General features: G+C 31.7%; 56 protein-coding genes, 1 pseudogene and 1 riboswitch (1 of these 58 running past the window's edge). Of the genes and pseudogenes, 10 read left to right on the forward strand and 47 right to left on the reverse strand.

Annotated features, from left to right (window positions below; all coding sequences use genetic code 11):
• Nucleotides 1-125: 125 nt before the first annotated feature.
• The 4 genes from ACREV6_RS03285 to ACREV6_RS03300 all read right to left on the reverse strand — a co-directional run bounded on the left by ACREV6_RS03285 (nt 126) and on the right by ACREV6_RS03300 (nt 3770).
• Nucleotides 126-260 carry a hypothetical protein gene (locus ACREV6_RS03285; RefSeq protein WP_431576593.1) on the reverse strand — a complete coding sequence of 45 codons (135 nt, stop codon included), beginning with the start codon at nt 258-260 and terminating at the stop codon, nt 126-128.
• Nucleotides 261-341: 81 nt separating this feature from the next.
• Nucleotides 342-2117, reverse strand: a complete 1776-nt coding sequence (locus ACREV6_RS03290) for a methyl-accepting chemotaxis protein (protein WP_431576594.1) — start codon at nt 2115-2117, stop codon at nt 342-344.
• A 340-nt stretch (nt 2118-2457) separates the two neighbouring features.
• Nucleotides 2458-2916 (reverse strand): chemotaxis protein CheX, encoded by a 459-nt coding sequence (locus ACREV6_RS03295; RefSeq protein WP_431576595.1) that lies wholly within the window; start codon nt 2914-2916, stop codon nt 2458-2460.
• Nucleotides 2907-3770, reverse strand: a complete 864-nt coding sequence (locus ACREV6_RS03300; protein ID WP_431576596.1) for a response regulator — start codon at nt 3768-3770, stop codon at nt 2907-2909. Before ACREV6_RS03300 ends, ACREV6_RS03295 begins: the two co-directional genes overlap by 10 nt.
• Before the next feature lie 347 nt (nt 3771-4117).
• Here ACREV6_RS03300 and ACREV6_RS03305 point away from each other — a divergent pair, with 347 nt between their 5' ends.
• Complete coding sequence (locus ACREV6_RS03305) at nt 4118-5266, forward strand: double-cubane-cluster-containing anaerobic reductase (protein ID WP_431576597.1); 1149 nt, start codon at nt 4118-4120, stop codon at nt 5264-5266.
• Nucleotides 5267-5379: 113 nt separating this feature from the next.
• Here ACREV6_RS03305 and ACREV6_RS03310 read toward each other — a convergent pair whose 3' ends face one another.
• Together ACREV6_RS03310 and ACREV6_RS03315 are read right to left on the reverse strand one after the other, a co-directional pair.
• Complete coding sequence (locus ACREV6_RS03310; RefSeq protein WP_431576598.1) at nt 5380-6015, reverse strand: flavodoxin family protein; 636 nt, start codon at nt 6013-6015, stop codon at nt 5380-5382.
• A gap of 69 nt (nt 6016-6084) precedes the next feature.
• Nucleotides 6085-6369 (reverse strand): putative quinol monooxygenase, encoded by a 285-nt coding sequence (locus ACREV6_RS03315; RefSeq protein ID WP_431576599.1) that lies wholly within the window; start codon nt 6367-6369, stop codon nt 6085-6087.
• A 129-nt stretch (nt 6370-6498) separates the two neighbouring features.
• Here ACREV6_RS03315 and ACREV6_RS03320 point away from each other — a divergent pair.
• Nucleotides 6499-6591: pseudogene (locus ACREV6_RS03320) on the forward strand (winged helix-turn-helix transcriptional regulator); the annotation flags it as partial.
• A 24-nt stretch (nt 6592-6615) separates the two neighbouring features.
• Here ACREV6_RS03320 and abc-f read toward each other — a convergent pair.
• The 25 genes from abc-f to cobU form a co-directional block, all read right to left on the reverse strand.
• A complete protein-coding gene (abc-f, locus tag ACREV6_RS03325) occupies nt 6616-8508 on the reverse strand; it encodes a ribosomal protection-like ABC-F family protein (RefSeq protein WP_431576600.1) in 1893 nt (630 codons plus the stop codon).
• A gap of 722 nt (nt 8509-9230) precedes the next feature.
• Nucleotides 9231-10031 carry an HAD family hydrolase gene (locus tag ACREV6_RS03330; RefSeq protein ID WP_431576601.1) on the reverse strand — a complete coding sequence of 267 codons (801 nt, stop codon included), beginning with the start codon at nt 10029-10031 and terminating at the stop codon, nt 9231-9233.
• 103 nt (nt 10032-10134) lie between these two features.
• On the reverse strand, nt 10135-10746 hold the full coding sequence (locus tag ACREV6_RS03335) for a TetR-like C-terminal domain-containing protein (protein ID WP_431576602.1): 612 nt from the start codon (nt 10744-10746) through the stop codon (nt 10135-10137).
• Between the two features lie 211 nt (nt 10747-10957).
• Nucleotides 10958-12838: a molecular chaperone HtpG gene (gene htpG / locus ACREV6_RS03340; protein ID WP_431576603.1), complete on the reverse strand. Its 1881-nt coding sequence runs from the start codon at nt 12836-12838 to the stop codon at nt 10958-10960.
• Nucleotides 12839-13177: 339 nt separating this feature from the next.
• Complete coding sequence (gene hisE / locus ACREV6_RS03345) at nt 13178-13513, reverse strand: phosphoribosyl-ATP diphosphatase (protein ID WP_431576799.1); 336 nt, start codon at nt 13511-13513, stop codon at nt 13178-13180.
• Between the two features lie 55 nt (nt 13514-13568).
• Nucleotides 13569-13901 carry a phosphoribosyl-AMP cyclohydrolase gene (hisI, locus tag ACREV6_RS03350; RefSeq protein WP_431576604.1) on the reverse strand — a complete coding sequence of 111 codons (333 nt, stop codon included), beginning with the start codon at nt 13899-13901 and terminating at the stop codon, nt 13569-13571.
• 27 nt (nt 13902-13928) lie between these two features.
• Complete coding sequence (gene hisF, locus ACREV6_RS03355) at nt 13929-14690, reverse strand: imidazole glycerol phosphate synthase subunit HisF (RefSeq protein ID WP_431576605.1); 762 nt, start codon at nt 14688-14690, stop codon at nt 13929-13931.
• On the reverse strand, nt 14680-15411 hold the full coding sequence (gene hisA, locus ACREV6_RS03360; RefSeq protein ID WP_431576606.1) for a 1-(5-phosphoribosyl)-5-[(5-phosphoribosylamino)methylideneamino]imidazole-4-carboxamide isomerase: 732 nt from the start codon (nt 15409-15411) through the stop codon (nt 14680-14682). The genes hisF and hisA overlap by 11 nt, the downstream gene beginning before the upstream one ends.
• A complete protein-coding gene (gene hisH, locus ACREV6_RS03365; protein ID WP_431576607.1) occupies nt 15411-16013 on the reverse strand; it encodes an imidazole glycerol phosphate synthase subunit HisH in 603 nt (200 codons plus the stop codon). The genes hisA and hisH overlap by 1 nt, the downstream gene beginning before the upstream one ends.
• A 12-nt stretch (nt 16014-16025) precedes the next feature.
• Nucleotides 16026-16616, reverse strand: coding sequence for an imidazoleglycerol-phosphate dehydratase HisB (hisB, locus tag ACREV6_RS03370; protein WP_503417268.1), 591 nt, complete (start codon nt 16614-16616; stop codon nt 16026-16028).
• 44 nt (nt 16617-16660) lie between these two features.
• A complete protein-coding gene (gene hisC, locus ACREV6_RS03375; RefSeq protein WP_431576608.1) occupies nt 16661-17722 on the reverse strand; it encodes a histidinol-phosphate transaminase in 1062 nt (353 codons plus the stop codon).
• Complete coding sequence (gene hisD, locus ACREV6_RS03380) at nt 17703-19013, reverse strand: histidinol dehydrogenase (protein WP_431576609.1); 1311 nt, start codon at nt 19011-19013, stop codon at nt 17703-17705. Before hisD ends, hisC begins: the two co-directional genes overlap by 20 nt.
• A complete protein-coding gene (gene hisG / locus ACREV6_RS03385) occupies nt 19010-19660 on the reverse strand; it encodes an ATP phosphoribosyltransferase (protein WP_431576610.1) in 651 nt (216 codons plus the stop codon). Before hisG ends, hisD begins: the two co-directional genes overlap by 4 nt.
• A gap of 2 nt (nt 19661-19662) precedes the next feature.
• Nucleotides 19663-20946, reverse strand: a complete 1284-nt coding sequence (locus ACREV6_RS03390; RefSeq protein ID WP_431576611.1) for an ATP phosphoribosyltransferase regulatory subunit — start codon at nt 20944-20946, stop codon at nt 19663-19665.
• Nucleotides 20947-21180: 234 nt separating this feature from the next.
• Nucleotides 21181-21747 (reverse strand): pyridoxal 5'-phosphate synthase glutaminase subunit PdxT, encoded by a 567-nt coding sequence (pdxT, locus tag ACREV6_RS03395; protein ID WP_431576612.1) that lies wholly within the window; start codon nt 21745-21747, stop codon nt 21181-21183.
• 2 nt (nt 21748-21749) lie between these two features.
• Nucleotides 21750-22619, reverse strand: coding sequence for a pyridoxal 5'-phosphate synthase lyase subunit PdxS (gene pdxS / locus ACREV6_RS03400; RefSeq protein WP_226179134.1), 870 nt, complete (start codon nt 22617-22619; stop codon nt 21750-21752).
• A gap of 185 nt (nt 22620-22804) precedes the next feature.
• Nucleotides 22805-24514, reverse strand: coding sequence for a dihydrolipoyl dehydrogenase (gene lpdA / locus ACREV6_RS03405; protein ID WP_431576613.1), 1710 nt, complete (start codon nt 24512-24514; stop codon nt 22805-22807).
• Between the two features lie 79 nt (nt 24515-24593).
• Nucleotides 24594-24950, reverse strand: a complete 357-nt coding sequence (locus ACREV6_RS03410; RefSeq protein ID WP_431576614.1) for a carboxymuconolactone decarboxylase family protein — start codon at nt 24948-24950, stop codon at nt 24594-24596.
• A gap of 82 nt (nt 24951-25032) precedes the next feature.
• The gene (locus ACREV6_RS03415; RefSeq protein WP_431576615.1) at nt 25033-25455 is read right to left on the reverse strand and encodes a MarR family winged helix-turn-helix transcriptional regulator; all 423 of its coding nucleotides are present in this window, start codon (nt 25453-25455) and stop codon (nt 25033-25035) included.
• Between the two features lie 243 nt (nt 25456-25698).
• Nucleotides 25699-26091, reverse strand: coding sequence for a bacteriohemerythrin (locus tag ACREV6_RS03420; protein WP_431576616.1), 393 nt, complete (start codon nt 26089-26091; stop codon nt 25699-25701).
• A gap of 134 nt (nt 26092-26225) precedes the next feature.
• Complete coding sequence (locus ACREV6_RS03425) at nt 26226-27107, reverse strand: VIT1/CCC1 transporter family protein (protein WP_431576617.1); 882 nt, start codon at nt 27105-27107, stop codon at nt 26226-26228.
• 335 nt (nt 27108-27442) lie between these two features.
• Nucleotides 27443-28207, reverse strand: a complete 765-nt coding sequence (locus ACREV6_RS03430; protein ID WP_431576618.1) for a heme ABC transporter ATP-binding protein — start codon at nt 28205-28207, stop codon at nt 27443-27445.
• Between the two features lies 1 nt (nt 28208).
• Entirely contained in the window at nt 28209-29261 is a 1053-nt protein-coding gene (locus ACREV6_RS03435) for a FecCD family ABC transporter permease (RefSeq protein ID WP_431576619.1), read from the reverse strand.
• A gap of 16 nt (nt 29262-29277) precedes the next feature.
• Nucleotides 29278-30225 carry an ABC transporter substrate-binding protein gene (locus tag ACREV6_RS03440; protein WP_431576620.1) on the reverse strand — a complete coding sequence of 316 codons (948 nt, stop codon included), beginning with the start codon at nt 30223-30225 and terminating at the stop codon, nt 29278-29280.
• A 34-nt stretch (nt 30226-30259) separates the two neighbouring features.
• Entirely contained in the window at nt 30260-30820 is a 561-nt protein-coding gene (cobU, locus tag ACREV6_RS03445) for a bifunctional adenosylcobinamide kinase/adenosylcobinamide-phosphate guanylyltransferase (protein WP_431576621.1), read from the reverse strand.
• A gap of 159 nt (nt 30821-30979) precedes the next feature.
• Nucleotides 30980-31158: riboswitch (cobalamin riboswitch) on the reverse strand.
• Nucleotides 31159-31288: 130 nt separating this feature from the next.
• Between cobU and ACREV6_RS03450 the strand changes: the two genes are divergently transcribed.
• The 3 genes from ACREV6_RS03450 to ACREV6_RS03460 are packed head-to-tail and all read left to right on the forward strand — an operon-like array spanning nt 31289 to nt 34998.
• Nucleotides 31289-32776, forward strand: a complete 1488-nt coding sequence (locus ACREV6_RS03450) for a spore germination protein (RefSeq protein WP_431576622.1) — start codon at nt 31289-31291, stop codon at nt 32774-32776.
• Nucleotides 32769-33887: a GerAB/ArcD/ProY family transporter gene (locus tag ACREV6_RS03455; protein WP_431576623.1), complete on the forward strand. Its 1119-nt coding sequence runs from the start codon at nt 32769-32771 to the stop codon at nt 33885-33887. The genes ACREV6_RS03450 and ACREV6_RS03455 overlap by 8 nt, the downstream gene beginning before the upstream one ends.
• Nucleotides 33874-34998, forward strand: a complete 1125-nt coding sequence (locus ACREV6_RS03460; protein WP_431576624.1) for a Ger(x)C family spore germination protein — start codon at nt 33874-33876, stop codon at nt 34996-34998. Before ACREV6_RS03455 ends, ACREV6_RS03460 begins: the two co-directional genes overlap by 14 nt.
• Nucleotides 34999-35088: 90 nt before the next feature.
• Here the strand turns inward: ACREV6_RS03460 and ACREV6_RS03465 are convergent, their stop codons facing one another.
• The 6 genes from ACREV6_RS03465 to aroB form a co-directional block, all read right to left on the reverse strand.
• Nucleotides 35089-35949 (reverse strand): mechanosensitive ion channel domain-containing protein, encoded by an 861-nt coding sequence (locus ACREV6_RS03465; RefSeq protein WP_431576625.1) that lies wholly within the window; start codon nt 35947-35949, stop codon nt 35089-35091.
• Between the two features lie 62 nt (nt 35950-36011).
• Nucleotides 36012-36437 carry a type II 3-dehydroquinate dehydratase gene (gene aroQ / locus ACREV6_RS03470; RefSeq protein ID WP_431576626.1) on the reverse strand — a complete coding sequence of 142 codons (426 nt, stop codon included), beginning with the start codon at nt 36435-36437 and terminating at the stop codon, nt 36012-36014.
• 11 nt (nt 36438-36448) lie between these two features.
• Nucleotides 36449-37231 carry a chorismate mutase gene (locus tag ACREV6_RS03475; RefSeq protein WP_431576627.1) on the reverse strand — a complete coding sequence of 261 codons (783 nt, stop codon included), beginning with the start codon at nt 37229-37231 and terminating at the stop codon, nt 36449-36451.
• Between the two features lie 59 nt (nt 37232-37290).
• The gene (gene aroC, locus ACREV6_RS03480; RefSeq protein ID WP_431576628.1) at nt 37291-38361 is read right to left on the reverse strand and encodes a chorismate synthase; all 1071 of its coding nucleotides are present in this window, start codon (nt 38359-38361) and stop codon (nt 37291-37293) included.
• Nucleotides 38342-39679 carry a 3-phosphoshikimate 1-carboxyvinyltransferase gene (gene aroA / locus ACREV6_RS03485; protein ID WP_431576629.1) on the reverse strand — a complete coding sequence of 446 codons (1338 nt, stop codon included), beginning with the start codon at nt 39677-39679 and terminating at the stop codon, nt 38342-38344. Before aroA ends, aroC begins: the two co-directional genes overlap by 20 nt.
• A gap of 29 nt (nt 39680-39708) precedes the next feature.
• Complete coding sequence (gene aroB, locus ACREV6_RS03490) at nt 39709-40785, reverse strand: 3-dehydroquinate synthase (RefSeq protein ID WP_431576630.1); 1077 nt, start codon at nt 40783-40785, stop codon at nt 39709-39711.
• 323 nt (nt 40786-41108) lie between these two features.
• Here aroB and ACREV6_RS03495 point away from each other — a divergent pair, with 323 nt between their 5' ends.
• The 5 genes from ACREV6_RS03495 (at nt 41109) to ACREV6_RS03515 (ending at nt 45485) form a co-directional block, all read left to right on the forward strand.
• The gene (locus tag ACREV6_RS03495; RefSeq protein ID WP_431576631.1) at nt 41109-41750 is read left to right on the forward strand and encodes a pentapeptide repeat-containing protein; all 642 of its coding nucleotides are present in this window, start codon (nt 41109-41111) and stop codon (nt 41748-41750) included.
• Between the two features lie 53 nt (nt 41751-41803).
• Nucleotides 41804-42826, forward strand: a complete 1023-nt coding sequence (locus tag ACREV6_RS03500; RefSeq protein ID WP_431576632.1) for a metal-dependent hydrolase — start codon at nt 41804-41806, stop codon at nt 42824-42826.
• Between the two features lie 87 nt (nt 42827-42913).
• Complete coding sequence (locus tag ACREV6_RS03505; protein ID WP_431576633.1) at nt 42914-43636, forward strand: phosphatase; 723 nt, start codon at nt 42914-42916, stop codon at nt 43634-43636.
• A gap of 188 nt (nt 43637-43824) precedes the next feature.
• A complete protein-coding gene (locus ACREV6_RS03510) occupies nt 43825-44742 on the forward strand; it encodes a polysaccharide deacetylase family protein (RefSeq protein WP_431576634.1) in 918 nt (305 codons plus the stop codon).
• 62 nt (nt 44743-44804) lie between these two features.
• Nucleotides 44805-45485, forward strand: a complete 681-nt coding sequence (locus ACREV6_RS03515; protein WP_431576635.1) for a tetratricopeptide repeat protein — start codon at nt 44805-44807, stop codon at nt 45483-45485.
• 72 nt (nt 45486-45557) lie between these two features.
• Here ACREV6_RS03515 and ACREV6_RS03520 read toward each other — a convergent pair whose 3' ends face one another.
• From ACREV6_RS03520 to ACREV6_RS03565, 10 genes are all read right to left on the reverse strand, one after another.
• Complete coding sequence (locus ACREV6_RS03520) at nt 45558-47129, reverse strand: serine/threonine-protein kinase (protein WP_431576636.1); 1572 nt, start codon at nt 47127-47129, stop codon at nt 45558-45560.
• Nucleotides 47130-47169: 40 nt separating this feature from the next.
• Nucleotides 47170-49206: an alpha-amylase family glycosyl hydrolase gene (locus tag ACREV6_RS03525; protein WP_431576637.1), complete on the reverse strand. Its 2037-nt coding sequence runs from the start codon at nt 49204-49206 to the stop codon at nt 47170-47172.
• 177 nt (nt 49207-49383) lie between these two features.
• Complete coding sequence (locus ACREV6_RS03530) at nt 49384-51483, reverse strand: sodium-translocating pyrophosphatase (protein ID WP_431576638.1); 2100 nt, start codon at nt 51481-51483, stop codon at nt 49384-49386.
• 125 nt (nt 51484-51608) lie between these two features.
• Nucleotides 51609-52292, reverse strand: coding sequence for a Crp/Fnr family transcriptional regulator (locus ACREV6_RS03535; protein WP_431576639.1), 684 nt, complete (start codon nt 52290-52292; stop codon nt 51609-51611).
• Nucleotides 52293-52493: 201 nt separating this feature from the next.
• Complete coding sequence (locus ACREV6_RS03540; RefSeq protein ID WP_431576640.1) at nt 52494-52916, reverse strand: gamma-glutamylcyclotransferase family protein; 423 nt, start codon at nt 52914-52916, stop codon at nt 52494-52496.
• A gap of 12 nt (nt 52917-52928) precedes the next feature.
• On the reverse strand, nt 52929-53570 hold the full coding sequence (gene pcp, locus ACREV6_RS03545; RefSeq protein WP_431576641.1) for a pyroglutamyl-peptidase I: 642 nt from the start codon (nt 53568-53570) through the stop codon (nt 52929-52931).
• 37 nt (nt 53571-53607) lie between these two features.
• A complete protein-coding gene (locus ACREV6_RS03550; RefSeq protein WP_216276944.1) occupies nt 53608-54564 on the reverse strand; it encodes a DUF979 domain-containing protein in 957 nt (318 codons plus the stop codon).
• A complete protein-coding gene (locus tag ACREV6_RS03555) occupies nt 54557-55261 on the reverse strand; it encodes a DUF969 domain-containing protein (protein ID WP_431576801.1) in 705 nt (234 codons plus the stop codon). Before ACREV6_RS03555 ends, ACREV6_RS03550 begins: the two co-directional genes overlap by 8 nt.
• Before the next feature lie 200 nt (nt 55262-55461).
• Complete coding sequence (locus ACREV6_RS03560) at nt 55462-56625, reverse strand: SNIPE associated domain-containing protein (RefSeq protein WP_431576642.1); 1164 nt, start codon at nt 56623-56625, stop codon at nt 55462-55464.
• Nucleotides 56626-56658: 33 nt separating this feature from the next.
• Nucleotides 56659-57671: the 3' portion of a threonine aldolase family protein gene (locus ACREV6_RS03565; RefSeq protein WP_431576643.1), read on the reverse strand. The gene runs 31 nt beyond the window's last position; 1013 of the gene's 1044 nt are visible here — the last part of the coding sequence; its start codon lies beyond the right edge, outside the window; its stop codon occupies nt 56659-56661.

Raw genomic sequence — 57671 nt, forward strand, 5'->3', positions numbered from 1 at the left:
TATTTAAAAACAGGTGAGTACCCTATAAAAATATAAAAAGAATACCCTTATATCACAATTGTGACATTAAGGGTATTCTTAAGGCTCTTTTTTTAAAATGTCCTTGACACAGGGTCCACTTTATTTTATTTGAATGTTTTTTTAGCTTCTTTTATTGGCTTGTTATTAACTGGTTCATCTTCAGCATCCACAATTCCCGGTTTATTATGTCTCTTATTTAAATCATGTTGGATATTCATTTTAGTAGGTTTATTTGGCATAAAAACTCCCCTTTCTAGGATTATATTTTCCTAGAAGACTAGTTTTTATTCTATACTTTTTATATTTGCAATTTCTGCATACTATAGTTTGAATCTTTGTACTATTTCATCTAATTTAACTACAATTTTCTCAAGATTTTCAGCAGTATTTGATATTTCTTCCATTGCACTAGTTTGTTCTTCCATAGATGCAGATATTTCCTCTGTTGAAGCTGCCGTTTGTTCTGAAATTGCTGACATCCCTTCTATAGATTGTAATACCATATCTTTATTTTTATCTACATTATTAATATTACAACCTAATGTATCAATTTGAGTAATCATATTAATAATAGATTTTTCGATACTATTAAATGATTTTTGTGACAATTCCATAGATAAATTTGCTTCTTTATTAATATTCGCCCCCTTATTTATATTCTTTGTAACTTTACTAATTTCTCCTTGAATTTCACCAATCATAGTCGTAATTTCATTAGTAGCTTCTGCAGTTTTTTCTGCAAGTTTTCTCACTTCTTCAGCCACTACTGCAAATCCCTTCCCAGCTTCTCCAGCTCTAGCTGCTTCTATAGCAGCATTTAGTGCCAAAAGATTTGTTTGTTCTGCTACAGCTTGTATAGTGCTTATAATTTCTCCGATGGAATTTGATTTATTTTGGAGCACGGATATATTTTCTACTACTTCTTCGCTAGACTTGTTACTTTCCTTAAATCTTTCAGTAAGCACCTTCATAGATTTTAATCCCTCTGCATTTACTAATTTGGTCTCATTAGAATAATCCTTTAAAATCTCTGAACTATTTACAGCAGTATTAATTTCTTCTGCAAGATTTGACAAGTCCCTAGCACCACTTTGCGCATCTTGCACTTGATTTGTTGCTCCCTTTGCTAGCTCTTCAATTGCCACAGATACCGCTTCTATTGATTGGACAGTTTCATCCGTAGCAACAGCCATGCCTTTTGAATATTGAAGAACCTCTTGAGAATTATCTCGCAAATTAATAGTTATTTCTCTGAGTTCTCTCCTCAAATCAGCAACGGCTTTTGCAATAATTCCTGTTTCATCCTTATATTTTAAAATTCCTTCATAACTTTTGTCATAAGCTAAATCAAATTTTGCTGTCTTGTCCACTAGCTTACTTATAATCAAGATAGGATTAGATATTTTTTTACTAAAATAAAATGAAATAATTACAGATAGTCCAACAACCACTATAACCAAAACCACAAAATTAATTACACTTTCATAAAAAGTTTTTTGCAAACTCGCCTTTTCATCTGCAATGAACTTGTCTATATCATCAACGTAATTTCCTGTACCAATAACCCAATTAAAAGCTTTAAATCCCTTACTGTATGCTCTCTTTGGAGCTGGCACTTCTTCCCCTTTTTTAGGAAACCAATAATCTGTATAGCCGCCGCCTTCTTTTAATCCATTTCCTATAATTTCTTTGATTATATATTTCTCTTTTACGTCCTTTAACTCATATCTATTCTTACCTTCAGCTTCTCCACCAAGAAGTACCACATTTAATCCCTCAACGGTATCTATCCAAAAATATCCACCTTCACCATATTTCATTTGACGCGTTAAATCGGCACCAAGTTTTTTAGCTGCTTCTAATGTGATTTCTCCACCCTCATATTTTTTATTAAGCTCCTCTAACATTGTTATAACATTTTCTACTCCGCTTTTAATTTTTTCATCATAATCCTTCCTAACAGTTACATCAATTGTTGTAATCGTATTCTTGCTAAGCAGAGACATTCTATAGGTAGCCATTCCTCCGATTAATAGTGCTGTTAATAGTACAACTAAAATGTTTAAAGCTATTATTTTAGTACCTATTTTTTTCATCTAAAATCACTTCCCTTTCTTCGGTATATTTTTACATCTTTATACTTTATATATATTTATTCCTTGCATAACTATATGTGTTGAATATTTACTTGTCTATTAGCTATTAGCATATAATTTTTATATACCACTTATTCCATGCTAAACACCCTCTCCATATAATCTTTTTTTTAACTCAACTGCTTAATTTAAATTAGGGGCTTTTAAAAAAATAGGGATAATTTCTATTTTTTTAAAGCCCCTTCTCTACTAGCAAATAATACTTGTAGTTTTATATTATATTAAAAGCATATCTATGCATTCGTATATTTCAGTTAATTTTATCTATTATTATTGAATACTAATCGAAAGCGATATTAATTTCAATTGGAATATTGTCCACAAGAAGGCTAACACATAAAACTGTATCAGTATTCATCTTTGCCTCAAAATCGCTTCCATGCATTAATGTTGGGGTTGAAATATTAATATTTGTTCCATTCCCAGCAAAATTAGTACTTGCATTTGCAGTGAGCATATTTGAAAGCTCTGATAAAGCACTTTGTGCCATATCGTCTAGTTCAGTAACAGGCATGCCCATCATCATTATGGATGCAATTTGTTTTGCACTTTGATCCGTTAGTGAATAAACAACATTTCCTTTAATATCCCCCACTATACCTAGCATAATCATTACACCTAAACTTTTAATGCCTTTCCCTTTAACACTGATTCCTTGTTTTTTAATCTCTTTAAATCCAAGCTCAGGCATTACATTTAAAAATGAATCTATAAAAGGATTTATCATATTTACATCCATTCGTTACCACCTCTTTTAAATCCTACATTTAAGCATATTTCTCCGAAAATTGTTTGTGCAACTATTGATTTAGCCTCAACTAATGTTCTAGATACTTTCAGAGAACTTCCGTGGAATATAGTCGGTGGAGCTACTCTAAACCCAAAAACTTTATTTTTACGATTTAATAAGGAGCAAGCATTTCCTGAAATAATATTAGCAAATTCACCCATCATAGATAAGGCCTCTTCCGCATTCTTACTTTCTCTTTTCAAGGCACATTTAGTCATCGCCTCTGCAGTTTCATAAGATAAATCGAGAATCATACTACCACAATATCTTCCTATTATTCCTACAACAACAGAAATACCTCTTGACACTTGTGTTTTATTTGCTTGTACTTCTTTTTCAAAAGATGGAACTGTTTTTACCACTCTATTCATATTGTCAGAAAATACTTCTTTGAACACATTAAAATATTGTTCTTCTAAGTCATCAAATACTTTTTCATCCGCCATTATCCTTTGTATTGCTGTTGCAATTTCATCCGGTTGTACAGGTTTTTGAATATATCCTGCCACCTTATTTTCTCTAGCTTGCATTATAATTTCATCATCCATCATTGAGCTAACAATAATCACTCTTATATTAGGATCTATTTTATGAATTGCTCTAGTACATTCTAACCCGTCAGTTCCTGGCATGGTCATATCCATAGTTACCAAATCTGGTCTTTTATCCTGGACCACTTCTATTGTTTCTTGTAATGAACCAGCATTTCCAATTACTTCAAAACCCTTTTCCGTTAAAATTTCTGTAATCACACTTATTGAAAAAGGTGAATCATCCACAACCACAATTTTAATTTTCTCCATTTTTCCACCAACCTTTATTTTTATTATAGTTTTTGTAAAATGATAAATATAAATATTATTTTTCTTTATTATTCTCTAAAAATATGTATTATTTTGTAATATTAATCAATATTTTAATTACATTATACACGAAATACGACAATTTTTCACCATAAATATTTCTAATTTTCTAAATTAATGTATAATACCTATCTTTTGATCACATCCAGTAACATTTTACTTATTGGTATTTTAAATAGATAAGCGCTGATCAATATAAAAACCGTATTAGACTTCATAATATAGAAATTCTATAATTAGATTGTTATGGAATAATTTCCAGAGAATTTTGAGGAGGATTACGCACTATGAATGACTTACCTAAAATATTTAATGAATTCAATGAAGCAAGACAAAAGGGGTTTGTTGATGTAAAAAATTTAAAAGATGGTGGAAAAAAAATAGTAGGAACTTATTGTACATACAGTCCCTGGGAGCTTATAATGGCTGCGGGTGCTATTCCTATTTCACTTTGTAGCATGAGTGATGAACCTATTGCTGAAGCCGAAAAGCATCTTCCCAAAAATTTATGCCCACTTATTAAATCAAGCTACGGTTTTGGTTTAACAGATAAATGTCCTTATTTTTATTTTTCAGATATGATAGTCGGAGAAACTACTTGTGATGGAAAGAAAAAAATGTACGAATATCTTGGACAAATTAAACCAATGCACGTAATGCAATTACCACAGACTAACAAGGGAGAGGCTGCCTTTAATTCTTGGAAAAATGAAATGATTTTATTTAAAGAGAGATTAGAAAGTGAATTCGGAGTAGAAATCACGGAGGAAAAGCTTAAGGAAGCTATTAATCTTAGAAATAGAGAAAGAAAAGCACTAATAGGTTTTTATGAGCTAGGGAAAATGTGCCCTCCTCCTATTACTGGAACTGAAATGCTTCAAGTATTATATGGCGCTACATTTAAAACAGATAAGGAAGCTCATATAAAAACTCTTATAAAGTTCACGCATGATATAAAAGAAGACTATGAAAATGGCAATAAAAAAGTAAGTGAAAGCAGAAAAAGGATATTAATTACTGGTTGTCCTTTAGGTGGAGCTACTGAGAAAATCATTAAAATCATAGAAGAAAATGAGGGCGTAGTTGTTTGTTATGAAAACTGTACAGGAATAAAAGCAACTCAAGAATTAGTAGATGAAAGTATAGATCCAATAGACGCACTTACTAAAAAATATTTAAATATACCTTGTTCATGTATGAGCCCTAATGATGGCAGAATAAATTCTCTTTCAACTTTAGTAGATGAATACAAAGTAGATGGTGTCATAGATGTAATTCTACAAGCCTGTCATACTTACAGTGTGGAAAGCTATTCCATCAATAAATTTATGAAAGAAGAAAAACATACTCCATATATGAGTTTAGAAACAGATTATTCTCAAAATGATGTAGGACAACTTAAAACAAGAATTGCTGCATTTATTGAAATGCTATAATTTGTAAAATTATACAAACAAATTAAAAGGAACTGCTTATCTCTAAAGCAGTTCCTTTTAACTGTATAAAACACTGTATAACTTACTAAGCTCATCAATCATTATAGAATAAATTAACGAATAAAGTTCATGAATATTTTCTTTTCTATTTCTGGAGCTTTAACATTTTCTTTTCCATTTTGAACTAATTTCATGAGCCATGCCATATTTTTCCCAAGCACTCTCATAATTTGAGTTCCTTCTTCATCTTGCAATGCATCTCCTGGCCTTGTGCCATTAATAACATTCCAATAATTTGAAGTTGGCATTAACATTTCTGAATAATTAATATAGTTATTCAACTGATCAAAAGTTGGAATTCCGCCAGCACGCCTTACAGCTACAACAGATGCACCAACCTTATGTCTGAGCATCCCACCATTATTACCTGCAACATAAAAAGCTCTATCTAAAAATGATTTCATGGTTCCTCCCATGGACGCATAATGCACAGGAGACCCTAAAATCATTCCATCTGCTCCCTTCATTTTTTGAATCCACTCATTAACCTCATCACCTGGAAGTACACATTTCTCATTTTTATTTTTTGCACACTGATTACAAGCAATGCATCCCCTAATTGACTTGTTACCTACATGAATAATTTCCGTTTCTATTCCTTCTTTTTCAAGTTCATTTAAAACCATTTTTATTGCATGATAAGTATTTCCTTCTTTATTTGGACTTCCGTTAAAAGCTACAACTTTCATTTATACTACCTACCTTATAATTTTATTTATTACAATAATACCTATATATATAAATTCACAGATATCTTGTTATATCACTTTATATAAATTAATCTCCGACTGACTTTCTTTAAGTTCTGCAAATTTTGGAACAATACTAGTAAAATGCTCTGAGTTATTATGAAGCTTAATGGCTTCACTATTTTCCCATTGTTCTATGAAGGTTAATATATTACAATTATTGGAATCTTCATATAAATTGTAAGATATACATCCACTTTCTTTTCTGCTTTCATTTATAAGTTTTTCTGCTAAAAGTTTAAATTCTTCTGTTTTGCCCTGTTTTATTGAATTTTTTGCAACTATAGTTATCATCTAATTTCACACACTCCTTTGTATTTTTCTAAATTAATCAGACTTACACTAAATAGTATACGCTCTAAAAAAATATAGAACAAGTACGCACTTTTAAGTAAGGTAACTTACCAAAAGGTATGAATATATCATCTAGATGATGGTCCAAAGAGATTTTTAGAACTTCAAATAATAACTTGCGGTGTTAGTCAAAAAGTTCTTAATGAAAATTTACGAGAATTATAAACTCAGCAGTTCTTTTCTACTTTATAAAACACTATATAAATTGCTAACCTCTTCAAGCATTATAGAATATTCACTATACTTTTCACTAGGAGTAGATTTATCAAAAGATTCCTCAAATTCAATAATTTTTTCTTCTAGTTGTATAATTTCATTTTCTACATTCCTAGTATTTGCAGCACTGTCTTTATTTTTTACTCCACAATTTTTGGCAACTTTGATAATTTCTTGTTTTTTACCATTCAGTACCACTGAGTTAGTATCTCTTAATGGAGCTTCTAACTTTAATTTTTTACTATTTTTATAAAAGTCATAATTTCCATTATAAGAAATAATCTTACCTTCTGATGTAACTTCTAGTATCCTGTTAACGCAGTTATTTAGATAATACCTATCATGGGATATAGCAATAACCGTCCCTTTAAATTCTACAATAGCCTTTTCTACGGCTTCTCTTGCCTGAATATCTAAATGATTAGTTGGTTCATCTAATATCAGGCAGTCAGAATTCTCTAATATTATGCAAGATAGATATAGCCTTAGCTTCTCTCCACCACTTAAAATTTTTATTTTCTTATATAAGTCCTCTCCATAAAATTTAAAAGGGCTTAGATGCTCTCTTATTAAATTCAGGTTCATTTCTTTCCTAGACAATATTTCTTCTACTACAGTTCTTTCTTCATCCTGAAAATTAATATCCTGACTTAAATATGAATACTTAACCCATTCTCCAATTCTTACAAAACCCTTGTAATCATTATCTTCACCTAAAATAATTCTAATCAAAGTAGTTTTACCACATCCATTGGCACCAATTATGCCTATACGTTCTCCCCCTCTTATATGAAAATTAGCCTTATTAAATAAAGAAACATTTCCAAATGATTTTTCTAATCCTTCTGCCCACACTATATCCTTACTAACCTTCTTTAATTCCTTAAACTTTAGTTTTATCCCATCATCTCTCTTAAGATGTTCCCTTTCTTTTAAAATTTGTATAGCTTTCTTAAGTTCCTCATTGATTCGAACAACTGTCTTATTCCTACTTTTGGCAGCTCTTATTTTTCCCTTCTTTTTGAGTTCATCGTTTACTTTATTTATATTTTTCATTTTCCATTTTAAAGTTTTTTGTTCCTTCAACGCATATGCTCTAAGAATGTCTTTTTGCTCAATAAAATTCGAGTAACTGCAACTTTTTTCTATTATAGTTCCTTCCTGAAGTTCAGCAATTCTTGTTGAAACACCCTCTAAAAAATATCTATCATGTGACACAAAAAGTACTCCACCTTCAAACTTTTTAAGAAATTCTTCTAGCCATTCCAGTGCGTTGATATCAAGATGATTAGTTGGCTCATCTAATATAATTATATCTGGCTCCTTTAATAGCATTCTTGCAATAAGCACTCTCATCTTTTCTCCTCCGCTTAAATTGATTAAAGGAATTGATAAAACCTCTTTTCTTAATCCAAGCCCCATTAAAATTTTGGTAATCTTCTTCTCAATGATATATCCATCTCTTGCCTCATATTCTGATAAAACATTAGAATAACTATTCATTAAGTTGTTATATTTATCGCTGTTATAAACTACTAACCCCATATCTTTTTCAATTATCCGCATTTTATTTTCAAGTTGTATAACTTTCTCATAATGTAATGCTGTGCTTCCTTGCTCTTCATCTCTTATTTCAAACATGTCTTGTGACAGATATGCCATTCTTATATTTTTCGCCACAATTACCTTTCCACTATCACAATTTTCTTGCCCAGTTGCTATCCGAAGTAGCGTTGTTTTTCCTGATCCATTTGCTCCAATAAGTGCCACTCTTTCTCCTCTTTCAATTCTTAAATTGACATCCTTTAACACCACTTGGTTTTTATACTCTTTAATAATATTTTCAAATACTAATAAACTCATATTTTTCTCCTCCATTTTATATAATATTTTTTTGTAAAACAAAAAGACCGCAAAGTAAAAACACCTGCGGCCTTTTATAAGTATACAAGTTGAAAATAAAATTCCAACTTACCTATCTATTGGAAAGGAACAAATTTTAAAAAAACTCATTCACCCTTATATCCTTGTAATCTTAATTTAGAAATACAAAGCTATAACCCAATATCAATTTAATTTCAACAACATAAAATTGTATAAAATAAATTAAAAAGCCGCGGTAAGGCTATGCCTTCCGCAGCTAAAATTACACGCTAATAAAATTGAGTATGACAAAAACATCAAACACAAAAGCGTACTTAATTACCAGATAGTGATGCCTTAAATTAAACATAACAAAATAAAGATATACATCCAGATCTTTAAAAATGGACATAACTATCCAGTGAAAATATATATACTAATTTAAAATTTCACTTTAATTTATTACATTCCAGCATCAGTTATTTCTGGTAATCAGCTCCGGACAAAGTATAACCGATATTCACTTAAGATTTTTTTTACTTAAGCTATCCTTGTACGGAGCAAGTACCACTAACTAATGCCGGCACGATAGGTAAATATATATTCATAATAGTACCTCCTGCACTGGCTATTTTATACAATCTTTTTATTATAATACTATCTTATATCATATTTTACATTTTGTAAATAGTTTTGCATTATTTTACACACTAAAATTTTATCTAACTACACTCTAACTTCATTAATGATGAAGCTATTACATTATAAACTCCATCTTCATTATTGCTTTGCGCAAGAAAATTTGCATGTTTTTTCACATCTTCTGGAGCATTCTCCATGGCATAGCTATAGTGCGCTACTTTAAACATAGTCAAATCATTATAATAATCACCAAAAACCATAGTGCTCTTTTGATTTATTTCAAATTTTTCTTGAAGTATTTTAATAGCATTTCCTTTGCATACCCCTTTATTCATTATATCTACCCACTTGTCACCAGATACAACAAATTCAAGCTTGTTACTCAAATTCTCTTTCATATAATTCACTATTGATTGGTTTACACCATTAGCCATATAATAAGTAATTTTGTATATTGGAGTTTTTATTTCACTAAGAGATTTCACTATTACTGCTGGCACTTTAAAAGACATAAAAGTATTCAACATATCTTCTGATGGATTTACTATATATGCCTCATTTTCTCCAGCTAAGAATAGTTCCTCACCTAGCTTGGGATCTAAATTTATTACATGTTCTATTTGTTCTTTATCAATACTGTTTTCGTATAGCGTTTTCCCATTATTATTCTTAACAAGAGCTCCATTATGAGCAATGAATATCATATCCGTATTGACTTTTTCAAAGTTTTTTTTCAGTTGAGAGTAAAACCTACCACTGGCTGCTGCAAATTTTATCTCCTTTTCATTAAGAGTGTTAATTAAATCAAATATTTTTTCGTTTATAGTTCCATTATCATTTAATAAGGTACCATCCATATCAGTTGCAATGAGTTTTATCATAAGTGATTCCTCCTTTGTACCATAGAGCCTGTTAAAAATGAAATTCGCCCTAATATCCATCTAAAATATAATTATTTTAGTAAGGCTGTAATTACCTTTTCGGCTATCTCAGCTTTTTTTCATATGTTTGCAATGCTTTAGCAAAGGTCCCTTCAAGAAGCTGGCTTAAATTTTTAATAATAACTTCTGGTTTTTCCTTCATCCCGTTTTTCATCCATTGAATAACTAAACTCAAAAATGCAAGTGAATAAAAATTTGCGATGAATTTCTTATCCTCTTCTTTTATTCTCATGTTATAAGAAACTTCATTAACTACTCCAATAAGTAATTCGTATGTAACTGAATAAAGATAAGTTTCTAAATGATCCCTGCCTATAGAATTAAAGGTGTTAAGGCAAAAATCCATATTTTTTTCTATATAAATAAAAATCTTATAAAATCCATCCTCCCAAGTATTATAACTTTTATATTCAGATATACTCTCAACTGCTTCAGTTTTATAAATAAAGCCAAGCAACTCAAAAACATCTTGAAAGTGATAATAAAAAGTTTGCCTGTTTAACTCACAGTTGTCTACAATATTTTGAACAATTATCTTGTTTAAAGGCACTTTATTCATCAGTTGCTTTAGAGAATCTGCAAGAACTTTCTTTGTTGACAACGAATGATCCAACTTTACATCACCTACATTCATAAAAATTTTATTGGCAATCATTATAACACTTATAGCCAATCCATACCATATTTTTAGAGTTTTACATTTGCTGATTTTTCCTATTCTCTATAGAAAAACTACTATTTAATCTTTACAATATTTAAAATATGTTATTTGACAATTGTCAAATAACATAAATGAGCTATAAACGAACTAATGTCCATTTATAGCTCATAAATATGTTTTAATTTTGATTAAAAGTGTGTCGTTATTATATCATTATCTTACATACATTGTTTGTAAATTCTACTGGATCATTAATTGGAAGTCCCTCGATAAGCAGCGCTTGATTGTATAATATATTGGTATACAAACCAAACTTATCTTTGTCATTTTCAAAAGACTCTTTAAGAGCTTTAAACATATCATGGTTTATATTTATTTCTAAAACCTTGTCTGCTTTTATATTTTCGCTGTTAGGCATAGCATTTAATACTTTTTCCATTTCTATTGTAAGGTCCCCATCATTTGATAAACATACTGGATAGTTTTTAAGCCTCTTTGAAGCCCTAACATCCTTTATTTTACCTGTTAAAAGATTTTTCATGCTTTCAAACAATTCTTTACTCTCTTTGTCATCCGCTTTAACATCGTCTTCTTTTTCTTCTACTTCTATACCTAAGTCACCACTTGATACAGATTTGAACTCTTTTTCTTTATATGCCATTATCATTCTTATTGCAAATTCATCTACATCATCCGTAAAGTATAGAATTTCAAATCCTTTATCTGATACCATTTCAATTTGTGGTAATTTCTCTATTCGCTCGTTAGATTCTCCTGCGGCATAATAAATATATTTTTGATCTTCTGGCATTCTAGAAACATATTCATCTAAAGTGACCATTTTCTTCTCTTTTGATGAATAGAATAGTAATAAGTCTTGTAAGACTTCTTTATTACTTCCAAAATCGCTGTAAATACCATACTTTAATTGTCTTCCGAAAGATTTATAGAATTCATCATATTTTTCTCTTTCATTTTTCAATAAATTGTCTAACTCACCCTTAATTTTAGTTTTTATATTTTTAGCTATAAGCTTCAGCTGTCTATCATGTTGTAATACCTCTCTTGATATATTAAGTGACAAGTCCTCTGAATCCACTATTCCTTTTACAAAACTAAAATAATCAGGCAATAAATCTGCACACTTATTCATAATTAGGACGCCACTTGAATATAACTCTAGGCCCTTTTCATATTCTTTTGTATAAAAATCATAAGGTGTTTTTTCTGGGATATACAAAATTGCGTTATAACTTATAGCTCCATCAACACTTATGTGAATGTGCTTTGTAGGTTTATCAAAACCATAGTGCTTTTCAGCGTAGAAATTGTTATAATCCTCATCTGTAAGTTCACTTTTGTTTTTTCTCCATATAGGAACCATGCTATTTACAGTTTTTTCCACCATGAAGTCCTCATGTTCTGTTTCACTACCTTCTTTAAGTCTTGATTCACTTACCTCCATTTTAATTGGATATCTAATAAAATCAGAATATTTCTTTATAATAGATTTTATTCCATGTTCTTCAAGGTATTCATCAAAGTTTTCATCCTCTGTATTTTCTTTTATCTTAAGTGTAATTTCAGTACCAACAGAGTCTTTTGTGCAAGGTTCTATTGTATAACCATCTGCACCATTAGATTCCCACTTGTGTGCCTCATCACTACCTAAAACTTTACTTATAACAGTAATATTATCAGCTACCATAAACGCAGAATAGAATCCTACTCCGAACTGTCCAATTATATCATACCCATCTTTTATTTCATTTTCTTTTTTAAATGCCAAAGATCCACTTTTAGCTATAACTCCAAGATTATCACTAAGTTCATCTTCTGACATTCCAATACCTGTATCAGAAATTTTTAATATCCTGTTTTCCTTATCACTCGCTATTGTAATGTAGTAATTTTCTTTATTAAAAGTTAGCGTTTCATCTGTTAATGTCTTATAATAAATTTTATCAATAGCATCACTTGAATTAGAAATAAGTTCTCTTAAAAAAATATCCCTATGAGTATATATTGAATTTACCATCATATCCAGAATTCTTTTAGACTCCGTTTTAAACTGTTTCTTTTCCAATTAAAATTTCCCCTTTCGTACCAATCCTATTATTTCTTTATCTGTTAGCACTCTATGTTAACGAGTGCTAAATCTACTACTAAAATACACCTTTTTTTATAATTTGTCAATACACTATTTCCCATTGCCGCTAAATACATTACAAATATTTTATTATTTTTAGCACTTTCTTTATTTGGGCTTAGATATATCTATAATGTAAATAATGGTACTGTTAAAGAGCTTGTTACTAATTTTAAGATGCACAAAGAAAATGTAATATGATTGGAATGCCTATATTTATTTGAAAATTAACATCGAGAACTCCTAGAATATAATTAAGGTAGATCCTTGATAAGTTTAGTGTATCCCAACAATATCATCTCTCTTTTGTTTTTTATTGCATATCTTTTTCCTTCTTGTTTCGAGTTCCGTAATAATATCCTCTACTTTTACACCCTGCGCTACCATAAGTACTAAGATGTGATATGCTAAATCTGATATTTCTGAGACTATTTCTTTTGCGTCATTGTTCTTGCTACTAATTATAACTTCAGCACTTTCTTCGCCTATTTTTTTTAGAATTTTGTCCAAGCCTTCTTCAAAAAGATAACTTGTGTAAGAACCTTCGATAGGATTTTCTTTTCTTTCTTCAATTATTTTATAAAGTTCCTTTACTACGTTTATTTCACTCATTTTATTACTTCCCTTCTTATTTATTTTGAAATTTATATTATCTTTAATATTATTTTTATCTAAGCTTTGACCTTCCAACTTCCCTGAAAAAACAACTTTCATTTCCTGTATGACAAGCTACTCCAACTTGATCTACCATTATAAGAATTGTATCTCCATCACAATCAATCCACATTTTTTTTACATATTGAAAATGTCCTGAGGTTTCACCTTTATTCCATAACTTATTTCTAGATCTACTAAAGAACCAAGTTGTTCCAGTTTCAATAGTTTTTTTAAAGGATTCTTCGTTCATGTAGGCCAGCATTAAAACTTTCCCACTACTATTCTCCTGAACTATTGCAGGTACTAATCCATTGTTAAATTGAATCTCCATTATGTCATCCATAACCTCACCACATTTCTTTGTTTTTCATTAGATTCTAATTTCTACGCCACTATTTTTAAGATATTCTTTTACTTCTTTTATAGATAGTTCTTTGTAATGAAATAATGAAGCCGCCAGTGCAGCATCTGCTCCACTTTTTGCAAAAACTTCATTAAAGTCCTCTATTTTCCCACATCCACCTGATGCAATCACAGGAATATTTACACTACTAGTAATTGCATTTATGAACTCTATATCATATCCGCCTTTTGTTCCGTCTGCATCCATACTGGTTAAGAGTATTTCTCCAGCCCCTAGTTCCTCTACTTTTTTTGCCCACGTTACTGCATCAAGGCCGGCATTTATTCTTCCACCATTAATAACTACATGCCAACCTAAACCGTCCTCATTCTTTTTTCCATCTATAGCAACCACTACACATTGGCTTCCAAATTTTTCTGCTGCCTCAGAAATAAGCTTAGGATTTCTAATTGCAGCTGAGTTTACAGATATTTTATCAGCTCCAGCCCTAAGGGTTTCTTTAAAATCCTCTATACTCTGAATTCCTCCACCTACAGTTAGGGGAATAAATACCTTTTCAGCAGTTCGTCTCACTACATCCAACATGTTTTTTCTGCCCTCGTGAGTGGCTGTTATATCTAGAAATACAATTTCGTCTGCCCCTTCACTGTTATAAAATTCTGCAATTTCTACAGGGTCTCCTACATCTGTTAGATTTATAAAGTTGATTCCTTTCATTACCCTTCCCATAGTTACATCTAAACAGGGAATTATTCTCTTAGTAAGCATAAGGTGTCCCCCTTCCCTCAGAGATTGCCTCTGCAAGTGATATATTTCCACTGTAAAGTGCTTTCCCTATAATTGCTCCATACATGTTCATCTTCACTAGTTTTTTAATATCTTCAATGTTTTTCATCCCACCAGATGCAATAATATTACAAGACACTTGATTATTTATCTTCTCTGTTGCTTCTAAATTAGGTCCAGACAAGGTGCCATCCCTACTTATATCTGTAAAAATAATAGTTTTCACTCCTATATATTCCATTTGTTTTGCAAAATCTATGTACTCTATTTTGCTATTGGTTTTCCAACCTTCCACTGCTACATAGCCATCCCTTGCATCAATACCAATGGCAATTTTATCTCCAAATTTTTTTATTGCCTCTTTTACCAGTGAAGGATTGTTTAGTGCTGCAGTACCCAATATTACTCTATTTAAACCCTTTTTAAGTATCATTTCAATGACCTGTATACTTCTTATACCTCCACCTAATTGTATAGGTATATTTATATTCGTTATAACTTTATTTATACTATCTGCATTTCCAATAGCTCCACTTAGAGCTCCATCCAAATCCACCATATGTAGATATTCTGCTCCCTGGGCTTCAAAGTTTAGAGCTGTTTGAAACGGGTCTTCCCCCACCACCTCTGATGAAGAAAATTCTCCTTGATAAAGTCTAACGCATTTTCCATTTTTCATGTCTATAGCTGGAAATATCTTCATTAATTTATCCCTCCAAAGTTTTTAAGTAATTTCATTCCAGCCTCTCCACTTTTCTCTGGATGGAACTGCAAACCAAATATATTACCCTTACTTACTATTGCCGGTATCTTTTTTTCATACATACTATAGGCGTTTACTATGTTTTCCTCATAAACTTGTGCATAATAAGAATGAACGAAATATACATAACTCCTTTCTAATAAACCTTCCAGAAGTGGTGAATTAGTTTCAAATATCAAATCATTCCAACCCATATGAGGTATTTTTATAGAACCTTCTAGTTTCACAATGTTTCCTTTCAAAAGTCCCAAGCCTTTGCATTTTTCAATTTCATCACTTCCATCAAAGAAAAGTTGCATACCTAGACATATTCCAAGTATTGGTTTACCTTCCTTCGCAGCTATTTTTATTACTACATCTAGTCCCCTATCCCTTAGATTTTTCATTGCATCAGGAAATGCACCTACACCTGGAACAATAATACTTCTACAATTTGCGATTTCCTCCTTATCTGAAGATATTATAGATGGAATATTCAAAGTATTAAGCGCATTTTGAACACTTTTTAAATTTCCCACACCGTAATCCACTATGGCTATCATATTATTCCCTCCTTATAAACATCCTTTTGTAGAAAGTACTCCTTTTATTCGCTGGTCATAGGTTAATGCTTCACTTAGTGCTTTTCCAAAGGCTTTAAATAGTGCTTCCACCATATGATGATTATTTTTACCATAAAGTACTCTTGCATGAAGTGTAATTCCACCATTAACTGCTATGGCCCTAAAAAACTCCTCCACCATCTCTGTGTCAAAACTTCCAAGTCTATCTACTGTAAAATCCCCTTCAAATATAAGGTAGGGTCTACCGCTCAAATCTAGTGACACTGTGGCCAAAGTTTCATCCATAGGTACAAAACTTGTTCCATATCTTTTTATTCCCTCTTTGCCCTTCAGAGCCTCTTTTATGACACTTCCAAGTACTATACCTACATCTTCAATTGTATGATGAGAATCCACATTTAAATCCCCTACTACTGCTACATATAAATCCAAAAACCCATGTTTTGCAAAAAGACATAACATATGATCAAAGAAACCTATGCCTGTATCTCCTTCATACTTTCCAGACCCATCCAAGTTTATACTGATATCAATCTTTGTTTCATTACTATCTCTTACAATTTTTGCTTGTCTTGAAATCACATACATCACCCCTTTAATTCTTGAAAGTTCAATATATTCAAAGCTTATAAAATTACTTTATTTTCCTGGGAAATATTGTTTAATAAATATTTATTTTCTTCTCTACTTCCTATGGTTATTCTTAAACAATTTTGTAATGCATAGGACGTAAAACTTCGTACATTTATGCCACTGTCTAAAAGTCGTTGTTTCATAGTTTGTGCATTTTCAACCCTAATTAATATAAAATTAGCTTGTGCATTATAGAGTTTTATCCCATTAATATTTTTCAATTTTCCCCATAAATATACTCTTTCTTTGAGTATACCTTCCACATTATTATGTATTACTTGTGAATCTTTTAAGACAACAGTTGCAATACATTGCGAAATCGCATTCACATTATAAGGAGGTTTTACTTTCTTAAGTTCTCCCATTAAAATGGAACTCGTAATCAAAAATCCCAGTCTTATCGCTGCAAGCCCAATCTTAGAACAGGTTCTAAGTACAATTAAGTTTTCATAAGTAAAAATTTTATCTGCCATGGTTTCACCATAAAATTCAAAGTAAGCCTCATCTATTACTATAATGCAACTGCATCCTTCTATTATTTTTATAATGTCCGTTCTTTTAATAATTCCACCTGTAGGATTATTGGGATTTGATAAAAATACAATTTTAACATTCTCTTTGTTAACCATAGAAATAAAACCATCTATATCCAATTTAAAATCTTCATCTAGTGCAAATTCAATGGGAATTCCTCCTGCGACTTTAGTATATAATCCATACATTGAAAAATCGGGACTTTGGATTGCTACCTTATCCCTTGGATTTAGAAAAGTATTTGTAATGATTTGTATACATTCGTCTGAACCATTCCCAGCCATTACATTAGAACTTTTCACATTTGCATATTGTGCATAGAGGTCACATACCTTAGATGCACCTGCATCAGGATATCTATTAAAAATAGAATCCTCTATTGCCCAGCCTATTTTCATCCTTACCTCTTGAGGAAGGTTACTAAAACATTCATTGGCATCTAACCTCACTTTATAATCAATTTTACCGACTTCATATGCATTAAAATCACTTAAATCACTTCTAAAATAATCCTGTATCATAATCAAACCTCACTTTTATAGAATTTCCATGAGCAGTTAAGCCCTCAACCTCTGCAAGTTTTATTACCTTATCCGCAACCTCACTTAATGCTTCTTTTGTATAGTATATATAACTTGATTTCTTGATAAAATCATCTACAGATAAAGGGGAAAAGAATCTTGCGCTACCACTTGTGGGAAGAACATGATTGGGACCTGCAATATAGTCCCCAAGTGGTTCTGGTGAATATTTACCTAAGAATATAGAACCTGCATTTTTTATATCCTCTAAAAAATCAAAGGGGTTGTTTAATAGCACTTCAAGATGTTCTGGTGCAATTTTATTTGCCAAATCTATGGCCTCTTTTATATTTTTCACAATTAAGATAACTCCGTATTTTTCCAAGGACTTGCTTATGATGTCTTTCCGACTCATAGCTTTTATCTGAATTTCTAGCTCACGCACGACCTTTTCTGCAAGTTCTCTTGAAGTGGTTATAAGCATTGCAGAAGCAAGTATATCATGCTCTGCTTGAGACATTAAATCCGCTGCAACAAACTTTTCATCCGCAGTATCATCTGCAATAATTAGTATTTCACTAGGACCAGCAATCATATCTATATCTACATATCCAAATACACTTTTTTTAGCCATGGCCACGTAAATATTTCCCGGTCCCACTATTTTATCTACCTTAGAAATGCATTCCGTTCCATATGCAAGTCCCGCTATTGCCTGAGCTCCGCCGACTTTATAGATTTTGTCCACCCCTGCTATATCAGCTGCTACTAAAATATGCGGATTCACGCTTCCGTCCTTCGAAGGTGGTGTTACCATCACAAGATTATTAACACCTGCCACCTTTGCTGGAATTGCATTCATAATAACAGTAGAAGGATAAGCGGCTGTGCCTCCAGGTACATATATCCCTACACTTTCAAGCCCTCTTACAGTTTGGCCTAAAATAATACCCTTTTCTTTTGTCATCATCCAAGGTGTTTTTACTTGTTTTTCATGGAATTCCTTCACATTTTGCTTTGCTAGAGTTATTGCCTCTAAAAAATCACTGTCTACCATTTTATATGCATTTTTAATTTCTTCAGCAGTTACAATAACATTCGCTAATGTAACAAATTTACTATCAAATTTTTGTGTGTATTCTATTATGGCATCATCGCCTCTAATTTTTACATCTTCTAATATTTTATCCACCACAATATTTGCATCCTTTTGAACGTCTTCTGCTCTTTTTTTTAGAAATTCTATGTATTCTTTTCCCTCTTTACTATTTGCTACTTCAATTTTCATCATGATACCGTCACCTCATTCCTATCTACGTATTGTTGAACCTTATCTATCAACCTGCTGATTTTTTCCTTTTTCATCTTCATACTAGCTCTGTTTACTATCATTCTTGCACTAATATCACAAATTTTTTCTACAATAATAAGTCCATTTTCCTTTAAAGTGTCTCCTGTTTCAACCAAATCTACAATTGCATCAGCTAACTCTAATATAGGAGCAAGTTCAACTGACCCATCAAGTTTAATAATTTCAACATCTTCGTTGTTTTTTTTAAAATATTCCTTTGCCACTATAGGATATTTTGTAGCTATTTTTTTACGATTATATCCATCATATCTTAGAAAGTTTGGTAAGGATGCCACTGCAAACATACATCTGCCAACCTTTAAATCCACTACTTCATAAAATTCTTTATTCTGTTCCATTAAAGTATCCTTACCAACAATTCCAATATCCGCCGCCCCATGTTCTACATAGGTTAAAACATCTGTAGATTTTACAAGGACAAACTCTATATTGTTTTTCTCATCTTTAAGGATTAATTTTCTCCCTTTATTTTTCAGCTGTGTACAATCTATTCCCAGTTCTTCAAACATTTTAATAGCATACTTTTCTAGTCTTCCTTTTGTTAATGCTATTCGTATTGCTTTCATTATTACTCCTCCAAACTATCAATAAGTTCCTGCATACATACATTCCAACTCTTTTTACTTTTAATATCTGTTATTTCATATTTATAATATTCAGATTTTTCATCTTCAAATATGCAAATCATTTTATCTAGTTTTTTTTGTTCACCATAACTTAAAGTTTTTTCTTTTTCTTCAAATAAGCTGAGTTCACAAGCAAAGCCTTTTTCTCTGATTTGTGCTGCCAAACTCCATGCATTTCCTATTAGTGAATTTTCATAATGAATAAGAAATTTTATTCTACCTTTTTCATTATTATTTCCTTGTTTTTTAAGAACTGCTAAAATATTGTCCACATCTATTGCAAATCCAACTGCTGGCTTAGCTTCTCCAAACTTAGAGGTTAAATTGTCATATCTACCTCCACTTATAATTGTAGTTCCCACTTCACTACTGTATCCTCTAAAAGTTATTCCAGTATAATAATCAATATGCTGTAACATTCCTAAGTCTATAGAAATATATTTACCCAGGCCTACATTTTCTAATCGTTCATATATTTTTTCTATAGTATCTAATGCATTTTGTGCCCTTTTATTTTGAGTTAGCATTCTAGCCTTAGCAAGTATTTCAATACCTCCAAATAGCTCCGGCAATTTTTTTAAAGCCTCTACATTTTTTCTACCAAGTACCGCTTCTTTTTCTTCTATAAACTCTCGCAGTGCTCCGAAGTTTTTATTTTCAACAAACCCTCTTAATCTTTCAATCTCATTGTAATCAATCTCTATGTCCTCAATAAGACCTTTGAAAAACTCAGCTTGTCCTATTTCAAGTTCAAATTTTCTTACCCCTATAGAAAGAAGTGCCTGAATGGCGGTCATAATTACTTCTGCGTCTGCATTTGGGCTTTCACTTCCTATTATTTCGATTCCAGATTGAGTGGTTTCACTGACCTTTCCATCCCAATTTTCATTCATTCTAAATATATTTCCGCTATAGCATATTCTCAGTGGATATAATGAATCTTTAAGCTTTGTTGCAACAATTCTTGCTATTGGCATTGTCATATCTGGTCTTAACACCAATATCCTTCCTAGATTATCAAAAAGCTTATACATTTTTTCCTGTTCAATGGATATATTATCTCCCTGAAAAACGTCATAAAATTCTAATGTAGGGGATATCACTTCTAAGAATCCAGAATTTATATATAATTTTCTAAGTACATTTATAATCTTAATTTTATTATTGCAATCCTCAAAAAGTATATCTCTTGAACCTTCAGGTATATTTCTTTTCCAATTATTCAAAATCTTGCTCCTCTCGTTTTGATTCATCACTGCATCACGTTACCTTGCTAAACTAATAAGATAATATCATCTTTCATGCTGCAAGTCAACCACTTATTTTACTTATAATGCCTTATAAAAAAAACTATCACCCTGAGACTTTACTCTTAGGGTGATAGTTTTTTTAAACAATTTAGTTAATAATATAGTAGAACCTACAGATTAACTTATGTTTTTATGGACTTCTATTAAGTTTTATTTGCACATATTTACGAAATATCTATGAACTTCTAAGTTATCAGTAAGTTCTGGGTGGAAAGCTGTAGCAAACATATTATTTTGTTTCGCTGCTACAATTTTATCATCAACAGTACATATTATTTTAACATCCTCAAAAACTTCTGTAATTAATGGCGCTCTAATAAAAATTAATGGTATTGGCTCACTTGAAATCTCATTGATTATAACATTTTTCTTAAAACTAGCAAGTTGGCTACCGTAAGCATTTCTTTTTACCTTTATATCCATAACCTTAAGATGACCACTGGAAGTTTCCTCAATATGTTTAGCAAGTAGTATCATTCCCGCACAAGTTCCCCACACTGGAAATCCTGAAATGATTTTTTCTCTTAAAAATATAAACATATTTCTTTCCCTTAAAAGTTTTCCAATGGTTGTACTCTCGCCACCAGGCAAAATGATTCCTCGTAGATCTTTAAGATCTTCAAGTTTCTTAACCTCTACGCCTTCATGTCCAAGCTGGTTTATGTGGTTTATATGCTCTATTACACCACCTTGAAGTGCTAAAACTCCAATTTTCAATCTTACCAGCCTCTTTCCGAATATCTCTCTTTAATTTCACTTAATTCTAGTCCATCCATTGCTTGTCCTAAATTTTCTGAAACTTCTGCTATAACCTTAGGATCATTGTAATAAGTAGTTGCCAGTACTATAGCTTTTGCTACCGCTTCAGGATTCTCTGCTTTAAAAATTCCTGAACCTACAAAAACTCCTTCTGCCCCAAGTTGCATCATGAGTGCTGCATCCGCTGGCGTTGCTATTCCACCTGCTGCAAAATTTACTACAGGAAGTTTACCATTTTCCCATACATATTGAATTAAATGAATTGGTGCTCCCATGTCTTTAGCTAGAGTCATTAACTCTTCTTTTGGAGCATTTTTTACTTTTCTAATATCATCCATAATACATCTCATGTGCCTAACAGCTTCTACTACATTTCCTGTGCCAGCTTCACCTTTTGTTCTTATCATTGCAGCACCTTCAGAAATTCTCCTTAGTGCCTCGCCTAAATTTCTCGCTCCACAAACATAAGGAACCTTAAAATCACTCTTATTTATATGATATTGTTCATCTGCTGGAGTCAAAACTTCACTTTCATCTATAAAATCTACTCCTATTTCCTGCAGAATTTGTGCTTCAACAAAATGGCCTATCCTGCCTTTAGCCATTACTGGAATAGTTACCGCTGCCTTTATTTCTTTAATCATTTTAGGGTCAGACATTCTAGCCACGCCACCTTGCTTTCTAATATCTGAAGGAACTCGTTCTAGTGCCATTACAGCGCAAGCCCCAGCTTTTTCTGCAATTATAGCTTGCTCCACATTCACCACGTCCATAATTACTCCGCCTTTTAACATTTGAGCCAAATTTTTATTAAGTTCATATCTCTCCATAATAAAACCTCCCTAAATATTATTTATAAGGCAAAGTATAACATATGTCTATGATATATTCAAAATGTACCCATACACTTTGAAGAAATGGATTGTAAATCCATCTCTAAAGGCCTAAATACAAGCAAGGAGATTGTACCAATTGTCAAAAGTTAAGGATATTATTACGCTAGTTAATTGCACTATTATGCAAAATGGATAGCCCCACCTTCTAAAGACAGAGCAGCTTCGTGAATTACCTCCGCTGTAGTAGGATGAGCATGTATAGTTTCAGTTATTGCTTCTGCACTTAAGTTGTTTTTAATGGCTAGAGTAAGCTCTGCAATTAAATCTGTAGCATGTAGCCCAACAATACTTGCACCAATTAATCTCTGTGTATTTTTATCCCTTATAATTTTAATAAACCCATCGCTTTCTCCATAGGATAGTGCTTTTCCGTTAGCTGAAAATGAGAATTTGCTTACTTCTACTTCTATTCCCTGAAGCTTTGCTGCTTTTTCACCTATACCCACCATGGCAATTTCAGGTTCTGTGAAAATTGCGCTAGGAACTGCTGTATAATCCATATTGCAAGGCTTACCCATTATATTTTTTGCAGCTACAACTCCTTGGTGAGAGGCCACATGAGCAAGTAGTATAATATTTGTTACATCTCCAATAGCATATATATTTGAAACATTAGTTTGCATTTTTGAATTAACCTTAATTCCTTTTTTATTATTGTTTAATTCTATCCCTGCCTTTTCTAATCCCAGTCCGTCTATATATGGAGTTCTTCCTACAGATAAAAGCACTTTATTTGCTGATATATATTTATCTTTACCCTCTTGTATAAAATGAACTATGCATTCATTATTCTCAGCTTCACAAATTTCTTCTACCTTTGCAGTAGTATAGAGATTAATTCCTTTTTTTGCTGCACTTTTTTTATTTTCCTCACATATATCATCATCGCAGCTTATAAGGCATTGATCCATAAATTCCACCACTGAAACCTCCGCACCAAAGCTAGCATAAATATAGGCAAACTCCATACCAATGACCCCGCCACCTACAATTACCAGCTTCTTTGGAACTTCCATAAGCGACAATGCATCATTGCTGTCAATTACATTTTTATTTTCAATACCCACAATAGGTACTATTGATGATTTTGAACCCGTAGCAATAATAATATTTTTTGTTTTAATAGTAATTTCTTGTGTAGTACTTTTAGCTAGTATAGTTTCCTTATCAACAATTTCAGCAGTTCCATTTATAACCTTTATATTGTTTTTATCCATTAAATACTGAATGCCTTGAACCAGTTCTGCAACAACTTTATTTTTTCTATCAATAACTTTTTTCATTCTAATGCCAATATTTTCAGCATAGCATCCAAATTCTTCAGCCTTTTTAAGGGTATCGAAAACCTGTGCAGATCTAACTAGTGTTTTAGTAGGGATGCATCCCCAGTTCAAACAAGTTCCCCCCAGCTTTTCTTTTTCTATCAATACAACCTTTGCTCCTAATTTAGCAGCTTGAATAGCAGCTACATATCCTCCTGGCCCACTACCAATTATTGTAATGTCACTTTCCATTCCGAGTTTTGCTGGCTTAATTAAATTTTGAAAGTAGTTAAAAGTTTGAGGGTTAGTGTTTCCATTTTTGGTGGCTTGTTCTTCATTTATCTGCGCTAACACCTTATCTACATTAACTGAATCTCCTTCTTCTACATTAATACTCTCAATAATTCCATTTACTTTCGAAGTAACAGAGCTAACACCCTTTCCGCTTTCCACTTCGAATATCCCATCGTTTACCTTAACAAAGTCTCCTACTTTTTTTAAAATTTTAGTTATTTTTGTTTCATTACTTTTATTTATAGATTTATCTAACCTAACCTCTATACTCATTTTTTCACTCCTTTTATCTATAATAAATAAAGCAGCTAACCTGCCTTTTTAATCCTGCATCATAGCTGCTTTGTTTATGTTATTTATTAAAATCGTTTTTGAATTCTTCAATAGAATCCTTAAGTAAAGTTACACTATAAGCCATTGAAGGCCCACCACCAAAGGCAACCGAAACCATAGCTGCTTCCATTATTTCTTCTGCTGTTGCTCCTGCCTCAAATGCTTTATAAACATGGAATACTATGCAGTATTCACAACGGCTGTAGGCTCCAATACCAATACTGATCAATTCCTTAGTCTTTGTATCTAATGCACCTGGTTTATATGTAGTACCAAGTAAGTTCATAAACGCCCCTACATGTTCCCCATTAGTTTGTCCTACTGTTTCTAGACCTCCCATGAAATCGTTTAACATTTCTCTAACATTTTTAGCCATAATATTACCTCCTTAAATACTTGTTGTGCTAATAATTAGTATAGCAAGTATTTAAGGTAATTACAATAGATTTGATAAAAATTTAACTAATATTTTTCATGAATTTTTGGAGCACCCTTTTAAATACTTCAGTTTCTTCTTCTGTAATTCCCTTTGAAAAAAACTCACTCATTTTTTGCCCTTCTTCTAAAAGCTCTTCTATTCTCTCTCTCCCCTTTTGAGTAAGTTTAATATATTTAATTCTTTTATCTTCCTTAACCTGAGTTCTTACAATTAAATCCTCCACTCCCATTCGATCTAAAAGCCTAGCTACTGTAGACTCTTTAATATCCATTTTTTCTCCTAAGTCCTTTTGACTCATATCTCCGTATTTTAAAAGATAATACATAGCCATCCACTGAACTCTGGTTACACCAAGCGGAATTAATCTTTCATTAAACATATCTGCCATTTTTTTAGATGTCTTGTTATTTATAAAACACACACATGATTCAATATCAAACATTATAGCCTCCTAATTTTTATAAGCGAACATCCTCTTAGTGTTATTATATAAGATTTATTATTTTTTATCAATTTATATATAAATCTGATATACTAATTTTTCTTATATATTTTTTTATTTTAAATATATTTTACAAAATATTTAAATTTAGAATTATGGTATATACATGTACAAAAAAGAGAATCAATTATTGATTCTCTTTTTAAAATTTAGTATAACATTGTAAATACCTATTAAAAAAATTTATCTTCCTGGTATAAGTAAATCTTTCTCTAATATATGATTAACCAACCAATCATTTAAATAAGTTAATATTGTCATTATAGCCTCATCTTGATTTTCATCAATTTTACTTAAATTTACTTCATCTATTTTTTTAATAAATCCTGCATGGTCTATTTTTTGAGTGAATAATCTTTTATAATTTATACTCTCCATATAGTTTTCTTCATCATTAAAATGATAAATTGTATAAGCTTTTAGTTCTTCAATTACTTCCACTATTTTATCATATTTATCCATATCATATGGAGTTTTTAGTAATTGATAGGCTCTTTCACCTATTTCAAAAAGCTTTTCATGCTCATTATCAATAAGTAGAATACCTGTTTTATATTTTTCTTTCATCTCAAACATTTATTAATCTCCCCCAGTTAAGTTAATTGGAATTTACTCTCATAACTTATATTACTTTATTTGTATTCGTTTTACAACAATAATTTCCATATTGCTTTATATTTTTACATAATCCACTTCATTTTTGTTATATTTTATAGGTCTATTCCTAAAAATTTCTTCACTAAAATTCCTATTACAAAGGAAATTCCAGCAACACTTAAGCTTATTGTTGCCATTTCTGTAAATCTTTTTTTAAATGACAAATCTTTAGCCACAGATATATAGTAGTTAAATCCTGCTATTATAATTACTACCAAAACTAACATAATTGCTAGTGCTTGTCCGTACATATTATCTGGTAGGAGTAAATATGGTGATATTAATAATACTACTGTAATTAGATATGCAAAACCTGTATACGTTGCAGATTTCAAAGCATTTTCATTCCCATCAGCACGTGCTGAAAGAAATTCAGAAGCAGACATTGACAAAGTGGCCGAAATACCTGTAATTAATCCTACTAGTAAAATTAGTTTATTGCTTTGCATAGCAAATGTATAACCTGCCAAACTTCCAGTGAATTCTACTAAAGCATCATTAAGTCCTAATACCATAGAACCTACATAACGAAGGCGTTCTTCATCAAGCAATGCAATTAATTCTCTTTCATGAACTAATTCTTGCTCTTTAATTGTATCTATCTCTGGCACATATTTTGATAGCTCTTCACGGATTGATTGATCTATTTTTATATTATTTGCTCTATTTTCCATTTGCTTAATGGTAAAAGTATATCCGAAAACTTTAGATATCATTGTATAATAAAAAATCTTTGCTTTTGATGGCTTTACGTCTTCCCCTGTATACTTTTTCCATATTTCATAATGTAGTAACTCTTCATCTGCTATTTTTAAAAGAGTATCCCGATTGCTATCATTTTTCATATCCTTAGCAATTCTTATGTATATTTCTCTTTCAGTAATTTCTTCACTTTGTAATTTTTTTACAATTTTAAGCAAAACATCTCTATTCATATATGTCCCCCTTAATAATTATAATCTCACGCCAAATTTAAATTTTATACAATTTAATTGTGTGTTTATATAAATCTAGCATATTATTACTAGTAAGTCAATCTAAAAAAATGATGCTCATAATATTCTTTTTGTTTAATGTCATGAATTACTCCAAGTTTGTTAATGAATAGCTTATCTAAACCTTTATCAAATAAATGATATAATTTGCAAAAATAAAGCACTCAATTCTATAAGTAATATTCACTGTTAAGATTTTGTATATTAATAGCAAAAAGCATCCGTTAAGCAGATGCTTTTTACTATTGATATAAATTTTACATACTGTTTTTGTACTAAAAAGGCATAATAAAAGTTTTTCCCGTTTTAGGATTTTTGGTTATATAGACATCTAATCCATAAACTTTTTTAATTATATCTTCTGTTAATACCTCCTCTGGAGTTCCATCTTTATAAATTTTACAATCATGCATTAGTATCATATGATCACCATAAGTAGATGCTATGTTCAAATCATGAAGTACTGCAATAATAGTTATATTTTTGTTTTTATTCAGCTGTTTTAGTTGGTTCATTATTTCAATTTGATGGTGAATATCTAGGTGAGAAATAGGTTCATCTAGAAGAATTATTCCTGTTTCTTGGGCAATTGCTCTTGCCACCACCACTCGTTGTTTTTCTCCACCACTTAGTGCATTTATGCTTTTATTCCTAAGCTCCCAAGTATTTGTCATTTTCATAGCGTTCATAGCTATTTCCATATCTTTTTCACTTTCTGAGCAGAATCTAGAAATATGAGGGGTCCTTCCCATAAGAACTATATCTTGTACTGAAAAATCAAATTCAATTTCTGTACTTTGTGGTACCACAGCCATTTCCTTTGCTAGCACCTTTGGTTTTATTTGACTTAGATCCACCTCATCAATAAAAATCTCACCTTTTTCCATAGGGAGAGATTTTGATAGTATCCTTAAAAGAGTAGTTTTACCTGATCCATTTGGTCCTAGGATGGTATAAAATTTTCCTCTTTCTATATTTACATTAACATTCTTTAATACTTCCTTTTCAAAGGAAAAGCATACGTTATTTATCTCTATCAATTTATACCGCCTTCTTCTTTGTTCTATATAATAAATATATAAAAAATGGAACTCCAAAAATTGAGGTTATAATTCCAACTGGTATTTCAGATGGAGGCACTACCACTCTTGCAAGAGTATCACAAATCATTAAAAATATAGCCCCTCCAAGTGCAGAAAATGGTATAACAACCCTATTATCAGAACCGAAAATCATTCTAATAGCATGAGGTACTATAAGTCCTACAAAGCCAATTATTCCACTTACCGATACAACTGCTGCCACCATTAGTGTACTTATTACAAATATGTATTTTTTAAATCCATTTACATCTATACCAAGACTTCTTGCACTATCTTCACCAAGGAGCATAATATTCAGATCTCTTGAAAATATAGATATAAACAGTATTGAGGGAATTACTATTATAGATAGTAAAATCACTTCATTCCAGCTAGCTGTTGAAAAACTACCCATAGTCCACATCACTATTTTTTCAATATTATCACTGTTAAAGGTCATCATTAATGAAATAATAGAAGACAATAAATAATTCATAGCAATGCCAGCGAGGAGTAGTGTTGCTACTGGAACTTTTGTACCAACTCTCGCAATATTATAAACTAATAAAGTAGTTATTATAGCCCCTATAAAGGCAGTCAATGCTACCATGCTCATTCCAAAAAAATGAATTTCTTCAAGAAAAACCATGGTTACAGTGGCTCCAAGCGCTGCCCCCGATGAAACTCCAAGAACAAATGGGTCTGCCATTGGATTCTTAAAAATACCCTGAAAAGAAGTACCAACCACCGAAAGTGCTGATCCTACTAAACAGGCTAAAAATATTCTAGGGAGTCTTAAATTCAATAATATAGTTATTGATGTAGACTTAATTCCCTCTGTGGATACAAAATTATTTACTATTGGAATTTTACTTGCCACAATTAAAGCTGTTTGTTTAAAAGAAATATCTGCCACTCCAAAATTTGCTGCAGCAATCATTACAATTATAAGTAAAAGCACACCTACTGCAAAAATCCTTTTATAATAACTCTTATTTTCTATAAACGTCATGATGCTGCAACCCCTTTTATTTGAAAAGTTCAGGATGAATTAGTTTAGCCATTGCTTCCAGACCCTCTGCAGATCTTGGTCCCTGTCTAACAATAGTATTATCATCAATCTCCAATAATTTTCCATTTTTAACTGATTTTAAATCTTTATAACCATTAGTTGCTCCTATACCTTTTTTTGTATCAAAGAACTTAGAACATATTAAAATATCAGGATTCTTTTCTACAAGCTTTTCTATACTGTATTTCCAACCAACTGCATCATCTGCAGCGTTTTTCCCACCAGCTATTTCTATCATATTGCCTATAAATGTATCTTTTCCTGCAGTGAAATCACCGCTCTTACCGAAACCTACTACATAATAAACTGTTGGCTTCTTAGCATTAGCTACCTTACTCGTTATATCTGCAACCTTCTTTTTCATGTCTGCTATTAGTGATTGTGCTTTTCCACTAGCATTTACAACTTGGCCAAGTTTTGACATTGTATCATATACGCCCATAAAATTTTCTTCACCATAAAGCACTATAACTTTTATATTAAGAGCTTCTAATTTTTTAACAACATCCTTGCTAAAATGAGTTGATGCAATAACTACATCAGGTTTTAATTCAACAATTTTCTCTATATTCGGTTTTGTTAAACTACCAACAGATGCTACCTTAAGGCTCTCAGTTGGATAATCATCGTAATCACTTCTACCTACTAGATTTGCACCCTTACCAAGTGCATATACTCCCTCTGTTATATTTGGCGCAATTGTAATAATTCTTTTAGGTTCTTTTTCAATGGTAACTGTTCGCTTATATGAATCCACCACTTTTAAAGGATATACCACACCTTGGGTTTCCTTTTTAGTAGTATTAATTGCCTTGTCGCTTTCACCTTTGTTACCGCATGCAGTAACCGCAAAACAAACAAAAATAGCTAAAACTATACTTATTATACTTTTTTTCTTAAACATAAAATACCTCCATAAATTTTGATTTTATAATTAATTATTTAATTTTAATTGGAATACCACAAACCACCAAGTGAACTTCCTTCGCCCTGGATGCTATATACTGATTTACTCTGCCTGCAATATCACGAAAAACCCTTGCCATTTTGTATTCTGGTACAATCCCCGCTCCAATTTCATTAGTTACAATAATCACTGTTTTTTTACTTTTTTCAGCTTCGTAAAGAAAATCAACTACTTCTTGTAGAATTTCACTTTCCATGGTATCTATAGACTCACCATTAAGATCATCAAAGTTATCCCCTGCACTATCAAACATAAGATTTGTAACCATTATTGTTATGCAATCTAATAAAATAGTATCAAAGTGCATTTCTTCATTATAAAATACCTGCTTTAAATTCTTATAGCCTTCAAAAGTATGCCAAGTAGATGGTCTTCTTTGTTTATGTTTTTTTACCCTATCCTTCATTTCATCATCAAATGGAATTGAAGTTGCGATATAAAGTACCCCTCCCTTTTCTTCCTTAGCTAGCTTCTCAGCATAGGTACTTTTCCCGCTCCTTGCACCACCTGTTACAAGTACAATGTTTTTCATAATATCTCCTTATTAATTTAGTGATAAATCCCTAAGTAAAAAAACTCAAATAAAAAACCACACCTCATGGATGTGGAATAATGCAATTATTTTTTTCACCTATTGGATTACCCAATATTATTGTTAAATTACGCATTTTTCATCCTCCCTCCGAAGACTAAAATCTTGAGCATTTAGGCAGGTTTACTGGCTTTAGCGTCATCTTACTCTCCAACCTTCTCAGTTTCCCAATGGTTTTTTGGATTTCATCCTCTAATACAGTAGCGGTGGGCTGCAGTGGTTTTTAACCACTTTCCCTTTTAACCCTTGTTACAGGGCACCTAAAGCTAATATTCAATTTTTATAAATTCACATTAATTATTGTAACATCAAAAAAACATTAAAGCAATATTTACATACAATGTTTTTTAAGGGGTAAACTATTATTATTATTATGTTTAATTAAAATATACCATAAAGGTGATATATATGAAAATTGAAGCAATTGACTCTAAAATAAATAAAATTATAAATATCTTAGGAACTTCGGCGCCCATTAAAGTAAAGAGAATATCAATTGGTAAAAATCCATCAATAAAGGGTGCGATTATATACATTGATGGCCTAGTAGATAAAAATATTATTAATAGGGATATTCTTAACCCCCTAATGATTGAATTACGTATCCCAATAGAACTAAATAGTGATACCCTCAGTTTTTTGTGTAGTACTTACATAACTGCAGATTGCTCTTTTATTAAAGATAATACGGTGGAAGTTTCTAAAAATATTAAAAATGGGAACACTTTACTCCTAATCGAAAACACAGAGGATTATGTGATAATTGATACCACTGGTGGAACAATTAGGACCGTATCCGACCCAATGAACGAAACCTCATTAAGGGGCTCCAGGGATGGTTTTGTGGAAAACTTAGAAGTTAATATAAGTTTGCTTAGAAGGCACGTAAAAGATTCAAACCTTTCCATTGAAAAACTTGTAATTGGAAGACGGACACAAACGGATTTAGCCTTAGTTTATATTAAAGATTTAGTTAATACTGAAGCTCTAGATGAACTAAGAGAAAGAATAAATGCAATAGATGTAGATTCCGTTACTGGTATTGGAGCATTCCAAGAATTCATAGATGAAAATCCCTACAGTCTTTTTCCTATGTGCCTCGCCACAGAGAGGCCAGATAGAGTTACCCCCAATATTATGGAAGGTAGAGTAGCTGTGATTTTAAATGGTTCTCCCTTTGTATTAACAATTCCCTCTGTATTTATTGAATTTTTCCACACCGTTGAAGATTATAACGAAAGAACAATATCCTCAAATATGATAAGGCTTATTAGATTTGTATCAGTCTTATTAGTAATTACGCTTCCCTCAATTTATTTAACCTTAATTAAATATAATGCGGAACTCATACCTATTGAATTTGTTGTTCCGGTTGTACAATCACGAATAGGAATATCACTTTCACCCTTTATGGAAATACTTATACTGGAAATACTAATGGAAATTTTAAGAGAAGGAGGATTAAGGCTTCCCTCAAAAATAGCACAAACTTTAAGTATAGTAGGAGGCATTATTATAGGAAACGCTGCAGTACAATCAAATATGGTAAGTCCTACTACTCTGCTTGTAATTGGTATAACAATTATTGCTTCTTTTGCCGTTCCAACAGTTGATATGTCTATTTCTATAAGGATGTTAAGATTTCCAATGTTGTTTCTAGCAAATACCATAGGGATAATGGGCGTTGCTACAGGCTATACAATACTCATCCTCCATTTATCCTCCTTGGAAAATTTCGGTGTTCCATATATGGACTTTAGCAAGGATGATTTAAAAGATACTTTTACTAGATCACCATTATGGAAAATGAATACTCGTCCATCCGTAATATCAGAGCGAAATATTAAAAGACAGACTAATTTTAGAAATAAATTCAGGAGAAAAGAAAATGAATAAAAAAAACAGACTATTAACCTCTTACGAGCTTTTTTTTATCTTGGTTGGCTGTATCATTGGTATGGGTGTAACTAGTCTCCCTGCGGATGTAGTAAGCATTTCAAAACAGGATGGGTGGATTTCTACCATTTTAGGTGGAATATATCCATTGTATATTGTTTTAATTGGGGGAATAATAATAAAAAAATATCCTGATAGTAATATAATGAATTTAAGCAAGGCATGCTTTGGGAAAATAATAGGAAATTTTTTAAATTTATTATTTATGCTCCAATTTTTACTATATGCAGTACTGGTTATTTCTAATGCAAGCAATGAATTAAGAGCATATAGTATATATTTTATTCCACATTTTAAAATGGTTATTATTTTTGTTATTGTTGCTTGTTATGCTTCAATTAAAGGATTAAAGGTATTGGCTAGATTTACTACAATAACATTTTTTTTATTATGTCTTATAGTTCTGGCATCTACAGTAACCTTTAAGGCCTCAAGTATTTTAAATGTAAAGCCTTTTTTTGGCGCAGGCCTCCCAAAAATTTTAGAAGGAGGTATGCACTCTGCCTTCGCTTATGCTAATATGGAGCTACTATTAATAATATATCCATATGTACAAGAAAAAAAAGATATATTAAAATCTGCTTTTATAAGTGCTCTTGTGGTAATCTTTTTTTACACTTGGATAGTTTTTTCATCTATTTATTTTTCTGGACCAGATTTAGTAGTAAAACAATTATGGCCATTTTCCTTCGTGGCTGAATCATTTAAAATACCTATTGTAAATAATTTTAGATATGTAGAGATAGTAATATGGATTACCCTAGCTTATAAAACCGTATCTATTGAATTTTATGCCGCAACTAAAATATTAAATAATATTACTAAAATGAAAAGAAAAACAATTTGCTTTTTATTGTTACCAATTATTTTTATTTTCCCACTGTTTATGGGAAATGAAGTAATGAAGAGAGAAATTGCAGGAAAGGTTATTCCTTGGGTAACCTTATTTAATATTTCTTATGTAACAATAATTGCATTATTAACTCTTTTAATAGATAAAAAAAACCTAATTAATAAAAAAGGAGAGAAGCTTATAAATGAAAAGATATAGCTTACTTATAATATCTATTTCATGTATAATTATATATCTCATATTTAATTCTGGAAAAACTAATCTTCCTATAGAAAAAACTGATATTTCATCAGGGATAGCCAATGACATCATTACAACTAGTACGGGAACTGAGTATTTAATTTCTGCAAGTGCATATACTTTCAACAAAAAAGATGAAATTTCAAGTGTTATCTTAGAAGGTGTTGGCAAAAACATTCCTGATACCAGGTCAAGTAGGCAAACTATCAGTAGCAAACAGTTCATGCTTGGATTACAGAAAGTATTTATCCTTAGTGAAGCTATGGCAACTTATGGTATTAACCCTCTTGCTGATATATTGTTATCTAATCAAGATATGAATGATGCTGCATGGCTTGTTGTTTGTAAAGATAAAGCCCTTGATATGCTAAAATTTAAAGTTGAGGATGCCCCCACTTCATCAGATCATATTGACGGTATGCTAGAAAGTTCCCCACAACAGAATTTCATGTCTGAAAACTATAAAGTTGTGGATATGTATGTAAGGATAGGCTCAGAGGGCAGGGGTCTAATTCTTCCCTACCTTGAAATATTAAACAATAAAATTACTTTAACCGGCATGGCTGTTTTCAAAAAAGACAAGATGGTTGCAAACATACCACTGAAAGAAGCCGTGTATATGAATATTTTAAGAGAAGATAAAGTTAAAGGAACATTGACTCTTCAAAATGATGCACTACAATGGGTATCAACTTATGGACAATCCAAAAGAAAGGTCCACTGTGAAAAAATCAATGGTAAATACAAATTTAATATTGATTTAGAATTTAAAGGTAAGATAGTAAGTAATACTATGTATAAGGACTTTATGGCAAATCCAAAAACAATAGAAAAGTACAGTCATGAATTAGAGGAAGAAATAGAGAAAAGATGTAATGAATTTATAAATAAAATGCAAAACCAGTATAAAGTAGATTGCCTAGAACTTGGTCGTGATGCTGCAGCTACTTTTGGACGAAACCCCGAAATAGATTGGGATAATATTGTTTGCAATGCAGATATTATAGTTAATGTAAAAGTGAGTGTTAATAATCTTGGAAGAGGTCAGTTTTTATTTCAAAGCAAATAAAATATAATTTTTTATTTAAATATGCATTATTAATAATAGTATACAAACAGCCTTAAAGGTCCGTAGCTGAATACTGCCACTGACCTTTAATTATACTAACTCTATATCTTCTTGTTTAGAAAACTCATCTAAAATATCCTCTACTATTGCATGTTCTAAATTTCTAAAATTTCTCGCCTTGCAAATAAACCTTAAGCTTAAACACACTCTTCCTTCCTCTATAGATGTGTATATTGTGTGAGAAAGGTTTTCATAATAAATTGGAAGAGTTTTTGAGGCTATACTTAGTGCCTTCTTTGCTTCTTGTTCTATATCTCCTACTTTATCATTAGCAATAGTTACTAATATTTCTTTAGCTTTTTTCCAATTGCTGCTAAGGCTAAGGTTTATTTCAATCTCATTCCAAGTAAACGGGAAAGAGTTAGTTTCATTTATAAGTTCTTCAGTTAAAACCATTATATTTGGTATATGAGTAATTCTCCCAGTGCTTTGACCGTAGGTTTTGTTGTCATTTTCGATAACTTCAATTATAGTGGTATAAAACCAGTCCACTGCTAATACATCACCAAGACTTTTCCCAATCTTTATTCTATCGCCAATTGCAAAGGGCTTTTTGGTGTTAATTATTACCCACCCTAGAAAACTAGCTACAACATCACGAAAGGCAAAGGCTAGCCCTGCTGAGAAAATGCCCAAAAATGTAAGTATATCCTTAGACTCATACATCCATATTGGTATAATGACTATAAGCGATAAAATATTTATAAATAATGAAGTTGTCTTTTTATATTTTATTATATCCTTAGAATAAAACTTGGATTTATCAACAAATGAGAAGATACCTTTCTTTACTAGATGAAGTATAATTATTAGTGCTAAAGTTATTATTAGTCTTATCAAAACACTAACGGTTTGAAACTTCAAACCAAGCTCCAACAAAAATCCAGCCACAGGCTTTCCCCTCCTTTATAATTATTTTAACTATATGCGAAATTGAAGTTAGTCCATTGTCCCTATTTTTGTAATAAAGCATTTAAAGCCATAATGTAGCCATATTTACCAAATCCACAAACTTGGCCTATGCAGGCTGGCGCAGTTACTGATTTTTGCCTAAATTCTTCCCTTGCATAGATATTACTAAGATGAACCTCTATAGTATTTATGGAAACGGATTTTATAGCATCAAATATTGCAATACTATAATGGGTGTATGCTCCAGCATTAATGATTATTCCGTCGTACTTATCATAAGCGCCTTGTATTGTGTTTATTATTTCACCTTCAATATTACTCTGAACAATATCAATAGTAACCTGAAGTTTTTTAGCCTCTTTATAGAGATAACTGCACATTTCTTCATAAGTTGTGTTTCCGTACACGCCCCTTTCCCTTATTCCAAGAAAATTCAGGTTAGGACCATTAATTATTAATACCTTCATAACCACACCTCTTATTTATTATTTTCTGCATATATCTCTATAATATTATTAACTACATCATCAATATTACTAATATTCATAATTTCATAGTCACAATATTTTTTATACAAGGTTCCCCTCTCCTCAAACAGTGAGTAAAGCTGAGATAAATCCTTTGAAAGTAAGGGGCGACTCTTAATATCTATATCCCCTTCTATGTTTTTAATAGGTCGGTTTATATAAAAAATAATGCCATTTTTCTTAAGGTTTATGATGTTTTCATATCTCTTAATTACTCCACCACCAGTTGAAATTACTGCTGGGACTTTTTGTGATACTTCAAAAGTTACCTTAGCTTCTATGTCTCTAAACAACTCTTCACCATTTTTAAATATTTCAGTAATCTTAAGATTTGTACTGTCTTCAATATATGTGTCTATGTCTAGGAAAATCACACCTAATTTTTCTGCAAGTATTTGTCCAATTGCACTTTTACCTGAGCCAGGCATCCCAATTAAAACTATGCTTTTCCTCCTGTGATTTTTGTTTTGAAGTCCTCTGCTTATTTCCATAACAGATTTAAAAAATTCCTCTACTTCTAAAAGCAAATCACTATTTTTAACTAATTCTAAGTTTTTCTTTATAACCTCTTCTTCTCTAGCTCCATTTAAAATTTCCATATTGTTTTTCTTTTTATATTGGGCTATCTTTAGAACTATTTCCATACGATTTTCAAATAGTGAAAGAAGGCTATTGTCGATTTCATCAATTTGATTTCTAAAATCATTTATATCATAATTATCTACATTACTCATTAAACCACATCCTTAAATCATCACCATCGCAGCTACTTATCTTCTACGAAGCTGTAATATTATATAAAATCTAAAATACTCATTGCAGCGCAGGCTTCAATTACTGGTAATGCTCTTAAAACTATACAAGGGTCATGTCTACCTGTAACAGATACTTCTGAATTTTCCAGGGTGTCCATATCAATGGTACTTTGAATCTTAGCTATGGAAGGAGTTGGTTTCATTGCAACCCTAAACACTATGGGCATCCCATTAGAAATACCCCCATTAATTCCACCATTATTGTTAGTTTTCGTTGCAAAACTACCTTTATTCATGTAAGGTACATCATTAGCCTGGCTTCCTCGAAGCTTTGTTATACCAAATCCACTACCAAATTCCACACCCTTTACTGCAGGGACAGAAAATAGTAACTGGGCTAAATTGCTCTCTATAGAATCAAAAAATGGTTCACCAAGTCCACAGGGTAGATTCAATATAGCAGCTTCAATTATACCACCAACAGAATCGGATTCTTTCTTAGCTTTTAAAATAATACTTTTCATTTCTTCACCTTTAACATCATCAATTACGGGAAAATCTTTGTTTGAAATATCCATTAGCAACTGATTTTTTAGATTAACACCATCAAAGTAACTGTCAAATACACTCTCAATACTCACAATGTGACTTCCTATTTGGATTCCCTTACGGAAAAGAATTTGCCTTGCAACAGCACCTGCAAAAACAAGTGGTGCTGTAATTCTTCCTGAAAAATGGCCGCCACCTCTATAATCATTAAAGCCTGAATATTTAACTTTTCCTGTAAAATCTGCATGACCTGGTCTTGCTAAGTCCTTTAACTTGTCATAATCCACAGAGTTTTGATTTTCATTAAATATAACCGCGCAAAGAGGTGTACCAGTTGTATACCCATTAAAATATCCACTTAGAATTTCAACTTTGTCTCCTTCACTTCTTGTAGTTGAAAATTCATTTTTACCTGGCGCACGTCTTTGCATTTCATTATTTATAAAATCCATATCGAGTTTTATACCGGTGGGTAATCCATCAATAGTTATTCCTATGCCTCTTCCATGAGATTCTCCAAATATAGAATACTTTACTTTTTTACCCCATTGTCCACTCATTAATTTTCCCTCCTAGGCTCTTAAAATCCTCATAAAAATTCGGGTAAGATTTTTTTACTGCACCGCTGTCATGTATTGTAAGATTTTCAGTACATTTAATTGAAGCAATTGTCATGGCCATAGCTATTCTATGATCATTCCAACTGTTTACCACTCCGCCCTTAAGCCATGGTTTACCATGAATTATCAGTGAATCCTCTCTTTCTATAACCTCAGCCCCAATTTTGTTTAGCTCTGTTGCTATAGCTTTTAATCTATCAGATTCTTTAATTCTAGCCCTCCTAGCATTAATAATTTCTGTGGTTCCTGAGCTTAATGCACCAAGAACTGCTACTATTGGTAAAAGATCAGGACATTGCGATACATCAACAATAGTACCTTGCAAATCCGATTTTGACGACTTTAGGATTCCATCCTCAAGTGTTAGCTTTCCACCCATGTTTTTTATTATGTCCACTATTACTCTGTCTCCTTGGAGCGATTCCATATTTAGATCAACACAGGAAACATCTCCTCCCAAAACACCTGCTGCAAGATAAAATGCTGCTTGAGAAAAATCGCCTTCAACTCTGTAGTCTCTTTTTTCATAGTGTTGATTTCCTTTTATTTTAAATTCTCTATAATTATTATTTTCTATACTTACTCCAAATTTAGAAAGTACATCTAAGGTTAAATCTATGTACCCAATAGATTCCAGTGACCTAGTAACTATAATTATTGAATCTCCATTTAATAAAGGCAATGCATAAAGAAGGCCCGTAATAAATTGAGAGCTTACATCTCCTCTAAGTTCAAAAATTCCAGGAGTAAAGCTCCCATCTATTGTTAAAGGAAGACACCCTCTATTTGTTGTGTACTTTATATTCTGCTTATCAAAAATTTCATAATAAGGTTTAAGAGTTCTTTGTACTAATTTCCCTCTACCACTAAAAACTATTTTTCCGACCGCATGCATTGCTATAGGAATTAGAAAGCGTAAGGTTGATCCGCTTTCATTACATTCTAACTCATTACGAGCTATTTTTTTGTTCGTTATTTCATTGTTTTCAATTTTATTCACCACTATCCTGGTTTTAGAAAACTCAATAGCGCCTTTCCCAATTATTCGGAGGCAATTTGCCTGTCTTTTTATTTGTGCTCCAAGTTTTTCCATAATCGCACAGGTAGCTATTATGTCCTCAGACATATTAACGTTATTGACCACACATTCGCCCTGGCTAAGTGCTGCGGCTATAATTGCTCTATGGCATAAAGATTTTGAAGGTGGAATTTTCACTTTTCCATTTAAAGAAAAAGGCTGAATTATAACTGATTTCATAACTTATTACCTCAATTCAATATAATAATTTATTTGTGATTTTTTTGTAAATAATCCGCAATATTACCCACCTTAATTTTCTCAACAAAACTATTACCAATAGACTCTAGTAATATAAAATTCATACGCTCGCCAATGTTTTTCTTATCATGACTAATAGTTTCAATTATAGCTTCAGTTTTTATTTCAGGCAAGGTCCAAGGTAAATTATACTTAATTAAGATGTCTCTTATAATACTTGCTGTTCCAATTTTAGTCATTCCTAGCTCTTCCCCTAGTGTTGTTATAGCATACATTCCCATTGCCACTGATTCTCCATGGGAGTACTCTTTAAAATTAAAGAATTGTTCAATTGCGTGACCTATGGTATGACCAAAGTTTAGTAACATTCTCTCCCCAGTGTCCCTTTCATCTCTTCCAACAATACCCGCCTTAATGCTACAACAATCATAGATGATTTTATCTATGTCTTTTAAAACAGCTTCTTTGTTTTCATAATCCATTAATTTATAAAATAGCTCTCTATCTTTAATTGCTCCATATTTTATAACTTCACCCATGCCATCATTAAAAAATTTGTCACTAAGTGTTCCTAGAAGCAATGGATCAATAAAAACTGCCTTTGGATTATAAAAGCTTCCTACAAGATTTTTCCCGCGAGGCAGATCTACTGCCACCTTACCACCTACGCTACTATCCACTTGTGCCAGCAGTGATGTTGGAATTTGTATTAAGGGAATGCCTCTTAAGAAAGTTGCGGCTACAAAACCAGTCATATCTCCCACAACTCCACCACCTAAGGCAATTATTATATCCCCCCTGTTTATCTTAAAATCTAAAAGTTTATCGTATACTTCTAAAAGAGTTTCAAAGGATTTGCTTTCTTCTCCGACTTTCACCACAATTTTAAAAGTCTCAAAACCTTCTGCTTTTAATGAGCTAATGGCCTTTGGGCCATAAAATTTATTAACATTAGAATCTGTTACTACAGCTATTTTTCTTCCTTTATATATCTTCTTAACTTCACTACCAATTTCGCCAAGCAATCCATTCTTAATGTATATTGGATAGCTTCCACTTGCTGCTTTAACTTCTATACTATACATCTTAGCCTAGCTCCTTTCTCTTATTGGTTGCAATCTCAACCCTTTTCTTTAAAAAGCTTTATCACCATTTGTTATCGCTAGTTTTTTTCTCTAATTGTTATGTTGTTTACTTCTATTATAGTATCTTCAAGGTGGAAAAGTCTATTAACAATAAATAATCCAAAAATATAAGATTTTAATAAACCATTGACTTTTATTAAATTTGTGTATAATATTTATAATGAATATGGAGACTTCTAGCCACTTCTCAAAATTGGTTAGGAGTCTTTTTAATTAGACTAATAGAAGGAAGGCAAATAAATGTATTTGCCATGGAGGTAAAAATGGGTAAGAATCATAGTGTTAGGAATAATTTTGTATACAACAATATAGAGAAAAAAGATAAGAACTTTATGTATAAAAATCTTGAGAGAAGCAATTGCTATAATTGTAATTTTTCTAGGTCAAATTTTGATTATGTAACTTTTAGAGGTGCACATTTTAAATCTTGTGTGTTTTCTGAATGTACCTTTAAATGGGCTGAATTTATTGGAACAAATCTTAAGAACAGTGATTTTAAAAATACAATATTTGAAAATGCTATGTTTGACTCTGTGAATTTAGATGGGGCTGATTTCAAAGATGCAGAATTTAAAAATACTATATTTTTAAATTCTGATCTTACAAAAGCTAAAAATCTTAGTATTAAAAATTCAGATACTAAAGTATTTAGTGAAATGCCTGAAATGGAAATTAGTGAAGACCTTCGAAATGCTGTTGTAAATGTAATGAAAAATAAATATGTTAAAGCTGCTAGGGTTCTTGATACAAAAGATGGTGGCATTAACATAATAAGTCTAATGATATTATTAGAAAATTTTGATGAAGAAACATTAATTAAAGGATTAAATATAATGAAAGCTGAACTTGATTGTGATTTTTACACATTAAGTTATATAGTTAAGTTTTTGAAGAATAATATGTAATTGATGACCCTTGTGATTTTTGCTATGACATTAAAAATGTAAGGAGACATAATATGAATGGAAAATCACATCAAAAGATAGCAATGCTATCCTATGCAATAGTCGCAACAATACCTATTGTTAATTCCATGCCAATATTCAACAATGAATATATACATATCCCCATGGGAATAAGCCTTATAGGCCTTGCAACAGCAGGGCTTGCTGGGTTAGTTGTTGATGCAGACAGTCAGCATAGTAAGATAAATCACATGAACCCACTTACAAGTGCAAGCAATAAAGTGATAAATAATTTAGAAAAAATATTAAAGTTACTGCTTAGATTATTTTTAGGGGTTGGACTTGGTGCATTGATTTTATGGTATTCAAAAACTATTATATGGGAGTTAGAAAAGATAAAATTTATAGGGGAATATGCTTATATATTTACATATTTTACATCTTTCATTTTAATAGTTTTAGGAGTAACTAATGAGAGATTTTTTAAAAAAATACCTGTAATTGGGTCAATTTATAAAAAATTATCAGCTATAATAAGTGTAGGATCCAATGATTTTATAAGAATTTCCATATTTTTAACTTATGCTGGTTCAAGCTTAATTTTAGCAATTTATAATTTTACTAACTTAAATGACTCAAATATTTATCTTATTTGTATTTTGTTAATTGGTATAGCAACTTTCCCTCATAGAACGTTTTTACACTCACTAGAGGGGGTAGCTATTTTCAACATTTCAGCCTCCTATGTATTTAACAAATTAGGCTATGAATATTTAACAGGATGTTTTTTTGTTGGGTATATAAGTCATATTTATTGGGCTGATATATTTACAAAAGAAGGGGTCCCAATACTTTCAATGCCAAGATTTATTGCAGTATTATTAAAAAAATTAGGCTTCCATAATAATCTTGTTCAATTTCTAGAAAAAATAGGTAAGTTAAAGCTTAAATTACCACCACATATTACCACAGGTTCTGATGTGGGTAATTTATTTGAAGTAATATATATTTTACTTTTATTTTTAGTAGTTGTAATAGGTTTCACTGTTTATGGTGGAGAATTTAGGGTTATTTAAATAAAACATAACAAAGTTTTACCCATAAGCCCCAATTTTGGTATACAATTAGAGATAAACAAATGAAAAAGTGAGAGGAGCGATTTTATGAAATTTGTTGCGGATTTACATACCCATACTGTAGTTAGTGGCCATGCATATAGTACACTAATGGAAAATGCAAAATATGCTAGTGAGATAGGTCTCCAGATATTAGGGGTTACAGATCATGGTCCTAATATGCCAGGTTCTCCTGATCTTTGGTATTTTGGAAATTTTAAAGTCCTACCAAAAGAATTGTATGGCGTTAAAATGCTTTACGGTTGTGAAGCTAATATAATTGATTATGAAGGTAATCTTGATCTACCAGTAGACTTGCAAAAAGGTCTTGACATAATGATAGTAAGCATGCATGAACCACTTATGGAAGGTGGAAAGAGTGCGGATTTAAACACAGTCACTATTTTAAAAGCTATGGACAATCCAAATGTTAATATTTTAGGACATATGGGAAATCCAAAATTTCCTATACACGAAGAAGAAATAGTAAAAAAAGCAAAAGAAAAAAATATACTAATAGAATTAAATAATAGTTCTTTTGTAACTTCAAGAATAGGCAGTGATGTTAATTGCACTAAAATAGTAAGGCTTTGCAAAAAATTAGGTGTAAAAATTATTGTAAATAGTGATGCTCATTTCTGTTTTTCTATAGGAAATTTTAGTGTTGCAGAAAAAGTACTTAAAGACATTGATATGCCTGAAAAACTTATTATTAATACAAATAGAGCAATGTTAATTGAATATCTTCGCGAAAAAGGAAAAAATGTATAAGCCGTTAATATGCATTGCCTCAGGTGATGATTTAAGGGCAAAAATAAGGAGTACATATCAATTTAATCTATGTACTCCTTATTTTAGTTTACCTGTAAATACATTTTACTTTATTAAATGTGAATATATTGGTATTATGTAAGTATATCTAAATAACTATAAAAATAAATAACAAAATGGAGAGTATTATGAAATTAAGTAAAAAACCACTTATAATAATTATAATAGCAACTTTTATATTGTTAATAGGTCTAACTTATGGTGTTAATCGGTTAAGAACTTCTAGTGAAACCAATATTACAACTGCAGTAAATGCTACAAAAACACCTACAGTAATTAGCGAACAAATAAATCCAGCACCTCAACCCCCAAACAATTTGACTGTGAATGATAGTTTAAACATTGAAGAAAAAACTTATAAATCAACAAAAGCATTTCAAGTAAATAATAGTAAAATACCAATACTTATGTATCATTCTATTAGTTATGAAAAAGGGAATTCCCTAAGGGTTTCTAAGGAAAACTTCAAAATGCAAATGAAATATCTTAAAGCTAATAATTATACAACCTTAACTGTAGATGAACTCTATAGCTATATGAAAACAGGTAAAATGGTACCTAAAAAGCCCATAATTATAACTTTTGATGATGGCTATAAAGATAACTACACCAATGCATATCCTATATTAAAAGAATTAGGATTAAAAGCCACTGTGTTTGTAATTACTGATACCATAGATGTTGAGAAAAATTTTTTAACCTCCAAAGAAATTAAATCCATGGATTCAAGCAATCTGAGAGTAGAAAGTCACACAGCCTCTCATGAGCATTTAGATAAGATATCCTATAGTAATAATATAAAAACAATGAAGTCTTCAAAAGCTAAATTAGAAAAAATATTAAACAGAAAAATAAATTATATAGCATATCCTTACGGTGGATATACTGAAGGCACAATAAAAGCTGCAAAAGAATCCGGTTATACGTTAGCTTTTTCAACAGATATGAGTTGGATAAATAAAAACAATAATATCTATTCATTGGGCAGAATCTTTGTTAATGCAAATTTAAGTTTTGATAAGTTTAAAGCAAAATTGAATCCATAGAATTTATTTATAGGGCGCTAAGTGTCAACTTAAAACCCTATAATAAGAGAATAGGTGAAAATATGAAATCACAATGGTTTAAATTAAAAGTATTAATTTTTATTATTATATCAGGCATTGTATTTAATACTGCAATTAAAAATATTAATGAAATAAACAATAATACAATCCAACCAAACAATAAAACGGAAGTAACCACTATTAAAAGTGAAGAAATAAAAAAGAATAAATTACAAAAGGTAAACCATAAACAAGAGAATTTAGAAAAGAAATGGAAAATAGGATATGATGAGTTTTTCGAAAAAAAGTATGTGCAATCTATTGAAACCGAAAGACAAGTAATTAAAGAAGACCCCAACTTTTATAAAGCATATGCTGTTGAAGGCATTGCACTAGCTTACAGCGGAAATTTCAAAAATGGTATAGAGCAAATTGATCGTGCTTTAAAACTAAAACCTGACTATGGTTATGCCCGATTTAATAAAGCCCTAGCTAATGAATTATATGGACATTATGATGACGCTATCAAATGGTATAAAAGTGCTTTAGAAGTAGAAACATTCGAATGGAGCTATTATGGTCTAGCCAGTATCTATGGAAGAAAAGGCGATATTAAGAATACTATAAAATATCTGAAACTAGCCATTGATATTAACACAAATATTAAAAATGCAGCAAAAAATGAAGAGGATTTTGATAATGTGAAAGAAAGTATAGAATTTAAAGAATTAATAAAAAAATAAAAAGGCCCCTCGGTTAGTGTATTATTTTCAAAAATATTTATGCCATATACATTATGTATATGGCATAAATTATTATGTTTTTTTAACATCTACAGATAAATTTATATCTTTTTTTACAGCAGAGCTTAAAACTGTTTTCAATATATAAGAACCTTCTTTAATATCCATTTCTTTAAAGTATAGCTTAATTTCCTGTTTGCCAGAGCTTTGTGGAATTAGCATCATAGTGGTTGAACTCTGATTGTAACTTTTTGTAGCTTCATTTTTATCATTTACTAAATAAGTTTTGCTTATATCTAATCTTTGTGTAGCAGCTGCTATATTTTCAATATTTAAAGTAACTATAACATCATCCTTTATAACCAGAATGCTAGTTAGTGAAACCGATATTTTTGAGTTGGAAATAGCTGCAGCAGGATTTAAATTGTATTGCACAAGTTGATTTTCATCTTTATCTTTATCTTTATCTTTATCTTTGTTCCTGCCTTTGTCCTTACCTTTTCCATTGCTACTAGGTTCAGAACTTAACATCATAGGATTTTTCATATCTAAAATCCCCTTAACAATGGTGTCCTTTTCCACAACTTCAGCAGCTGGTTCTACCTTTGGCTTAGTTGCTTCAGTTGTTTTAGGAGCTGCTACTTGAGTTGTTTTAGGCGAAGCTTTTGCTTCAGAAGCATTTTTACCCGCTACTTTATTATTCATTAACCAGGCTAAAATAACAACAAAAGCTATTATACAAGCAAGCACCGCTAATATAATTAGCTTAGTTTTCTTCCCAATCTTTTTACCCTCTACCAAAAGCGCTTTTGTAGCCTCAGTAGGAGATGTATTGGAATTCATAAACATTGTTTTTTCATTTTCACCCTCAACTATATTAGCATTAAGCTCAGATTGTATCTCTGATACATCGTTATAACGGTTTTTAGCATCTAAAGCTGAAGCCTTTTTAATAACACTAATTAAACTCTTATCATCATCCAACCCATAATTTTTCTCGAAAATAAGCTCCGAAGGCAAGTTTATGGATTTACCTGTAAGCATAAAAAACATAGTGGCTCCAAGAGAATAAATATCCGTTTGAGCGTTGGACTGGGCATTTACAAGCTGTTCTGGTGCTATGTATCCCATAGAACCTAAAATCATAGTGTCTCCTTCTTGATTTTCCTTGTATGTCCGTGCTATTCCAAAGTCGATAAGAACTACCTTGTTGTTAGTTTTTATCATTATGTTAGTAGGCTTTAAATCTCTATATATAATTGGTGGATTAAAACTATGAAGATAACCTAATATACTGCAAAGTTGCAGTGATATATCTGTTACAATTTCTGACGAGAGAGCACCATTTGCATCTACGTGCTCCTTTAAAGTCTTTCCTTCAATATAGTCCTCCACAATGTATAAATTATCATCTTCATAAAAGATATCAATAATTCGTACAATTCCTATGTGACTTAAATTCTTAAGTAAATTAGGCTCAGCCAGAAAATCTATTTTGTCTTTCCACTGACCGTTTACCTCCTTAACCGCCCATAAGTTTCCTAGCCTATTATTCTTGCAGAGATATACTGTCCCCATACCGCCTCGTCCTAAGACCTTTATTATTTCGTATTTTTCATCTAGTATTCGTCCCGGATTTAACATGTTCTCTCCTCCAATGTGAAAAACTCATCTATAAAATATATTATAAGTATTTCCCCTCTTTCTTTAGTACCAGCACAGTTCTACTAGGTGAGTATATTATAACCCCAGTTTTATTTTCCTTATGCTTCAATGTTTCTGCACCGTAAATGTAATCCCTTGCAATTCTACCTTGCCCACCAAATATTTTTTCATCACTATTAAAAACAATTTTATATTTACCTATTTCACCAGTAGGTAGTTCATATTCTGAGAAAGATTCGCAATGGTTAAAATTAAATAAAAATATTAAACCACCTTTTCTGAAAGCAAGCAGTTTCTGCTGCTCATCAGTCCAAAGGTTTTGTAAATCACAAGCGCTTAAAACATTATAGGTTTTCACTAAATTCAACATTTCTCTATCAAAATTTGATAAATATTCATATTTAAGCTCTTTATTTTCCATTAGACTCCATTGTCTTCTCGCATAATGATAACTCCAATTGTTACCTTCTCTCGGGAAGTCAATCCATTCTGGGTGACCAAATTCATTACCCATGAAATTCAAATAGCCTTCACCGCCTAAAATTATGGTAATGAATCTAATAAGTTTATGAAGTTCTACTGCTCTACTTATTATTAAATTATCATCATTTTTTGACATATGAGTATACATTTCCTTGTCCCCTAGACGGAACATTAAGGTCTTATCACCTACAAGTGCTTGATCATGCGATTCAGAATAACCTATATTCTTCTCACCAGGTCTTCTACTAGTTAACTCATACCATAGCTTACTCATACTCCATTTTTCATCTGGCAACTCTTTAAGCATTTTTACCCAAAGATCAGGTACTCCCATAGACAACCTATAATCAAAACCCAAACCACCAACCTCTACTGGCAAACACATTCCAGGCATACCGCTCATATCCTCTGCAATAGTTATTGCATTAGGTTTCACTTGTCTTATTAAATCGTTCGCAAATTGAAGGTAAGTAATTGCTTCTATATCCGTATCCATACTAAAGTATTTACTGTAATTTGTAAAGGCTACAGAAAGCCCATGATGGTGATATAACATGGAAGAAACACCATCAAATCTATAACCGTCAAAATGATACTCCTCCAGCCAAAACTTAATATTTGACAAAAGAAAGTGAATAACCTCTGGTTTCCCATAATTAAAAAGTTTTGTACCCCAAGCTGAATGATTTCCTAAAGCGCCAGTATTAAAGAATTGATAATCTGTTCCGTCAAACTCATTAATACCCTCTGCTATATTTTTAATTGAATGGGAATGCACTAAATCAAGCAATACGGAAATACCCATACCATGGGCAGTATTAATTAATACTTTAAGCTCTTCAGGGGTTCCAAACCAGGAAGAAACAGCAAAAAAATTAGATACCTGATAACCAAATGAGGCATAATAAGGGTGTTGCATTACTGCCATAAGCTGCACTGTATTATAGCCCGCAGCTTTTATCCTTGGAAGCGTAATTTCTGTAAATTCACTAAAAGTACCCATACCTTCTTTTTCCTGTGCCATGCCTACATGAGACTCATATATAAATAACGGCTTCTTATTATCAACATGAAATTCACTATCCTGCCACTTAAATTCATTATCTGGTTTCCAAATTTGCCCTACAAAATCGTGAGTAACAGGGTTTTGCACCGTACGCTTAATGTAAAGCGGAATTCTATCTCTTGATACATTTTTTGCAACTATCCTTACCTTAACACAGGACATATGTTTTAATGCATGTACCCCCGGCAAAAAAATCTCCCAATTTCCATTTTCTTTTTTTTGTAATGGGTGTGTTTTGGGATTCCAATAATTAAAATCTCCAATTAGATAAAGAGCATCAGCTCCCGGAGCCCATTCTCTATAAATCCATCCATCTTGTACTAGATGAAACCCATAAAATAAGTCTCCACTGGCAAAAGACTGGAAGGTTTGATTATTAGAAAGCAATTTTTCTTTGTAACAAGTATAATTTGACCCTCTTAGTTGAATATCTTTTTTAAAGGGTCTGAGATATGGATCAATATCCATTATTTCCATATATTTGTTTTTATTTTCATTATCATTCATAAAAAAAAATCCTTTCATATTCGTAATTATTGATATACAAAACATTTTATAACTCATTATATCTAATTCGACTAAATATTTTCAATACCTTTGTTCTTATATTAAATTAATAAAAACAAATAGTTTTTAATTTTAAAAACGGTTCCCTAAATTAATAGGGAGCCGCTTTTTATTCACTTAAAATATTGAGAATTTCAAAATAAATGCTGCAAATACTATAGATACCATTGAAAGTAACTTAATCAATATATTTATTGCTGGACCTGAGGTATCCTTAAATGGGTCTCCCACAGTGTCACCAACAACGGCTGCTTTATGACAAGCTGATCCTTTTCCGCCAAAGTTCCCAGCTTCGATATGCTTTTTGGCATTATCCCAAGCTCCACCAGAATTTGCCATCATAACTGCAAGTACAAAGCCTGTTACAGTTGCTCCTGCCAGGAGTCCTGCCACACCATTTACACCTAAAAGTAGCCCAACTGCTATTGGAATAACAATAGCCAGTAGTGCTGGCATAATCATTTCCTTTTGAGCTGCTTTTGTACAGATATCAACGCAGGTTGCATAGTCAGCTTCTGCGCTACCTTCCATAAGTCCCAATATTTCTTTAAATTGTCTTCTAACTTCTACCACTATAAGTTGTGCTGTTTTGCCTACTGCATCCATGGTTAATGCTGCAAATACAAAAGGCACCATTCCACCTATAAATAACCCTATAAGAACCTGAGGATTTAATATTGATAAGTTAAAAACAAAATCCAAATTTTCTTTTTTTACAATAATTTCAACTTGATCTCTATAAGCTGCTATTAGCGCAAGAGCTGTTAGCGCTGCGGAACCTATAGCAAAGCCTTTGCCTGTAGCTGCTGTAGTATTTCCTAAAGAATCAAGAGCATCTGTTCTTTCTCGTACTATAGGCTTCTGATGAGTCATTTCTGCAATACCACCAGCGTTATCTGCTACAGGACCATAAGCATCCGTAGCTAATGTTATACCTAGTGTACTAAGCATACCTACTGCAGCTATTCCCACACCATATAAGCCCATATTATAATCTACTGACCCTCCAGCAAAATAAAAACTAGCGGCTATTGCCATGGCTACTATTATAACAGGAAGGAAAGTAGACATCATTCCAAGGGATAGACCACCTATTATAACAGTGGCTGCACCAGTAGTTGTTGTTTCAGCTAGCTTTTTAGTAGGCGTGTACGTATCTGATGTAAAGTACTCTGTACAAAAGCCAATTAAATTCCCTGCTATAAGCCCACTTAATATGGCAAGATAAACTCCTATGTGCTCCCATCCAAGTACATTCCAAACTAAGAAGAAGGTTAGTATTGCAATTATTGCAGAACTTACATAGACCCCTCGCCTAAGAGCTGCTAAAAGACCTTTTTGCTCAGTTTTCTCCCCTGATTTAACAAAGAAGGTTCCAATAATAGATGCAACTACACCAATTGACGCTATAGTCATAGGAATTGTTACACCTTTAACTCCTAGTCCAGCTGCTACAGCAAGGGCAGCAGTGGATACTATTGACCCAACATAGGATTCGTAAAGATCCGCACCCATACCAGCTACGTCACCAACATTGTCTCCAACATTATCAGCTATAACTGCAGGATTTCTTGGGTCATCCTCTGGAATTCCTGCTTCAAGTTTACCAACAAGATCTGCGCCTACGTCTGCGGCTTTAGTGAAAATACCTCCACCGACGCGTGCAAATAATGCCATTGAGCTAGCTCCCATTCCAAAGGTAATCATTGCACTAGTTATATTTTGAATTCTCGCTGCCTCGCCTAAATTTCTATAGAAAAAATCCAATAAATAATACCAAATGCTAATATCAAGAAGTCCAAGACCTACAACAGTAAGCCCCATTACTGCACCACTTGAAAAAGCAACCTTTAAAGCACTGTTAAGACTTTTTCCAGCTGCATGTGTAGTTCTAACATTTGCACGGGTGGCAATTTTCATTCCTATAAAGCCTGAAAGACCTGAAAAAAAGCCTCCACTTATAAATGCAAAAGGTACAAAAGGGGTAAGCAACCCAAATGCTGCAAGTATTCCTAGGATTACAAACATAACTGCAAAGAAAAGAGCTACTCCTGTGTACTGCCTTTTTAAATAGGCATCTGCACCTTCTCTAATAGCAGCCGCAATCTTTTTCATTTGCTCCGTTCCTTCATCTTCTTTCAATACTTTATATGTAAGATATCCAGCAAAAGCAAGTGCTAATATGGAACAAATTGGGGCTAAAATCAATAAATTCATAATAACTGCCTCCTAAATATTTTATTAGTTATATATCTATTTCGACTAAGCATTAACAATTCCTTTCTTTTCAAATAAAAAAAAACTTTAATAAGTTTCTTTTTAAGATTGTTCCTTTACTTTCTTTACTCTTCAACAACAAGTTCAATATATGTTTTTAACACCTCTGGTTTATTGATTATAATTTTTTTAGCATCATAACATATAACTCCATCTTTCAAAAAATCATTTAAACATCTAGTAACTGTTATTCTTGAACAACCTATGATATTTGATAGTTCCTCATGGGTAAGCATACGATTCAATGTAACAAATCCTTCACTATCTACCTCTGCTGTAGAAGATAACCTTAATAGTGCGTCCGCAAGTTGCCCCCTCGCATCATTAAAAATTTTATTAGTAAGCTGAAGCATAACAATTCTAAACTTTCTTGTCATACTATGCATAAAATATCTATAAATTTGTGGTTTCAAGCTTAGTTCTCTTTCTAAGACCTCATGGCTTATAATTGAGATTTCTACATATTCCTTTGCCGTTGAAACAATGGAATCCATGCCTCCACAAAAATAAATCATTTCACCTACTATTTCTCCACTTCGAATAAAATACAAGATTTTTTCATGCCCATTTAAGCTAATAACACTTTGTGTTACAACACCTTTTAACACAATTCCTACCTGAAGTTCAGAATCCAAATTTAATAATTCATTTTTATTATATTTATTTATTTGACCAAGCTTACTGAGAGTATTCAAAAAATAATCTCGCATTATCGCTTGTCGATCAGACTCAAAAAACTTCTCATACATGGATTTCCTCCTAAATATATACTATAATAAGATTTTGCTATCTCTATCTCTAATCTTTTGAAAACATATAAATTTCTAATATGATTTTATTATATCATTAAAATTTTGTTTCATTGTTTTTTATATTTTTATAAATAGTTAATATATAAAAAAATGAACCATCCCTATATAAATATATAGAAATAGTTCATTTATATTGTTTTATTTGTTGGATTTCTCCATAAAGTTTCTCCAATTGCCCTCTGGCAAATAGATTTCTTTTGATAATTCCAATTCATCTTTACAATTATACATATATACATAAGCTAACTCCTTAGATTTTCCTGGTAATACCTCTACTTCAATTAGAGTTTTATTATACATATTATCAGAATTTCCATCTCCGAAATAACCTTCAAGTTCATCTAATCTTGCCACTGTCCTCTCCCAATCATATAGTTCAAAGATTTCACCATATATAAAATCATTTCCCCTTATCATGGCAGGATATCCTTTGTTTTTCAAGTGATATAGTTTACCCAGCACTTTTCCATAGTTCATTTTTTCTACTTTTAAAGCCAAATACTTATTATAATTATAAAAGTTTTCTAATAAACTTCCATAAACGAAAATCTTTTTATTCAAATTGAATATTCATTAGCATATAGTACCAAGCACAGCTTTTATATCTTCTTTATTTTCAACTGCTGCTTTTATTGCTAACGTTAACCCCTGTGTGATTTTCTCAAGCTCCATATACGGAGTATTAGCCTTACTCATTACTTGTGCTGGAATAAATGGAACATGGATAAAAGTACCTCTTACTGCTGGGTATTTCGTATGAATTAAATGAAGTAATCCATACATTATATGATTGCATACAAATGTACCTGCGCTATTAGAAAGAGAGGCTGGAATACCGCCTTTTCGAATCTCTTCTACCATTGCTTTAATAGGAAGATTTGAAAAATAAGCATTTTCTCCTCCTTCAAAAATTTCTTTATCAATAAATTGATTTCCCTCATTATCTGGAATCCTTGCATCATCTACATTAATTGAAACTCTTTCTATAGTTAAATCAAATCTACCACCAGCTTGACCAACACAAATCACTATGTCTGGATTTTCTTTAATTATTGCCTTTTCAAGTTCAGTAATAGATTTATTAAACACTGTTGGTATTTCAAGCTTCACAATTTCAGCACCTGCAATTACATCCTCTAATTTTCTTACTGCTTCAAAGGATGGATTAATCTTTTCCCCTCCAAAGGGATCAAATCCTGTTATTAATACTTTCATGTTATCACCTCATTAGTTATTTTTTTATACACTTTTATTAAAATGCCCAGAAATACATTAATCCTATATGAATAACAAGCATAGTTAATGCAACTGGTGCTTGGTATTTTATTACTCCATATTTTGTATCTTCAATTTCAAGTATTGCTGTTGGAACAATATTAAAGTTGGCTGCCATTGGAGTTAAAAGAGTTCCACAGAATCCTGCAGTGAGTCCTAGCGCTGCAACTATTGCAGGATTTCCTCCTTGAGCTATTACAAAGGGAACTCCAATCCCAGCTGTAATAACTGCAAATGCAGCGAACCCATTGCCCATTATTGCGGTAAATAAAGCCATGCCAACACAGTATGCAATAACCCCAGCTAATATATTTCCTTGTGGTATAATTGTTTTTATTCCATTTGCTACTACATCACCAACGCCGGCTGCAGCAAACACAGCACCTAATGCTGCTAACAGCTGTGGAAGCATACTAACTGGTCCAACCATTTCTAATAATCTTCTTCCATCATCTGCGATTTCCGCAGGTTTGCCCTTTGTCATAAGGATAGCCCATAAAGTTGCAATTAATGTTGCAAGTCCTAGTGCTACTAGCGATCCCAATTGGACTGTAAATACTTGTGCAATAGCAAATGTGAATATTGCTAAAGCTAGAGCTGGCAAGAAAATCTTATTACCTATTTTTTGAGACATCTTCTGCTTAAATTCTTTAGTAGATTCATTAAAACTACCAATTTTAACTTTTTTAATTGCTGAAAGAACAGCAAGTCCAATAACTAAATATCCAATGAATAGGTCTGGAATTCTAAAAGATTTATTACCCCACAAATCACCTATTCTACTGAATACAAATATAAATCCAAGAATACCCCAAAATAAAGATGTTGGAATTTTAGATTGATGTTTTTTATCTTTAAGAGTAAAATACACAGTTATAAAACAAATTAGGCCACAAAAGGTATAAAGAAGTTCGGTCAATGTAGTTTTAAGCATCAAATCCACCCCCTTTTGTAGATTTGCTATTTTTATTTACATTATATTTTTTATCGAACTTTTTATCGTAATAGAAAAATTGAATACTACCAATTAACATAATAATAATTGCAATTGGTAACGATGCCTTTGCTATATCAATTGCCTCAACAGTATATTTTAATTCTTTTAAAACACCAACAATCAAAAGAACACCACCGGAAGCTACAAAAAAATTCTGTCCAAAAAAGTTACCGTAATTTTCAACAGCAGCTTCTAACCCTTTTATCGTTTGAGAATCCTCTTTATCAATAACTTTGTATCTAGCTTCTGCAGCACCCTCAGCCATTGGTAGAATTAAAGGTCTTATGAACTGAACATGTCCACCTAATCTTATTCCAAACATAGCTGCAAGAGTTCTAATGATCAAATAAAGAGAAGTTAATTTTCCAACAGTTACAGATTTTATTTTACCTATAAGATATGCAGCTCTTTCTCGAAGACCATATCTTTCTAGTAGACCTATTACAGGTAAAGAAATTATAAACACCGACATATACCTATTTTCAACAAATGCTCGACCCAAAATTTCCACTACTTTGTTAAAAGGTATACCAGATACTAGTCCAGTAGTTATTCCTGCTACAACTACTACTGCAATAGTATCCTTCTTCCACATAAACCCTATTACAATGATCAAGATACCGATTAGTTTAATCATAAAAATACCCCCTTATAATAAAATATGTATATTTATAATATATCAGAATTTTTCATTATTTGATGTAGCCCAGGCTACAAAATATCATTTATTTTTTATTCAAGCGGTCATCAGCATTTTTCATGACATAATAGAAAAACGCCCTTGTAATTTTATATTACAAAGGCGTTTTTCTTTAACCAACAAATTAAGCTGCATTATTTAATTCTACTTTGCTCTTCCTTTTCTTCCTGCTGCTTTAGTTTATATTCATAAGTAACGTAAAGTTCTTCTAGTTTGGTATTAAGATATTTAGGGACTATTTTAACTTGTGTTAAATTAGAAAACTTATTTAAATCTTCGAAGAATATTTTAATTCTATTTTCTATTACTTCTATATTACTAAATTTCACCTTATCAATAATAGAGTCGCACTCGTCATTAAAAATCCTAAGGACTAGTTTAATCATATCCTCTGTCATATCATCAACTACTTCATTACCTTCTTTTATGCTGCCATTGACAATCCATTGCTTAAATTCTATAGCTTCTTTGGATTTAACCATAGATCTTTGCTTTTCTCTAAGATCCTGAAGCATTGTAGCACCTTTTATTGAATTCATTAAATTATATTCAGGCTTATAAACCCCATAACTTTGCATTAGAATATCATCATCTAAAGTTATAATTTCAGACTTTAAGCTATCTACAGATGTTTTAACATTATTATATTCCAAATTAATTTCGTCAATAGATTTTATTTTACTGACTATTAAAACTTCATATTCATTCACTTTCAGCTTATGTTCCTCTGCCTTTTGTTTAGTTAACTCTTCATATTCACTGTTTTTTCTTTCAATAAATTCATTATATTCTGTACTTTTTTCTTGCATTTCTTTGCCTTTTAATTCAATTAAATTATCATATTCTTGACTTTTGGTTCCAATTAAGTCATCGTATTCTGCTTTTTTATCTTCCAGTTCTTTACCCTTTACTTGCATTAAACTATTATATTCTTCACTTTTGGTTGTTATTAAATCATCATATTCCGCACTTTTGTCTTCAAAATCCTTAGCCTTTAGACGGATCAAATTATCATATTCATTTGATTTCTCTTCAAATTCTTTGGTTTGATATACAGCTTGGCTCTTATATTCCCTATTTAATTCTTCTATGGCTTTTGTTTTTGTTTCAATTAGCTTATCATATTCTTCAATCTCCAACTCAAGTTCTTTAGTTTTAGCTAAAACTTGGCTCATTCCGAGTTGTGTTGGAGTTAGTTTTATATATCTCAAATTTTTATTTTCCTCGATTAATTTCTCAATCTCGGATTTATATTGTTGCGCGTTTAATGCATCCTTAATAGATGTAAGTATTGCCATTGAAAAACCTCCTTATTTCATTAACAACTTACATTATACCACATAAAATTCATTCATAAATATGGTAATATCATCTATAAATGACTTAATAGCCTCTTCTGCTGTAGCCCAAGAAGTTACTAACCGAATAGCAGAATTATCCTCATCAATTTTTTGCCATATATAAAAGGAATACTTTTCCTTAAGCTTTTCGATTATTTTATTGGGAAGTATTGGAAATATTTGATTTGTTGGTGAATCTATTAAAAACTCATATCCACATTTACTAATTCCTGTTTTTAATAGCTGCGCCATATCATTTGCATGTTTTGCCAAATCAAAAAAAATATTCTCTTTAAATAGCTCCAAAAACTGTATACCAATTAGCCTTCCCTTTGCAAGTAATCCACCCTTTTGCTTAATATGAAATCTAAAATCTTCTTTAAGCGACTCTCTGCAAATAACAAGAGCTTCTCCCATTAATGCACCATTTTTAGTTCCGCCTATATAAAAAGCATCCGTTAGCTTTGGCAAATCTGAAAGCTCAACATCATTCCCTTTTGAGCATATTGCGCAGCCTAGTCTAGCACCATCAAGGTATAAAATCATATTGTTAGATTTGCAACACCCACTTAAATCCTTTAATTCTTGTTTGTTATATACAGACCCTATTTCTGTTGGGTTTGAAATGTAAACCATCTTAGGCTTTACCATATGCTCATCAGTGTGCTCTTCAAGTACCATTTTTATATGAATAGGCTTAAGTTTTCCATCATCTACTTTTATAGAAATAACTTTATGACCAGTTGCTTCAATAGCACCAGTCTCATGAACTAATACATGACCAGTACTGGCTGAAATGACAGCCTCATGTGGTCTTAAAAACGCAGAAATTGCAGTAAGGTTTGTTTGAGTTCCACCACAAAACATATGTATATCAACCTCATTACACTTCAATTTATCCTTTAGTAATGTAATAGCAGCTAAAGAATATTTATCTTCCCCATATCCCTCCGTCTGCTCCATATTTGATTCCATTAGTGCTTTCAATATATTGGGATGAGCTC

Origin of the sequence: Clostridium sp., from assembly GCF_050717515.1 — a bacterium.
In the GTDB taxonomy this organism is placed as follows: Bacteria; Bacillota; Clostridia; order Clostridiales; family Clostridiaceae; genus Clostridium_AD.

Bases quoted from the DNA above. Each gene is read 5' to 3' on its own strand.
- ACREV6_RS03285 (WP_431576593.1), bottom strand. From the start codon at position 260: ATGCCAAATAAACCTACTAAAATGAATATCCAACATGATTTAAATAAG.
- ACREV6_RS03290 (WP_431576594.1), bottom strand. From the start codon at position 2,117: ATGAAAAAAATAGGTACTAAAATAATAGCTTTAAACATTTTAGTTGTA.
- ACREV6_RS03295 (WP_431576595.1), bottom strand. From the start codon at position 2,916: ATGGATGTAAATATGATAAATCCTTTTATAGATTCATTTTTAAATGTA.
- ACREV6_RS03300 (WP_431576596.1), bottom strand. From the start codon at position 3,770: ATGGAGAAAATTAAAATTGTGGTTGTGGATGATTCACCTTTTTCAATA.
- ACREV6_RS03305 (WP_431576597.1), top strand. From the start codon at position 4,118: ATGAATGACTTACCTAAAATATTTAATGAATTCAATGAAGCAAGACAA.
- ACREV6_RS03310 (WP_431576598.1), bottom strand. From the start codon at position 6,015: ATGAAAGTTGTAGCTTTTAACGGAAGTCCAAATAAAGAAGGAAATACT.
- ACREV6_RS03315 (WP_431576599.1), bottom strand. From the start codon at position 6,369: ATGATAACTATAGTTGCAAAAAATTCAATAAAACAGGGCAAAACAGAA.
- abc-f (WP_431576600.1), bottom strand. From the start codon at position 8,508: ATGAGTTTATTAGTATTTGAAAATATTATTAAAGAGTATAAAAACCAA.
- ACREV6_RS03330 (WP_431576601.1), bottom strand. From the start codon at position 10,031: ATGATAAAACTCATTGCAACTGATATGGATGGTACCTTATTAAATGAT.
- ACREV6_RS03335 (WP_431576602.1), bottom strand. From the start codon at position 10,746: ATGATTGCCAATAAAATTTTTATGAATGTAGGTGATGTAAAGTTGGAT.
- hisE (WP_431576799.1), bottom strand. From the start codon at position 13,513: ATGAGTGAAATAAACGTAGTAAAGGAACTTTATAAAATAATTGAAGAA.
- hisI (WP_431576604.1), bottom strand. From the start codon at position 13,901: ATGGATGACATAATGGAGATTCAATTTAACAATGGATTAGTACCTGCA.
- hisF (WP_431576605.1), bottom strand. From the start codon at position 14,690: ATGCTTACTAAGAGAATAATTCCCTGTTTAGATGTAACTATGGGAAGG.
- hisA (WP_431576606.1), bottom strand. From the start codon at position 15,411: ATGAAGATATTTCCAGCTATAGACATGAAAAATGGAAAATGCGTTAGA.
- hisH (WP_431576607.1), bottom strand. From the start codon at position 16,013: ATGATAGCCATAGTGGATTACGGTGTGGGAAATTTAAAAAGTGTTCAA.
- hisC (WP_431576608.1), bottom strand. From the start codon at position 17,722: ATGATACAGGATTATTTTAGAAGTGATTTAAGTGATTTTAATGCATAT.
- hisD (WP_431576609.1), bottom strand. From the start codon at position 19,013: ATGATGAAAATTGAAGTAGCAAATAGTAAAGAGGGAAAAGAATACATA.
- hisG (WP_431576610.1), bottom strand. From the start codon at position 19,660: ATGAAAGCAATACGAATAGCATTAACAAAAGGAAGACTAGAAAAGTAT.
- pdxS (WP_226179134.1), bottom strand. From the start codon at position 22,619: ATGGAGAGATATGAACTTAATAAAAATTTGGCTCAAATGTTAAAAGGC.
- lpdA (WP_431576613.1), bottom strand. From the start codon at position 24,514: ATGAGTATAGAGGTTAGGTTAGATAAATCTATAAATAAAAGTAATGAA.
- ACREV6_RS03410 (WP_431576614.1), bottom strand. From the start codon at position 24,950: ATGGCTAAAAATGTTAGAGAAATGTTAAACGATTTCATGGGAGGTCTA.
- ACREV6_RS03415 (WP_431576615.1), bottom strand. From the start codon at position 25,455: ATGTTTGATATTGAATCATGTGTGTGTTTTATAAATAACAAGACATCT.
- ACREV6_RS03420 (WP_431576616.1), bottom strand. From the start codon at position 26,091: ATGTTTGAGATGAAAGAAAAATATAAAACAGGTATTCTACTTATTGAT.
- ACREV6_RS03425 (WP_431576617.1), bottom strand. From the start codon at position 27,107: ATGAATAGAGATGTTTTGCTTAAAATTGTAAAAAAATTACAAAGTGAA.
- ACREV6_RS03435 (WP_431576619.1), bottom strand. From the start codon at position 29,261: ATGACGTTTATAGAAAATAAGAGTTATTATAAAAGGATTTTTGCAGTA.
- ACREV6_RS03440 (WP_431576620.1), bottom strand. From the start codon at position 30,225: ATGTTTAAGAAAAAAAGTATAATAAGTATAGTTTTAGCTATTTTTGTT.
- cobU (WP_431576621.1), bottom strand. From the start codon at position 30,820: ATGAAAAACATTGTACTTGTAACAGGTGGTGCAAGGAGCGGGAAAAGT.
- ACREV6_RS03450 (WP_431576622.1), top strand. From the start codon at position 31,289: ATGAAAATTGAAGCAATTGACTCTAAAATAAATAAAATTATAAATATC.
- ACREV6_RS03455 (WP_431576623.1), top strand. From the start codon at position 32,769: ATGAATAAAAAAAACAGACTATTAACCTCTTACGAGCTTTTTTTTATC.
- ACREV6_RS03460 (WP_431576624.1), top strand. From the start codon at position 33,874: ATGAAAAGATATAGCTTACTTATAATATCTATTTCATGTATAATTATA.
- aroQ (WP_431576626.1), bottom strand. From the start codon at position 36,437: ATGAAGGTATTAATAATTAATGGTCCTAACCTGAATTTTCTTGGAATA.
- ACREV6_RS03475 (WP_431576627.1), bottom strand. From the start codon at position 37,231: ATGAGTAATGTAGATAATTATGATATAAATGATTTTAGAAATCAAATT.
- aroC (WP_431576628.1), bottom strand. From the start codon at position 38,361: ATGAGTGGACAATGGGGTAAAAAAGTAAAGTATTCTATATTTGGAGAA.
- aroA (WP_431576629.1), bottom strand. From the start codon at position 39,679: ATGAAATCAGTTATAATTCAGCCTTTTTCTTTAAATGGAAAAGTGAAA.
- aroB (WP_431576630.1), bottom strand. From the start codon at position 40,785: ATGTATAGTATAGAAGTTAAAGCAGCAAGTGGAAGCTATCCAATATAC.
- ACREV6_RS03495 (WP_431576631.1), top strand. From the start codon at position 41,109: ATGGGTAAGAATCATAGTGTTAGGAATAATTTTGTATACAACAATATA.
- ACREV6_RS03500 (WP_431576632.1), top strand. From the start codon at position 41,804: ATGAATGGAAAATCACATCAAAAGATAGCAATGCTATCCTATGCAATA.
- ACREV6_RS03505 (WP_431576633.1), top strand. From the start codon at position 42,914: ATGAAATTTGTTGCGGATTTACATACCCATACTGTAGTTAGTGGCCAT.
- ACREV6_RS03510 (WP_431576634.1), top strand. From the start codon at position 43,825: ATGAAATTAAGTAAAAAACCACTTATAATAATTATAATAGCAACTTTT.
- ACREV6_RS03515 (WP_431576635.1), top strand. From the start codon at position 44,805: ATGAAATCACAATGGTTTAAATTAAAAGTATTAATTTTTATTATTATA.
- ACREV6_RS03520 (WP_431576636.1), bottom strand. From the start codon at position 47,129: ATGTTAAATCCGGGACGAATACTAGATGAAAAATACGAAATAATAAAG.
- ACREV6_RS03525 (WP_431576637.1), bottom strand. From the start codon at position 49,206: ATGAATGATAATGAAAATAAAAACAAATATATGGAAATAATGGATATT.
- ACREV6_RS03530 (WP_431576638.1), bottom strand. From the start codon at position 51,483: ATGAATTTATTGATTTTAGCCCCAATTTGTTCCATATTAGCACTTGCT.
- ACREV6_RS03535 (WP_431576639.1), bottom strand. From the start codon at position 52,292: ATGTATGAGAAGTTTTTTGAGTCTGATCGACAAGCGATAATGCGAGAT.
- pcp (WP_431576641.1), bottom strand. From the start codon at position 53,570: ATGAAAGTATTAATAACAGGATTTGATCCCTTTGGAGGGGAAAAGATT.
- ACREV6_RS03550 (WP_216276944.1), bottom strand. From the start codon at position 54,564: ATGCTTAAAACTACATTGACCGAACTTCTTTATACCTTTTGTGGCCTA.
- ACREV6_RS03560 (WP_431576642.1), bottom strand. From the start codon at position 56,625: ATGGCAATACTTACATCTATTAAGGATGCATTAAACGCGCAACAATAT.